The 55,638-nt window shown below is 68.6% G+C and carries 58 protein-coding genes and 1 tRNA gene (1 of these 59 only partly in view); 37 read left to right on the top strand and 22 right to left on the bottom strand.

What is annotated here, in order from left to right:
- A protein-coding gene (locus ABT367_RS14680; RefSeq protein ID WP_352253195.1) for an ABC transporter substrate-binding protein crosses the window boundary here: on the bottom strand, window positions 1-232 show its 5' portion. Its footprint begins 1,100 nt before the window's first position; 232 of the gene's 1,332 nt are visible here — the first part of the coding sequence; it begins with the start codon at window positions 230-232; its stop codon lies off the left edge, out of view.
- Window positions 233-545: 313 nt separating this feature from the next.
- Here ABT367_RS14680 and ABT367_RS14675 point away from each other — a divergent pair, with 313 nt between their 5' ends.
- The 5 genes from ABT367_RS14675 (at window position 546) to ABT367_RS14655 (ending at window position 5,164) form a co-directional block, all read left to right on the top strand.
- Entirely contained in the window at window positions 546-1,622 is a 1,077-nt protein-coding gene (locus tag ABT367_RS14675) for a LacI family DNA-binding transcriptional regulator (protein WP_352253193.1), read from the top strand.
- Window positions 1,623-1,721: 99 nt separating this feature from the next.
- On the top strand, window positions 1,722-2,909 hold the full coding sequence (locus ABT367_RS14670) for an NAD(P)/FAD-dependent oxidoreductase (protein WP_352253191.1): 1,188 nt from the start codon (window positions 1,722-1,724) through the stop codon (window positions 2,907-2,909).
- 80 nt (window positions 2,910-2,989) lie between these two features.
- The gene (locus tag ABT367_RS14665; protein ID WP_352253189.1) at window positions 2,990-3,904 is read left to right on the top strand and encodes an RNA polymerase sigma-70 factor; all 915 of its coding nucleotides are present in this window, start codon (window positions 2,990-2,992) and stop codon (window positions 3,902-3,904) included.
- 84 nt (window positions 3,905-3,988) lie between these two features.
- The gene (locus ABT367_RS14660; protein ID WP_352253187.1) at window positions 3,989-4,642 is read left to right on the top strand and encodes a hypothetical protein; all 654 of its coding nucleotides are present in this window, start codon (window positions 3,989-3,991) and stop codon (window positions 4,640-4,642) included.
- Window positions 4,643-4,780: 138 nt separating this feature from the next.
- The gene (locus ABT367_RS14655) at window positions 4,781-5,164 is read left to right on the top strand and encodes a ubiquitin-like protein (RefSeq protein WP_352253185.1); all 384 of its coding nucleotides are present in this window, start codon (window positions 4,781-4,783) and stop codon (window positions 5,162-5,164) included.
- Window positions 5,165-5,710: 546 nt separating this feature from the next.
- Here the strand turns inward: ABT367_RS14655 and ABT367_RS14650 are convergent.
- A complete protein-coding gene (locus ABT367_RS14650) occupies window positions 5,711-7,612 on the bottom strand; it encodes an FG-GAP-like repeat-containing protein (RefSeq protein ID WP_352253183.1) in 1,902 nt (633 codons plus the stop codon).
- A gap of 325 nt (window positions 7,613-7,937) precedes the next feature.
- Complete coding sequence (locus ABT367_RS14645; RefSeq protein ID WP_352253181.1) at window positions 7,938-8,441, bottom strand: hypothetical protein; 504 nt, start codon at window positions 8,439-8,441, stop codon at window positions 7,938-7,940.
- A 601-nt stretch (window positions 8,442-9,042) separates the two neighbouring features.
- Here ABT367_RS14645 and ABT367_RS14640 point away from each other — a divergent pair.
- The 4 genes from ABT367_RS14640 (at window position 9,043) to ABT367_RS14625 (ending at window position 14,496) form a co-directional block, all read left to right on the top strand.
- On the top strand, window positions 9,043-12,660 hold the full coding sequence (locus ABT367_RS14640) for a DddA-like double-stranded DNA deaminase toxin (protein ID WP_352253179.1): 3,618 nt from the start codon (window positions 9,043-9,045) through the stop codon (window positions 12,658-12,660).
- Window positions 12,657-13,172 (top strand): Imm1 family immunity protein, encoded by a 516-nt coding sequence (locus tag ABT367_RS14635; protein ID WP_352253177.1) that lies wholly within the window; start codon window positions 12,657-12,659, stop codon window positions 13,170-13,172. The genes ABT367_RS14640 and ABT367_RS14635 overlap by 4 nt, the downstream gene beginning before the upstream one ends.
- 294 nt (window positions 13,173-13,466) lie before the next feature.
- The gene (locus ABT367_RS14630) at window positions 13,467-13,928 is read left to right on the top strand and encodes a GntR family transcriptional regulator (protein ID WP_352253175.1); all 462 of its coding nucleotides are present in this window, start codon (window positions 13,467-13,469) and stop codon (window positions 13,926-13,928) included.
- A gap of 1 nt (window position 13,929) precedes the next feature.
- Window positions 13,930-14,496, top strand: a complete 567-nt coding sequence (locus ABT367_RS14625; protein ID WP_352253173.1) for an HD domain-containing protein — start codon at window positions 13,930-13,932, stop codon at window positions 14,494-14,496.
- Here the strand turns inward: ABT367_RS14625 and ABT367_RS14620 are convergent.
- Together ABT367_RS14620 and ABT367_RS14615 are read right to left on the bottom strand one after the other, a co-directional pair.
- Window positions 14,484-14,957 (bottom strand): NUDIX hydrolase, encoded by a 474-nt coding sequence (locus ABT367_RS14620; protein ID WP_352253171.1) that lies wholly within the window; start codon window positions 14,955-14,957, stop codon window positions 14,484-14,486. The two genes, ABT367_RS14625 and ABT367_RS14620, sit on opposite strands and share 13 nt — an antisense overlap.
- A 3-nt stretch (window positions 14,958-14,960) precedes the next feature.
- Window positions 14,961-15,716, bottom strand: coding sequence for a helix-turn-helix transcriptional regulator (locus tag ABT367_RS14615; protein ID WP_352253169.1), 756 nt, complete (start codon window positions 15,714-15,716; stop codon window positions 14,961-14,963).
- A gap of 772 nt (window positions 15,717-16,488) precedes the next feature.
- Here ABT367_RS14615 and ABT367_RS14610 point away from each other — a divergent pair.
- The 8 genes from ABT367_RS14610 (at window position 16,489) to ABT367_RS14575 (ending at window position 20,098) form a co-directional block, all read left to right on the top strand.
- Entirely contained in the window at window positions 16,489-16,728 is a 240-nt protein-coding gene (locus ABT367_RS14610; protein WP_352253167.1) for a hypothetical protein, read from the top strand.
- The gene (locus ABT367_RS14605) at window positions 16,725-17,183 is read left to right on the top strand and encodes a transcriptional regulator (RefSeq protein WP_352253165.1); all 459 of its coding nucleotides are present in this window, start codon (window positions 16,725-16,727) and stop codon (window positions 17,181-17,183) included. Before ABT367_RS14610 ends, ABT367_RS14605 begins: the two co-directional genes overlap by 4 nt.
- A gap of 108 nt (window positions 17,184-17,291) precedes the next feature.
- Window positions 17,292-17,597, top strand: a complete 306-nt coding sequence (locus ABT367_RS14600) for a hypothetical protein (RefSeq protein WP_352253163.1) — start codon at window positions 17,292-17,294, stop codon at window positions 17,595-17,597.
- The gene (locus tag ABT367_RS14595; RefSeq protein ID WP_352253161.1) at window positions 17,597-17,893 is read left to right on the top strand and encodes a hypothetical protein; all 297 of its coding nucleotides are present in this window, start codon (window positions 17,597-17,599) and stop codon (window positions 17,891-17,893) included. The genes ABT367_RS14600 and ABT367_RS14595 overlap by 1 nt, the downstream gene beginning before the upstream one ends.
- A complete protein-coding gene (locus ABT367_RS14590) occupies window positions 17,890-18,864 on the top strand; it encodes a DUF2637 domain-containing protein (RefSeq protein WP_352253159.1) in 975 nt (324 codons plus the stop codon). The genes ABT367_RS14595 and ABT367_RS14590 overlap by 4 nt, the downstream gene beginning before the upstream one ends.
- A complete protein-coding gene (locus ABT367_RS14585; protein ID WP_352253157.1) occupies window positions 18,861-19,193 on the top strand; it encodes a hypothetical protein in 333 nt (110 codons plus the stop codon). Before ABT367_RS14590 ends, ABT367_RS14585 begins: the two co-directional genes overlap by 4 nt.
- On the top strand, window positions 19,190-19,522 hold the full coding sequence (locus ABT367_RS14580) for a hypothetical protein (RefSeq protein WP_352253155.1): 333 nt from the start codon (window positions 19,190-19,192) through the stop codon (window positions 19,520-19,522). The genes ABT367_RS14585 and ABT367_RS14580 overlap by 4 nt, the downstream gene beginning before the upstream one ends.
- 24 nt (window positions 19,523-19,546) lie before the next feature.
- Window positions 19,547-20,098, top strand: a complete 552-nt coding sequence (locus tag ABT367_RS14575; RefSeq protein WP_352253153.1) for a hypothetical protein — start codon at window positions 19,547-19,549, stop codon at window positions 20,096-20,098.
- Window positions 20,099-20,106: 8 nt separating this feature from the next.
- On the opposite strand, the gene ABT367_RS14570 is transcribed toward ABT367_RS14575, so the two are convergent.
- On the bottom strand, window positions 20,107-20,625 hold the full coding sequence (locus ABT367_RS14570) for a proline dehydrogenase (protein ID WP_352253151.1): 519 nt from the start codon (window positions 20,623-20,625) through the stop codon (window positions 20,107-20,109).
- Between the two features lie 231 nt (window positions 20,626-20,856).
- Entirely contained in the window at window positions 20,857-21,105 is a 249-nt protein-coding gene (locus ABT367_RS14565; RefSeq protein WP_352253149.1) for a hypothetical protein, read from the bottom strand.
- Between the two features lie 161 nt (window positions 21,106-21,266).
- Between ABT367_RS14565 and ABT367_RS14560 the strand changes: the two genes are divergently transcribed.
- From ABT367_RS14560 to ABT367_RS14500, 13 genes are all read left to right on the top strand, one after another.
- Window positions 21,267-23,504: a cell division protein FtsK gene (locus tag ABT367_RS14560; RefSeq protein WP_352253147.1), complete on the top strand. Its 2,238-nt coding sequence runs from the start codon at window positions 21,267-21,269 to the stop codon at window positions 23,502-23,504.
- A gap of 248 nt (window positions 23,505-23,752) precedes the next feature.
- On the top strand, window positions 23,753-23,935 hold the full coding sequence (locus tag ABT367_RS14555; protein ID WP_352253146.1) for a hypothetical protein: 183 nt from the start codon (window positions 23,753-23,755) through the stop codon (window positions 23,933-23,935).
- A gap of 40 nt (window positions 23,936-23,975) precedes the next feature.
- Window positions 23,976-24,170: a hypothetical protein gene (locus ABT367_RS14550; RefSeq protein WP_352253145.1), complete on the top strand. Its 195-nt coding sequence runs from the start codon at window positions 23,976-23,978 to the stop codon at window positions 24,168-24,170.
- Window positions 24,171-24,329: 159 nt separating this feature from the next.
- Window positions 24,330-24,932, top strand: coding sequence for a hypothetical protein (locus tag ABT367_RS14545; RefSeq protein WP_352253143.1), 603 nt, complete (start codon window positions 24,330-24,332; stop codon window positions 24,930-24,932).
- 1 nt (window position 24,933) lies between these two features.
- On the top strand, window positions 24,934-25,161 hold the full coding sequence (locus ABT367_RS14540) for a hypothetical protein (RefSeq protein ID WP_352253141.1): 228 nt from the start codon (window positions 24,934-24,936) through the stop codon (window positions 25,159-25,161).
- Window positions 25,158-25,490 (top strand): MazG-like family protein, encoded by a 333-nt coding sequence (locus ABT367_RS14535; RefSeq protein WP_352253139.1) that lies wholly within the window; start codon window positions 25,158-25,160, stop codon window positions 25,488-25,490. Before ABT367_RS14540 ends, ABT367_RS14535 begins: the two co-directional genes overlap by 4 nt.
- Before the next feature lie 3 nt (window positions 25,491-25,493).
- Complete coding sequence (locus tag ABT367_RS14530; protein ID WP_352253137.1) at window positions 25,494-25,667, top strand: hypothetical protein; 174 nt, start codon at window positions 25,494-25,496, stop codon at window positions 25,665-25,667.
- Between the two features lie 93 nt (window positions 25,668-25,760).
- The gene (locus ABT367_RS14525) at window positions 25,761-27,293 is read left to right on the top strand and encodes a DNA cytosine methyltransferase (RefSeq protein WP_352253135.1); all 1,533 of its coding nucleotides are present in this window, start codon (window positions 25,761-25,763) and stop codon (window positions 27,291-27,293) included.
- Window positions 27,294-27,421: 128 nt separating this feature from the next.
- The gene (locus tag ABT367_RS14520) at window positions 27,422-27,904 is read left to right on the top strand and encodes a single-stranded DNA-binding protein (RefSeq protein ID WP_352253133.1); all 483 of its coding nucleotides are present in this window, start codon (window positions 27,422-27,424) and stop codon (window positions 27,902-27,904) included.
- Between the two features lie 92 nt (window positions 27,905-27,996).
- Complete coding sequence (locus ABT367_RS14515) at window positions 27,997-28,911, top strand: bifunctional DNA primase/polymerase (RefSeq protein WP_352253131.1); 915 nt, start codon at window positions 27,997-27,999, stop codon at window positions 28,909-28,911.
- 115 nt (window positions 28,912-29,026) lie between these two features.
- Window positions 29,027-30,529, top strand: a complete 1,503-nt coding sequence (locus ABT367_RS14510; RefSeq protein WP_352253219.1) for a YfjI family protein — start codon at window positions 29,027-29,029, stop codon at window positions 30,527-30,529.
- A 348-nt stretch (window positions 30,530-30,877) separates the two neighbouring features.
- Window positions 30,878-31,225 carry a helix-turn-helix domain-containing protein gene (locus ABT367_RS14505; RefSeq protein WP_352253129.1) on the top strand — a complete coding sequence of 116 codons (348 nt, stop codon included), beginning with the start codon at window positions 30,878-30,880 and terminating at the stop codon, window positions 31,223-31,225.
- A gap of 24 nt (window positions 31,226-31,249) precedes the next feature.
- Complete coding sequence (locus tag ABT367_RS14500; protein WP_352253127.1) at window positions 31,250-32,755, top strand: LacI family DNA-binding transcriptional regulator; 1,506 nt, start codon at window positions 31,250-31,252, stop codon at window positions 32,753-32,755.
- Window positions 32,756-32,863: 108 nt separating this feature from the next.
- On the opposite strand, the gene ABT367_RS14495 is transcribed toward ABT367_RS14500, so the two are convergent.
- The 4 genes from ABT367_RS14495 to ABT367_RS14480 all read right to left on the bottom strand — a co-directional run bounded on the left by ABT367_RS14495 (window position 32,864) and on the right by ABT367_RS14480 (window position 35,540).
- Window positions 32,864-32,936: transfer RNA gene (locus tag ABT367_RS14495), tRNA-His, on the bottom strand.
- Window positions 32,937-33,031: 95 nt separating this feature from the next.
- Window positions 33,032-33,640: an oligoribonuclease gene (orn, locus tag ABT367_RS14490; protein WP_352253125.1), complete on the bottom strand. Its 609-nt coding sequence runs from the start codon at window positions 33,638-33,640 to the stop codon at window positions 33,032-33,034.
- A 5-nt stretch (window positions 33,641-33,645) separates the two neighbouring features.
- Window positions 33,646-34,872: a helix-turn-helix domain-containing protein gene (locus ABT367_RS14485; RefSeq protein ID WP_352253123.1), complete on the bottom strand. Its 1,227-nt coding sequence runs from the start codon at window positions 34,870-34,872 to the stop codon at window positions 33,646-33,648.
- A gap of 413 nt (window positions 34,873-35,285) precedes the next feature.
- Window positions 35,286-35,540, bottom strand: a complete 255-nt coding sequence (locus ABT367_RS14480) for a hypothetical protein (RefSeq protein ID WP_434975467.1) — start codon at window positions 35,538-35,540, stop codon at window positions 35,286-35,288.
- 691 nt (window positions 35,541-36,231) lie between these two features.
- Here ABT367_RS14480 and ABT367_RS14475 point away from each other — a divergent pair.
- Window positions 36,232-36,777, top strand: coding sequence for a universal stress protein (locus ABT367_RS14475; protein WP_165334424.1), 546 nt, complete (start codon window positions 36,232-36,234; stop codon window positions 36,775-36,777).
- Between the two features lie 201 nt (window positions 36,778-36,978).
- Entirely contained in the window at window positions 36,979-37,545 is a 567-nt protein-coding gene (locus ABT367_RS14470; protein ID WP_352253121.1) for a GPR1/FUN34/YaaH family transporter, read from the top strand.
- A 103-nt stretch (window positions 37,546-37,648) separates the two neighbouring features.
- Here ABT367_RS14470 and glmS read toward each other — a convergent pair whose 3' ends face one another.
- The 3 genes from glmS to ABT367_RS14455 form a co-directional block, all read right to left on the bottom strand.
- Window positions 37,649-39,466 carry a glutamine--fructose-6-phosphate transaminase (isomerizing) gene (gene glmS, locus ABT367_RS14465; protein WP_352253119.1) on the bottom strand — a complete coding sequence of 606 codons (1,818 nt, stop codon included), beginning with the start codon at window positions 39,464-39,466 and terminating at the stop codon, window positions 37,649-37,651.
- Window positions 39,467-39,520: 54 nt separating this feature from the next.
- The gene (locus ABT367_RS14460; RefSeq protein ID WP_352253117.1) at window positions 39,521-39,778 is read right to left on the bottom strand and encodes a hypothetical protein; all 258 of its coding nucleotides are present in this window, start codon (window positions 39,776-39,778) and stop codon (window positions 39,521-39,523) included.
- A 108-nt stretch (window positions 39,779-39,886) separates the two neighbouring features.
- Window positions 39,887-40,762 (bottom strand): DUF4429 domain-containing protein, encoded by an 876-nt coding sequence (locus tag ABT367_RS14455; RefSeq protein ID WP_352253115.1) that lies wholly within the window; start codon window positions 40,760-40,762, stop codon window positions 39,887-39,889.
- A 174-nt stretch (window positions 40,763-40,936) separates the two neighbouring features.
- Here ABT367_RS14455 and ABT367_RS14450 point away from each other — a divergent pair, with 174 nt between their 5' ends.
- On the top strand, window positions 40,937-42,547 hold the full coding sequence (locus tag ABT367_RS14450; RefSeq protein ID WP_352253113.1) for a beta-N-acetylhexosaminidase: 1,611 nt from the start codon (window positions 40,937-40,939) through the stop codon (window positions 42,545-42,547).
- 74 nt (window positions 42,548-42,621) lie between these two features.
- On the opposite strand, the gene ABT367_RS14445 is transcribed toward ABT367_RS14450, so the two are convergent.
- The 6 genes from ABT367_RS14445 to ABT367_RS14420 form a co-directional block, all read right to left on the bottom strand.
- A complete protein-coding gene (locus tag ABT367_RS14445; RefSeq protein WP_352253111.1) occupies window positions 42,622-43,461 on the bottom strand; it encodes a siderophore-interacting protein in 840 nt (279 codons plus the stop codon).
- Complete coding sequence (locus ABT367_RS14440) at window positions 43,458-44,501, bottom strand: ABC transporter substrate-binding protein (RefSeq protein ID WP_352253109.1); 1,044 nt, start codon at window positions 44,499-44,501, stop codon at window positions 43,458-43,460. The genes ABT367_RS14445 and ABT367_RS14440 overlap by 4 nt, the downstream gene beginning before the upstream one ends.
- A gap of 107 nt (window positions 44,502-44,608) precedes the next feature.
- Entirely contained in the window at window positions 44,609-45,775 is a 1,167-nt protein-coding gene (locus ABT367_RS14435) for an acyl-CoA dehydrogenase family protein (protein ID WP_352253107.1), read from the bottom strand.
- A gap of 28 nt (window positions 45,776-45,803) precedes the next feature.
- Window positions 45,804-46,739 carry a hydroxymethylglutaryl-CoA lyase gene (locus ABT367_RS14430; RefSeq protein WP_352253105.1) on the bottom strand — a complete coding sequence of 312 codons (936 nt, stop codon included), beginning with the start codon at window positions 46,737-46,739 and terminating at the stop codon, window positions 45,804-45,806.
- Window positions 46,736-48,682, bottom strand: coding sequence for an acetyl/propionyl/methylcrotonyl-CoA carboxylase subunit alpha (locus ABT367_RS14425; RefSeq protein ID WP_352253215.1), 1,947 nt, complete (start codon window positions 48,680-48,682; stop codon window positions 46,736-46,738). The genes ABT367_RS14430 and ABT367_RS14425 overlap by 4 nt, the downstream gene beginning before the upstream one ends.
- A gap of 23 nt (window positions 48,683-48,705) precedes the next feature.
- Window positions 48,706-50,322: a carboxyl transferase domain-containing protein gene (locus ABT367_RS14420; protein ID WP_165334428.1), complete on the bottom strand. Its 1,617-nt coding sequence runs from the start codon at window positions 50,320-50,322 to the stop codon at window positions 48,706-48,708.
- A 103-nt stretch (window positions 50,323-50,425) separates the two neighbouring features.
- Between ABT367_RS14420 and ABT367_RS14415 the strand changes: the two genes are divergently transcribed.
- The 4 genes from ABT367_RS14415 (at window position 50,426) to ABT367_RS14400 (ending at window position 54,240) form a co-directional block, all read left to right on the top strand.
- Entirely contained in the window at window positions 50,426-51,016 is a 591-nt protein-coding gene (locus tag ABT367_RS14415; protein ID WP_352253103.1) for an SACE_7040 family transcriptional regulator, read from the top strand.
- A gap of 143 nt (window positions 51,017-51,159) precedes the next feature.
- Window positions 51,160-52,317, top strand: a complete 1,158-nt coding sequence (locus ABT367_RS14410) for an acyl-CoA dehydrogenase family protein (protein ID WP_352253101.1) — start codon at window positions 51,160-51,162, stop codon at window positions 52,315-52,317.
- 25 nt (window positions 52,318-52,342) lie between these two features.
- Window positions 52,343-53,215: an acyl-CoA thioesterase II gene (gene tesB, locus ABT367_RS14405; RefSeq protein ID WP_352253099.1), complete on the top strand. Its 873-nt coding sequence runs from the start codon at window positions 52,343-52,345 to the stop codon at window positions 53,213-53,215.
- Between the two features lie 71 nt (window positions 53,216-53,286).
- Window positions 53,287-54,240: a cation diffusion facilitator family transporter gene (locus ABT367_RS14400; protein ID WP_352253097.1), complete on the top strand. Its 954-nt coding sequence runs from the start codon at window positions 53,287-53,289 to the stop codon at window positions 54,238-54,240.
- Between the two features lie 56 nt (window positions 54,241-54,296).
- On the opposite strand, the gene ABT367_RS14395 is transcribed toward ABT367_RS14400, so the two are convergent.
- Entirely contained in the window at window positions 54,297-55,076 is a 780-nt protein-coding gene (locus tag ABT367_RS14395) for a phosphatase (RefSeq protein ID WP_352253095.1), read from the bottom strand.
- A 111-nt stretch (window positions 55,077-55,187) separates the two neighbouring features.
- Window positions 55,188-55,638 (bottom strand): helix-turn-helix domain-containing protein (locus ABT367_RS14390; protein ID WP_352253093.1); only part of this gene is annotated, 451 nt, incomplete at its 5' end.

Here is a 55,638-nt window from a genome sequence, read left to right as displayed (position 1 = left end):
TGTCGGGGTTTTCCTTCATGTACTGGTCGTAGAGACCGGCCTCCTTGAGGCCGAAGGCGCCGAAGACACCCACCGTGATGGTGGTCTTGCCCTTCGCGTCCTTCTTGCCCGAGTCGCCGGAACCGCCGGGCTCTTTCGAGTCCTCGGCGCAGCCGGCCAGCAGCCCCACGCCCAACGCTGCTACGGCCGCGAAGGCCACAGCCTGACGGGACGTTCGGTGCCTCATGCGCATTGCGTCCTCCTTGTGCCCTGACGTGCCGACTCCCGGCCAACTCTCTCGTGCTGTGGGGGGATTTCATTGTGCGGCTCGGGCGGGAACGTGCGGGTTGTGTATGAGCCAGGTACGGTGGGAGCGCTCCCATGTGTGATGAGTTGAAGAGTCCCGGCTGGGCCGGAGAGTGTCAAGAGACCGGACGGACGGAGCCGAATCGGTTATCCGGCTGTTAGTTTTCGCCCGGGTGGTCGAAGTTTCGGGCATACGCACGATGGTCCATGCACGGGTCGTCGAGCGCGCCGATGGTTCATACGCCGATGGGGAGGCACGCATGACGATCCGTCAACCTCGGGTGGGGGGACGGGCCAGGAGCGGGGGCAGGCCCACGCTCGAGGAGGTCGCGGCCCGTGCCGGCGTCGGCCGTGGCACGGTCTCCCGGGTCATCAACGGCTCGCCTCGCGTCAGTGAACGGACGCGCGCGGCCGTCGAGGCGGCCGTGGCCGAGCTCGGTTATGTTCCGAACACGGCGGCCCGTGCGCTGGCCGCGAACCGTACGGACGCGATCGCCCTGGTGGTCCCGGAACCCGAGGGCCGTTTCTTCGCCGAGCCCTACTTCTCGGACATCATCCACGGGGTGGGCGTCGCCCTCGCCGAGACCGAGGTCCAGCTGCTTCTGACGTTTGCGAGCAAAGACCGCGAACGTCGGCGCCTGGCACAGTACTTGGCGGCCCAGCGCGTCGACGGTGTGCTCCTCGTCTCCGTCCACGCGGACGATCCGCTGCCCGACCTGATCGAGGATCTCCATATCCCCGCCGTGGTCAGCGGCCGCCGTTCGGCCTCCGAACCCCTGGCCTCCGTCGACTCGGACAACTTCGAAGGCGCGAAGGCGGCCATCGGCCACCTCTTCGGCCGCGGCCGCACCCGGATCGCCACGATCACCGGCCGCCTGGACGTCTACGGCGCCCAGCGCCGCCTTGACGGCTACCGCGCGGCGCTCTCCGAGGCCGGTCTCGAGGAGGACGAGAGCCTCGTCGAGCCGGCCGACTTCACGGAGGAGGGCGGCCGTCGCGCGATGTCCGAACTGCTGCGCCGCCGCCCGGACCTGGACGCCGTCTTCGCCGCGTCCGACGTGATGGCCTCGGGTGCCCGCCAGATCCTGCGCGAGCAGGGACGGCGTATCCCCGAGGACGTGTCCCTGGTCGGCTTCGACGACTCGGCGATCGCCCGCCATATGGACCCGCCGCTGACCAGCGTCCGCCAGCCCATCGAGGAGATGGGCCGCGAGATGACCCGGCTGCTCCTCGCGGAGATCGCCTCGGTGGACGCGCACCAGCCGCGGTCGGCCCGCCAGCTGACCCGTGAGCAGGTCGTCCTGCCCACGGAGTTGGTCGTACGGGCGTCGTCCTGACGAGAGGTGTGGCGGGCGTCACATCCGCCCCGTGTCACGTTCGGGCCGCCCGCTCCCATCTGGTGGTCGTCAGCACGACGGAGCCGGAAGGGGACAGCGATGAACGCACGGGAGAACGGAACGCACCGAGTGGTGATCCTGGGCGCGGGGTACGCGGGAACGGCCGCGGCCGTCCAGCTCGCCGCCCGTGCGCACAAGCGCGGCGGCGTACAGATCACCGTCGTGAACGCCACGGAGCGCTTCACCGAGCGGATGCGGCTGCACATGACGGCCACCGGTCAGCCGACTGCCGAACTCGCCGTCCCCGAGCTGCTCGACGGCACCGGCGCGCGGTTCGTGCGCGGCTGGGTTACCGCGATCGACGCGGCCGCGAAGACCGTACGCATCGACGACGACCGCGAACTCGCCTACGACACCCTCGTGTACGGACTCGGAACCGTGGCCGACACGGCTTCGGTCCCGGGGGCCGAGGACCACGCGTACACCCTGGACGGGGCGCAGGACGCGGAGCTGCTCGCCGACCGCCTCGCCCGGATCGGCGACGGCGGCACGGTGGTCGTCGCGGGCGCGGGTCTGACCGGCATCGAGTCGGCCGCCGAACTCGCCGAACGACACCCGCAGTTGAAGGTGATCCTCGTCGGCCGTACGGAGCCGGGTGCGGACCTGGGCCGCAAGGCCCGCACGTACCTCCGGGCCGCCCTCGACCGCCTCGGCATCGAGGTCCGCGCCGGCGCCGAGCTGGCGAAGGTGCTCCCCGGTGCCGTGGAACTCGCCGGCGGGGAATCGCTCGCGGCGGACGCGGTGCTTTGGGTGGGCGGCACCCGGGCCGCGCCCCTGGCCGCCGCGGCCGGACTCGACGTGGACGAGCGCGGCCGGATCGTCACCGACCGCTCCCTGCGCTCGACTTCGCACCCGGACGTCTACGCGATCGGCGACGCGGCCGCCGTCCGCCAGGGGTACGGCGTGATGCACGGCACCTGCCAGGGCGGCATGCCCACAGGCGTGCACGCGGCGCTCGGCATCGACCGGATGCTCAGGGGCCGGGACCCCAAGCCCTTCCGCTTCGGCTACTACCACACGCCCGTCAGCCTCGGCCGCGGTGACGCGGTGGTGCAGTTCACGCGGCCCGACGGCAGCGCACGGCGGATCTCCCTGACCGGGCGCACGGCCGTGCGCTACAAGGAGACGGTGACCGCCTCGCCGTGGCCGACGTACGCCCGGATGAGGAAGATGCCCGCGTCGGGCGCCTTCTGGCCGCGCGGCGGCCGCTTCACACGCACCAAGTGAGAGTTGACGTACGGCAGTTGAAAGCCGGCGAAGCTCGTGCAATCCGAAGAAGCCCTCGACCGCACAGGAGAAGACCAGCCATGAGCGCGCACCAGGCGCCGACCACCGACACCTTCCAGGAGCACCGCCGGCTGCTCTTCTCCATCGCCTACCGGCTGCTCGGCAGCGCGGCCGACGCCGAGGACGCCGTGCAGGACGCGTGGCTGAAGTGGTCGGCCGCGGACCGCGCGCAGGTCGCGGACCCCAAGGCGTATCTGACGCGCATCGTCTCCAACGTGGCCCTCGAACGGCTGCGCTCCGCACGCCACAAGCGCGAGACGTACGTGGGCCCCTGGCTGCCGGAGCCGATCCTCACGCAGCCCGACGCGTCCGAGGCGGTGACGGACGCCGAATCCGTCTCCATGGCGATGCTGGTCGTCCTGGAGACGCTCTCTCCCCTGGAGCGCGCGGTGTTCGTGCTCAAGGAGGTCTTCGCCTTCAGCCACGCCGAAATAGCCGAGGCGCTCGACCGTTCCGAGCCTTCGGTACGGCAGGCCGCGCATCGCGCCCGCGAACACGTCGCGGCCCGCCGCCCCCGCTTCCGCGCCGACCCGTCCCGGCAGCGCGCCGCCACCGAACGCTTCCTGGCCGCGGCGACGGGCGGCGACATGAACACCCTCATGGAACTGCTCTCCCCGGACGTCACCCTGTGGACCGACGGCGGCGGCAAGGTCCGCCAGGCCCTGAAGCCGGTCGTCGGCGCGGCCACGGTGGCCTCGTGGTTCGCGGCGATCGGCACGGTCAGCTACCAGGGTGTCGCGCCGGCCGACATGACCGCCCGCCTCGCGGAGATCAACGGCGCCCCGGGCATGCTCTTCACGTCCCCGGACCGCGTGATCGCCACGGTCACCTTCGACTTCGACGAGGTGGGCCGCATCTCGGCCATCCACAATGTCGCCAATCCGCAGAAGCTGGGGGCGGTGGGGGAGGGGAGAGCGTACGACGTGGGGGTCTGAGGTGCGCCCCGTGCGGGGTTGTCGAGCGATCGAAGTCGGCAATCCCGCACGGGCGTTGTCAGTCGCCGATGGCAGGCTGCGGACATGCGCATCAAGGGATACGAGGGCGGGCCGCTGACAGCTGGTGAACCGCTCCTGAAGCGGCCGGGCTTCTGGTCGACCCACCTGCTCGGGCTGTGCCCCCGCGCGCCCGGCGCGGAGCGGCCTGTTCCCGAGTGGTTCGGTGACGACGGCGCCGACGTCGATGAGCTCCAGGAGACCCTGTGCGACCCCGAGCGCTGGCCGGTGTTCCGGGTGCGGGCGGCGGACGGGTCCGGCGTGGTGGTCGTGTACCGGAACCTCGAGGGGGACGAGGGCATCGACTTCTTGGCCACGTATCCGGGCCGGCCGCACGCCCAGCAGTTCGCTCAGTGGGAAGGGGAGCGAGTGGGACCCGGACTGCCGTGGACGGAAATCGTCAGGATCGCGGACGCCCCCGCGCTCGACGCCGCCGGAGCCCGGGACCCGCACGCCCGGCTCCTGTTGCTGCTGCCCCTCCTCGACGAACCGCACGTACCCGCCGAGGCACCGCCCCGCCTCACGGCCGCCCTGACCGCGACGGGCACACCACCCGCCACGGCCCCGCACACCGCGCGCCGTCTCCTCGCCGGCTTGACGAGCGGTCCCTGGCACGACCCGGCCTGGGGTCCGTCGTGGGGCGGCGGGCAGCACCTCGCAGGCGAGGCTCCGAGCCCGTAGCGCGTGGCCGGCGGGGACACCGGGGCCCGGCGTGCGGCGTGCGGCGGGTGGGGGACCAGGGGACACGATTGGCCGGGCTCCGGATGTGGCGGCTGCGATCTCGTCGCACGCTGGAGGCCCGTCCACGAAAGGGACTTCATGATCCTGCGTATCGCCGTGACCGCCGCGAGCCTCGCCGCCATGGGCCTTGCGGTGGCGTCTCCCGCGTCCGCGGTCTCAGCAGAGCCGAACGCCTGCGAGCCGCGCGCCGCGGTGAGCATCGGCATCAGCATCGGCGGCGACGCCGAGCAGGAGCTGGTGCCCATCCATATCAAGACCCTCACGGGCAAGACGATCACCGTGTGCACCGAGCTCGGCTCCACGGTCGAGCAGGTCAAGGCGCTGATCCAGGACAGCGAAGGCATTCCGCCGGACCAGCAGCGCCTGATCTTCGCGGGCAAGCAGCTGGAGGACGGACGCACCCTGGCCGACTACGGCATCGTGGCGGAGAGCACACTCCACCTCGTACTGCGGCTGCGCTGATCACCCCGGACAGCCGCACGCACGAAAAAGATCGGGGCCCGGTCCGCTTGCGCGAACCGGGCCCCGATCCATCAGGGTGAGTGACGGGACTTGAACCCGCGGCCACCTGGACCACAATTCGGTAGGACGAGATCCGCGACGTGCACGCTTCTCTATTTGTGCAGGTCAAGGCATTGGCGTGCGTTGGTCAATGTCGGTGCTGCCTGGTGCAGTTTCCTTGATCCACTCCCAGCTCACTCCCTGCAGTAAGCGCACGCTGAAATCGCAGGTCCACCGGTGAGGCAATGCAGCCTGGTCGGTACGGCCAGTCAGGCAAAGAGGCCTCCGTCTCCAGTTGCTCGCGACCGACAGAAACTTCACGGTTCTGCCCCACGCCCCAAGAGGGTCGCAGGACAGAACCGTTGTCACCAATGCGAACCGAGTGCTGCTTTGTGCTGCTCGGTGCTGCGGGTGAGGGCGACGGTTTTAGGTGTTCCGGGGGTAGCCGACCCCCTGTGAGCGCAGGCTCTACACCCTGACTGTCATCCTCCATGCTGTGTTCGGGCGCTAGTTGACGCTGTCCTGCCACTGCTTGACCGGTGCGTTGATCGCGGGGCCGGTGCTGGTGAATGTGAACAGGGAATCGACCTTGCGGCCGTCAGCCGTTGTGCCGTTGTCGTACAGGATGCCGACGTCGGCCTTCTTGTCGCCGGTGTAGTCGCCCGAGGTCAGCTTGCTGGCGTCCCAGCTGAAGCTGCCGGTGCTGGCCCACTGCTTGGCCGGTGCGTTGAAGCCGGTTCCGGTGCTGGTGAACGTGAACAGCGAGGAGAGCTTCTTGCCGTCCGTGGCGGTGCCGTTGTCGTACAGGATGCCGACGTCGGCCTTCTTGTCGCCGGTGTAGTCGCCCGAGGTCAGCTTGCTGGCGTCCCAGCTGAAGCTGCCGCTACTGGTCCACTCCTTTACTGCGGCGTTGAAGCCGGTGCCGGAGCTGCTGAGGGTGAACAGCGAGGTGGTGCTCTTCCCGTCAACGGTCCCACCGTTGTACAGGATGCCGACGTCGGCCTTGCCGTCGCCGGTGTAGTCGCCCGAGGTGACCTTGCTGGCATCCCAGCTGAAGTTGCCCGGGCTGGTCCACGCCTTTACCGCGGCGTTGAAGCCGGTGCCGGAGCTGCTGAGGGTGAACAGCGAGGTGGTGCTCTTCCCGTCAACGGTCCCACCGTTGTACAGGATGCCGACGTCGGCCTTGCCGTCGCCGGTGTAGTCGCCCGAGGTGACCTTGCTGGCGTCCCAGCTGAAGTTGCCCGGGCTGGTCCACGCCTTCACCGGCGCCTTGAACCCGGAACCAGTGCTCGTGAACGTGTAGAGCGAGGTGGTGCTCTTCCCGTCAACGGTCCCACCGTCGTACAGGATGCCGACGTCGGCCTTGCCGTCGCCGGTGTAGTCGCCCGAGGTCAGCTTGCTGGCGTCCCAGCTGAAGCTGCCCGTACTGGTCCACGCCTTCACCGGCGCCTTGAACCCGGAACCGGTGCTCGTGAATATGTAGAGGGAGGAGAGCTTCTTCCCGTCCGCAGCTGTTCCGTTGTTGTAGAACGCGGCGATGTCTTCCTTGCCGTCGCCGTTGAAGTCCCCCGAGGTGGTCTGGGACTCCTGCGGGAGGGCTCGAATCTGCCGGATCCAGCTGCCGATGTCATCGACGCGGGTTTCCAAGGCGCCGGTGCGGGTCTCCTCGGATCCGAAGCACCCGCCCTGCCAGGAACGGGTGTTGAGAGCGACGAGCTCGACCTTGCCGTCCTTCTCGCGCAGAGCGGGACCGCCGGTGTCACCCGCACAGATCGCGTCGGTGGCGCTCTTGCCCGAGATGGCAAGCGTGGTCGCGTCGGCAGAGTCCACACCGAAGGCGGCAGTATGAAGCCCCGACGGTGCCCACTCCGTCTTGGTGCGCCCGAATCCGGCGACCCGTAGTTGCTCACCAGCGGTCGGGGCTGTGCTGCCGACGACGACTGGAGGGATGTCGCCTACAGGGGTGGCAAGTTTGGCCATCACCACATCCCGGTCGGTGCGAGGCACGAGCTCAGTCACCGGAATGGCAGTACCCGCAGCAGTGCCCACGGTGACCGTGGTGGCCTTGGCCGGGACGCCTGCCGGTATGTCGAAGCCGGCCTGCGGGTCAGCAGCGAAGCAGCTCGCTGCGGTCAGAACCCACTGCGGATCCACCAGCGCGCCTGAACAGGCGCGCTCGCCATCGCCAATGGAAAGGCGAGCGGTAAAAGCGAAATCGGCACCCGTGGCAGGGACGCCCACGACGGCCTGGGCAGAGTAGCCGGCGAGGACGCCGGAGCCGACGGCGGCCGCGAGCGCGGCAGCCATCAACACTATGCGCGGACGAGACTTAGACACGTTCAAGTTCCTTGATCTGATTCCCGACCGGTAACCCGCACTTGGGTCGCCGGTGGCTCGATAGTGGCCCATCGCCGCAACTCACCTGTTGAGACCGCGCTCGAATTCAGGAGGGCGGCCTGCGGCTGCGGTGGAAGAGGACGGACGTCTCCGCGACTTCGTCGGCATGTAGCCGTCGGTGCCGGTCGCACGGACGTAGAACCAGCGAAGCCTGAGGCCCTTGATTACCCTCGATGTAACCGCGGTAACAGATGCAGGAGCGACGGATGCATGCTGAGTGACGGCGTACCTGCTGCCTGCCATACAGAAGGAGCGTGCCCCCTCTGACGGCGGGCCTGCCTACTACATCCCGAGGTTGGTGACGCAGGGCCCGGCGAAGACAGCAGCCCGCCAAGGATCAGCTGTTGACGCGTAGTTCGATGAGAGTGCTGACCTCACCGGTGCTGCCAGACTCGCCGAAACCTGTGGTCTTGTTGGGAACTGCATCAAAGACGGTTTCCGTACCGCTGTCGCGGCCCTTGATGGTGGTCTCCACCGTGTCGGTCTCGGGACGGATGGAGTACGCCTCGGGGATCTCAAGGGTGAGGAAGGCCGGCTTGGCCGTGACGTCGAAGCAGAACTCGTTCTGCCCCACGAGGGGGCGGGCACGGATAAGGATGTCCTCGGTTCCGTCGCAGGCCGTCATGATGAGGTGACCGTCGCCTCGCTTCAGGATGGCGCCAGTCTCCTCCTGGATCTTGGCCGCGCCTGGGTAGTTGAAGTCCTCTACCGCGACAGGCATTTCGGCCACTTCAGCCGCCGACGCACCGTTGCTGGTGCCAGCCTGCGCCACACCGAAGGACGTAGCTGCGACGACCAGGGCTGAGGACACGCCAAGAAATAGAAGTTTGCGCGAGAGCACCGCTTTGCACCTTTCGCATGGGGCGGGGGTGTTGGTCCCGCCAATTTTTGAAGCGAAGTCAATCACGCCTTCAAGTGCGAGCAACTCGGGGGATGTGACTCATGCCACACGGGAATTCAGGGGTGTAGTACAACCATTTACCACCCGTCATCCGAGGGGTTGATCTTTACTTGTCGAGAGCGGCTTCAAAGCCTGACAGATAGGGCCGAAGACGGGCTTGCAGACAATGGCGACACTCGACCCCAAGTGGGGCAAGTAGTCGCAGGTAACGATTCGGGATCACCTGGAACTGCCCCCGCTTGAACTAGAGTTAGTGCACGTGGCAGGCGTCGGCCAGCAGAATGTGCGGTGTACGCTCGGGCGGCTCCAGCCAAGCGCGGATACAGCAATGGGACGTCCGATTCCTTGCTTGTCGAACGAATTCACAGGGTTCTTTCTGTCCATTTCGTTGCCGCTGCGCTATGACCGGCTGGGCCTTTCCGAATATTGAAGGAGGGGTCGCCGAGTGAAACGGCGAATACATGGTCGGGCCTCTGGCTCGAGACCGTTGCACAGATTTTCCGCAAGAAGAATGGGACTTCGGGCTCTACTCTCTGCGGTCATGCTGTCGGGATTGCTCGGTGCGCCGGCGGCTGTGGCCGCCGAGGCGCCTGCGGCGTCCTCCGCAGACCTTCGCGCCCAGATCGTCGCGTACTGGGAAACCGGTGGCCCTGGCCTTCAAGCGGCCGCGGAGCAGGCCCTGTTGGGCGATGACACGGCGATTCAGAAGTTCTTTGAGGATGCTCCGGCCATCCAGCATTCGGACAACCTTGTCGAGACCGTTCGGCTGGTAATGACGGGTGGTCGCGGTCTTCGGGAGGAAGCCGAGACTGCCCTTACAAAATCGCCTGCCGAGCTGGAGCAGTTTCTCTTCGACGGCTTCGAGGCCCCGTTGGACGAGGACCGCAAGGTCGACATCGTCCGCATGATCAATAGCGGCGGCCGGGGTGTGCGGGAGGCAGGCGAAGCCGCTCTCAAGGGCACCTACGACGATCGCGAGCTGTTCCTTTCGACGGGTTACTCCGAGGCGGAAGAGCAGGACAACCTCGTCGAGGTGACCCGGCTGGCCACATCGGGGGGTCCAAATGTGCAGGCGGCCGCGGAAGTTGCGTTGGAGGGCACGCCTGAGGACATCTTCGAGTTCCTGAACATCGGGCAGTTCATTGCCCGCGACAGGGACACGGAGCATGCTTCGATCGCAGACTTGATCAAGCAGGCCGAACAGGCAGGCAAGCAGGCCGAAGACGCTACGAAGGAGGCACAGGAAGCTTCCGCGAAGGCCGTCAAGGCGTCCGACTTGGCCAGGGAGGCAGCGGTCAAGGCCGCTGACGAGGCCGAGGCGGCCAAGGACGACTCGAAGACGGCCGCCATCAAGTCCAAGCAGGCCGCCGATGCGGCGCGCGGTGCGGCGGAAGCGGCCCAGGAAGCCATCGGTGCTGCGGATGCTGCAAGCCGTGCGGCCTGGCGTGCTGCGATCGCTGCCGCGCAGACTGCATCGGCCGCTGGTCTTGCATCGGATGCCGCGAATAAGGCACATAATGCGGCGATCGCCGCTGCCAAGGACGAGGGCAACGCGGACGAGGCCAACGCGGCAGCGGTTGAGGCCCGTGCCGCAGCCGATGCAGCCCGCAAGTCCGCTGTCGCAGCGGAGAACGCCGGCATAGCGTCCGCCGCCGCTGCCGTTGCCTCGGATGCGGCCAAGGGCGCCTCTGACAACGCACGCGCGGCGGCAGATGCCGCCGAGGAGGCAAACACACACGCGGACGCCGCAGGCGCGCACTCCGAGGAGGCGCGCCTGGCGGCTGCCGAGGCGCGTCGTCACGCCGATGCTGCCGACCGCGCGGCTGACCGCTCGGCCGCTCTGGCGCGCCGCGCGGCCACCGCTGCCTATGGGGCTCGTGACGCCGCCAACTCGGCCGCAGGGCACGCGGACAAGGCCGCTGATTACGCCGAAGACGCCGCCAAGTACGCCGGTGACGCCACCAGATACGCCGCAACAGCGCAGAAGAACGCCGATGCGGCAAAGGTTGCGGCTGACGCTTCAACGGCTGCCGTGAACAAGGCCAAGGACGTCTTCGCTCTGGCGCGGGAGACCGAGGCCGCCAACCTGGAGACGCGCAGGGACGCGGCGGTTGAACGAGCGCGATCGCAGAAGACCAAGTCGGAAGCGGAGATCTCCACATCCGCAGCTGAGCAGGTCAAGGCCTTGTCGCTGGATGGGAAAGCCGCAGAGCTCGCTGTGGAGGCCGCCCGCCCCGACGTCGACATCGCAGCGACCGCGGACAAGGGCCGCGAACTGGCGATGCAAGCCCTGAAGTTGCTCGGTCCCTGGCATCGAGAGGCGGCCGCCCGCGCGTTGTCGGGAACTGACCAGGATGTTCTCGACTACCTGCGCACCCGGTGGAAAGAGGCCAACCACAGCGACGTGCGCGAGCGCGTTGTCGCCCTGAGCACCCAAAGCCCGTATGAACCCGTGCGCACGGCAGCAGCTGAAGCGCTCAAGGGCACACAGGAGCAGATCGAGGCCTTCTACACCACCGGACAGTACGACGCCGGCCGAATCGACATGAGTGTCGAGGTCACCCGACTGACCAACACCGGCGGCCCAGGCGTTCAGAAGGCAGCTGAAGCCGCGCTTGCCGACGGCACCGGCAAGGCGCTCGCGTCATTCCTGCACATCGGTCAGTACGATCAGCGACTCAACGATGAGAAGGTCGTCACCGCCGAACGGGCCACTCACGGCGGCCCCGAGGTCAAGGCGGCCGCCGAGATCGCACTCGCCGGCCCGCCCGAGCTGATCCACGAATTCGTCACCACCGGCCAGTACACCGCCCAACGCAAAGACGACCTCGCCACCACCCACATCCATCAGGTCGCAGGTCTTCTGCACCAGGGCGACCTGATCCAGGCCAAAGCCCATGAGAACGCCTGGAAAGCCGCCCAAGCCGCAGCGCTTGCCCGCAACGCCGCTGACGAGGCAAACGACGCCAAGGCCAGGGCAGACAAGTCCGCCGCCGATGCCAAGGGCTATGCGGACCAAGCCGATGCCTCCGCGGATGACGCAGAACAAAGTGCAGCCGACGCAGCCGCCTCGGCAGCCACTGCACGCAATGCTGCCAACCGCGCCGATGCAGATGCCGACGCAGCGGCGGACTCGGCTGCAGATGCCGAATTCTCTGCCTCCTACGCCCGCGACTCGGCACGCAGAGCCCAGGACTCCGCCGACGCGGCCCTCGAGTCTGCTCTCGCCGCAGGTATGACTGCGGAGCAGGCCGCCAGGGAGGCCGCGGCCGCCTGGACGAAAACCCGCGAACTGGCCGAGCAGGAAATGGAGGCCCAACGCAAGGCCGCAGAAGAAGATCGGAAATCCCAAGAAAAACCCAAGGAGCGCTGCTACCAGCACCCTTGGGTCCCTCTTCCCCCAATGTGCGCGACGCTGTGGGGGCGGACCGTGCAATGGTTCACGAAGCCCAGCAACATCAAGGGTCTCGTCTGGGACATGTCGAGCATGGCCGACATTCAGGCCTGCATCGATAAACCAACGGCCGCTGGCTGCATCATGGCCGTCGTCGGCGCTACTCCAGTAGGCAAAGCCAAACTCGTCGGCAAGGCAATCGACGACGCCGTCGACTGGCTCAAGAATTGGCGCGCCACCCGTAAGGCTGTCGCCTGCGCTACAGGCGCAGTGCAGCGAGCAGCGGCAAGCAGTGATGATCTTTGCAGCAAAATGCGGAAGATCCTCGACCGCCTCCCCGGGTGGAATGCTGGCGACAGGACCGTCGGGGAACTGTTCGACGCCGATGGAAATCCAATCCCTGATCTGCCGCCAGGTATTGAGCAACTGAAAAGCGGTGAGAAGTGGTATGATGGCGAAGGTAATTCCTACGACGATCCGCTTTTTGTTGAGGCGCAAAGGATGCTGCGCGGAAAGCCAGGGTTCCCACCAGGTAAGGCCAAGTACCCCCCAGCCTCCCACGTGGAAACCAAGTATGCGGTCTGGATGCAGCAGAATGGAATACAGCATGCAGTAGTCGCAATCAATAACAATCGCGGCGTATGCAGTAAGGCGATGAACTGCGAGATGGCGGTAGCGCAGATCCTCCCGCTCGGCTCGACACTGACTGTGTACTACCCCGGAGGGAAGGTTGTTTTGCGAGGAATTAGGGTGACGTCTCCATGACACTGAAGGTACTCGGGCGAGACCCCCTGTACTTGGGCACCGAAAGGGAGATGTGCCAGTACCTTGACAAGGTTTTCTCCCCACACCCCAACTCCGCCCCCTTCGTAGATGTCGCCCTTCAAGTCGTCGATGGAGTTCGGGTCCCGTATAACGCGATGTCGGTGCCAGATAATGTGCTTTCGATTAGCGTTGACCATTCCGTAGGGTACGGCGGTGTCCTATGGTACTGCGATGGCCAACTCGCCCAGCGGATAAGTGAATCGGCTGGCGTTGATGTCGCTAGCCATCCGTGGGTCTCACTGAACCCGAGCCCGCCAGAGTCGGACCCTCGAGTCCTGGCTGATCCGGATTGCCCTACCTATTTTAACCGGATCAGCGCATTGCCCCTTCCGGTCATTCGGGCAACAGTGGAAGAATACTTTCACGCAGGAACCGGCTTCAGGCCGACGCGAATCCAATGGGTGAAGGGGCATTTCACCGGAGAACTCTACGAAGAAGAGCCCGGAGTGTAGCGGCGTTCCGCGGAACCTGGAAGCATGCTCACCGGGCAATAGCCGTGAGGCTCTAACCGGTCAATGGTGCCCCTGCGAAAATTATTGCGGGGGCACCATCTGCTTCGCAGGCTGCTTCCCACCCTGAAGCGTCACCGCTGAATAAGCTCAACGATCGTCGATCGAGCACCCTCGAGACTAGCCGCCTTGTGTCGTCAGAGAAGGGAAGCAGTGGAGGCGACCAACCAGCAAGAGTCTGGGCGTGCCACCCTTGACTCTCATGACTTGTCTGGATCCGGCAGGAGGGGTGAGCGAGTGACGCAGCAGGTGAGCCCACGGGGGACTTTCCTGGAGATCGCGGCGGAAGTGCAGGCTCTGGTCGCACGGAATCCGGAGATGGAGAAGCTGCCGGCGGTCGCCGACCTCATGAAGCGCCACGGGGTCTCGCGCGGGGTTGTCCTCCGGGCGTTTGAAGTACTCCGGCAGGAGGGCGTTGCCGAGCCCGTACCAGGTGGACGGTGGCGTGTTGTACGGGCAGGCGAGCACGTGGACCGCCGCCCTCTCCATGAACGCATCGTCGACGTCGTCGCGGAGGACGGGCTCAAAGAGGGGGACGCCTTCCACAGCGCGTCCGCTCTGGCCGATCGATTCGGGGTCTCGCGTCCCACCGTGACCAAGGCGCTCGACAAACTGGAAGCCGCTGGCGTTCTGGCGAGCACCGGGCAGGGCAGGGTGCGGACCGTCCGGACCGTGCCGAATCGAAAGGGGCGGTCTTAGCTTGTCGAACCTCACGGAATGGGCCTACGACCTCGCCAAGTCGCTGCTCGCCGAGCCGTTGCCCCGACGGTGGGAGCACTCCCGCGGGGTAGCCCAGCGAGCGCGGTCCATCGCGCTCATCCTCGGACGAGACGCCGAGCTGTTGGAGGCTGCCGCCGTGCTCCATGACATCGGTTACTCGCCGGACTTGGTCAAGACGGGCCTGCACCCGCTGGACGGGGCCCGATATCTCCGGGACGTAGCGCACGCCGACCCGCGAATCATCAATCTCGTCGCCCACCACTCCTGTGCGTGGATGGAAGCCGAAGCTCGCGGACTGCGTGCGGAGTTGGAAGCCGAGTTCCCTCGTGAAAGCGAGCAGCTGAACGACGCGCTCTGCTACTGCGACATGAACACCACGCCGGGCGGCACATCGACCAACCCGATCGACCGGATCAACGAGATCGCCGGGCGGTACGGCCCAGACAGCCTGATCGGCACATTCATCCGCCGGGCCGAGCCGGAGATCCTCGCATGCACCTCGCGCGTGCTCGAGCAACTCACCGCGGCTAAGCGTCAGCCGATGTAGGGCGCCTGCCGCGTCCGGTCCATCCCGTGCTCGATGCGCAACCGCATGGTGGGGTGGACGTCGAGCTTCGACAGGTCCGCTGGGTCTACCCAGCGGACCTCCGTCGTCTCGTTGCTCGTACGCAGCTCGCCGCCGATCGGTCGCGCGCGGAAGCAGATGCTGAACTGCTGACGGATCTCGCCATCGTCGTACTGCATCACGTGGCCCGGGTCGGTGTAGATGCCGGACATCTCGATGACTTCGGTCTTGATGCCCGTCTCTTCCCACACCTCACGTACGACGGTGTCGCTGATGGACTCCCCCACATCGTGTCCGCCACCCGGCAGCGCCCAACGGCCGTTATCGGACCGCCGGATCATCAGCACCTGGCCCGCCTCGTTCTGCACGAAGGCCACCACAGAGGGGACGACCGAGTTGGCCGGCGGGGCATCCGGATCGTGCAGGTAATCGATACGTCCCATGGCTCACGCTCCTGTGATGTCTGCGTCGGTCACTGGCCTTGCGCCTTCCCAGGTCTGATGGAGGCTATTGGCGAAGGTGTCGAACAGCCCGCCCCCAGGGAGTCGCCGTAAGTGGAGGACCGGAGCCATGTAGGCGCCGATGCCGTACACATGCGTGTTGACCAGCATCTCGTCATCCACACGGTAGATCGAGTTGTACAGCACGGTGTCATGCAGTCGGAATGTGATCTCCGGATGACTGGTGAACAGCGGGCGGTAGTTGAACAGTGCGTTGCGGATCTTGCCGTCCATGATGCGGTGGCCCTCGTCGATGCCGCGTCGGATCACGGCCTCGCAGGTTGGGTCGCCCATGAGGACGCGTATGGGCACGTCCTTCGACTTGGCCTTGAGAACCGTCAGGAAGCGTGGGTCCTCCGCCAGCCCGATGCCTGCGTACACGAGGATGTCGATGCGCTCTCGGGCCCGCTCGCACATCTCTCGCCACAGGTCGGTCGGTACGACGTGGCGGTGTGGATAGACCGTGACGATCTCCGCTTTGGACAGGTCGGTGACGCTGTCGAGTGAGCGCGTGTCATCCCACAGCGTCATCACATCGACGCGCAGCACGGACGCCGTGGCGTACTGATGACGCCGGTAAGGGACCTTCCCCTGCGTAATCCAGCGCTCGACCGTCTTCGGGTTGACCTGGATCTCTTCCGCGAGCTGCTGAACCGTCATGTTCTGCGCCAGGAGGGCTGAACGCAGTCGCTCGTTGGACATCTCCACCCCCGAGGGGACGTCTAGGGAGCTCTTGACGGTAGCCAGATGAACCTGAGCTGTCCATGCATTGGGTGACCAAGTCCCCTGACCTGCACCGATGCTGATGGTGCATCAAGAAGTCCTCGGTGCGAAGCCAAGAAGTTCCGGCGGCGCACTTGACGCACCCCGATGCAGTACCTGTAAAACAGGTACTGCATCAACGCCCGGAGAGCTCCCTGAGAAGGGCTCGAAGGAAGCGATGGATGTTTGAGAACTGAACAGTGAGTTGTCTTGACGGGGTTCGAATCCCGTCTCCGCATGGCCCGGGTGATGGCCGTTGGCGGCCACTTCGTGGCAGGCAACTTGTCCTGTCCCGCGTGTCAGCTCTGGAGAACGTTCTTGGGGATCACGCCTTCATTGCGTGGAGGACAGCCCCTTGGGCGCCACCTGATGCGCGCCGCCCTGCTGGCGTCAGAGCAGTGACGATGACGCACCCGATCTTCCCGGCTCGGGGCCGGTACGCCGCGGCAGTGGCGTGCCGGTGAAAGCCGCGTCCCTTCACCTGTGAGGGGGTCGGTCGTGAGCCGATGGCATCTTCGGGCGCTGCCGTGGTGGACCGGCTCGGCAGCGGCGCAACTCCCGTCCCCGGTCCGCTTCCTCCGGCCTCGCGGTTGCCTACGCCGCGCCGGCTGCCTCCTCCGTCCGTCCGCCAGCCTTTCGGGGCTGGGCTTACGGCCGGGGTGGCAGGGAGCCGGGACCGCCCCGCAACTCCACATCCACCAGGGGGAACCCCATGAACCAGGAACAGCTTGACGCCATCGCTCAGCGCATCGCCTCTGCTGCTGCACAGTTCGCCCCCGCCTGTCGCCCCACCTCGGCACAGATCGCAGATGGTGCGGCGGTGCTGCACCAGATGCTCGAAGGAGCCGCCAAGTACGGCGTGACCTTCGCCGACCTCGACAGCGTGGCGGACTTCCCGCGCATGGCCCTTCAGCTCGTGCAGTCCCGCGACGAGCGCGGTCAGTGGTCGTGACCGCGCAGAGCGCCTCGGTCTTCGCCGCGGTGTTCGCGGCCCTGTTCGTCGCGCACAGCGTGGGTGATCACTGGGTGCAGACCTCGCATCAGTCCGCGCACAAGGGCCTGCCCGGCTGGGCCGGCCGCCTCGCGGACGCCAAGCACGTCGCCACCCTGACCGCAACGAAGCTCGTACTGCTGCTCCCGGTGGTGGCGCTGCTCGAGCTGAACGTGTCGGTGCTCGGCATGCTGCTCGGACTCGCTATCGACGCCGTCACGCACTGGTGGGCCGACCGCCGCACCACCCTCGCGCGACTCGCTTCGGCCCTCGGGCTGGGTGGCTTCTACCGGCTTGGCGCCCAACGTAACGGCATGGGCGACAACCCCAGCCTCGGCACTGGCGCCTACGCCCTTGACCAGTCCTTTCACCACCTCTGGCTGTTCGTGGCCGCGCTGGTCATCTCCACCGTCTGACCCATCTCGCTTCCCCCGGGGCGGCGGTCCTCCCGTGCAAGGACACTGCCGCCGCCCCGGGCTCTCCCCGCACCCCCACCTCTACTTCGAGATTTGGAGAACACCGCCATGAAGAACTTCATCAACGGCCACCAGGTCGTCACCCTCGGCGACGCCCTCGAACTGGCCCTGGGCACACCGCTGGAGCTGTGGCTCGGCGTGGACGGCGAGAGCGACGCCGAGCGTGCCGCCCGCCAGGACGCGGCGCGCGACATCCTCGCCGACGACCCCGCCTTGTACGACCGCGTCACCAAGGTCGCCGCCGAGACCACCGCCGAGCACGCTGACAGGCTGCTGCACCTGGCGCCGCTCATCGGCGGCACCCTGCGCATGGGTAAGGCCCGTCTCCACAGCGTGCTGAAGGCGGTGGCGTGATGCGTGCCGCGCTGCGTGACTGGCTCGCGCACCTCGCCTTCTACGTCCTGGTGCGCCTGCCGGGCCCGCTCCGTGCTCCCATCGCGGTGTGGGCGGACCGGGTGGCGGACTGGGCCGGTTGGCGCTGGACGCTCACCGAGCCTGTGCAGGTCCACATCGTCGATGAGGCGAGCTACTACTTCGCCCTCGCTTCGTCCGGCGAGGGGCCCGTGCCCAGCGACTCCATCGCGGCAACCGTCGCTGAGCTGCACCTGCTGCGGGATGCGATGGACCGTCGGGCGGGGGGTGCCGCATGAGCAGCGAGCACATCGAAACGCACGCGGCGGTTCCGCCGCTGACGCGTCCGGAGATGGGCCTGGCCGGAGTCGGGGCCGCCGCGGCGGCCGGGGTCGGCGCACTGGGTCTGATCATGTCCTACGACTCGGTTTCAACGGCCGCCGCAGGCTGGGGCTTTGGCGCTCCGTGGATGCTGCCGGTCGGTATCGACTTGGCCATCCCGGCGTTCACCCTGGCCAACCTGCTGCTGATCCGGATGGACATGGCGCTCGCCTGGGTGCGGTTCGTGCCCTGGGCCCTGACCCTGGTCACCTGCGGCCTCAACATCGCGGCCGGGCACGGGCCGATGGCCAAGCTCGCGCACGGCACGATGCCGCTGCTGTGGGTGGTGTTCTCCGAGATTGGCGCCCACATCTACGCCGTCCGGATCGGTGTCGCCACCGGCCGCCGTATGGAGAAAGTCCGATTCTCGCGCTGGCTGCTCGCTCCCATCTCCACGTTCGGCCTGTGGCGCCGCATGACCTTGTGGGAGATCACCTCCTATCCGGAGGCGTTGCGCCGGGAGCGCGAGCGGCAGATGGCCCGCGCCGAGCTGCGCGAGCGGCGCGGGTTCTGGTGGCGCTTGAAGACTCCGCGCCCCGAACGCGTGCTGCTCAAGCTCGGCGAGCTCGCCCCTGCAAGCGAACCACTCCCGCGCCCGCCGGCCGATCCCGAGCCGCCCATCGAGCAGGCCCCGAAGGAGTCGCGCAAGCGCGGCCCACGGCCCCCTAAAGGGCCGAAGGCGCCGCGGTCGCAGACGGAGTTGCTGGCCGAGGCCCGCAAGCTCACCGCCGAGTGGACCGATGCGGACCTGAACGCCGAGGCCCTGCGCAAGGAGCTCCGGATCGGCTCCAAGCCCGCCCGGGAGCTGCGCGACACCTTGCAGGCCGAGCGTGCCGAGGCAGCCCGGTTCCGCCTCAACCCCCCGATGGCCGAAGGAGATGCGGCATGAGCGCGAAGACCCTGAACGACCAGATGAGTGCCATCAACGCGCTGGTCGCCCTCGCGGAGTGGTTCGGGCACCTTCCGGTGGCCCGCTTGGAGATCACCACCGTTGTCGGGCCGCTGGGCGCCTTCGACGGCATCGAGGTCAGCCTGCACCGCAGGCTTGGCGACTTCGAGCAGTGGCGCCAGGCGCTCGGCATCAGCCCGAGCGAGATCAAGCTCAAGGACCTCACCACCTGCATGGCACTCAAGGGCTACGCCGTCTTCGAGGGCGTGGTGGTGGAGCTGACCGGCTACGGCCTGCCGCTTCCCACGCTTCAGGCGGTGGCGGCATGAGCGAACCCATCGTCGGCGCGGCCCTGTTCAACGCTGTCATGCAGGCGGCGGATTCGCGATGCGAGTGCACCGGGCAGTGCGGCCAGCCGCACGCCAAGAGCGAGGGCCGTTGCCCGCACAAGCACGACGGCTACATCGCCAAACGCCACGGCCCGGTGCGCCTGATGGCCGCGCCCGCCGACCCGCTCATGTCGCCGGTCGCGGCGGCGGCCCTGCCGCCCGCCGAGCTCATGGCGTGGTGCCCCGGTTGCTTCAACCAGACCCGCAACGCCGCCCGCCGCTCACAGCGCACTGAGCTCGCCCCGGCGGATGCCCTGTTCGACCTCTAACCCGTCCCCGCAAAGGAGATCGTCGTGAAGGTCACCGCACACCGCCTGTTCGGGCACCGGCACATACTGCGCGAGATCCAGCATGTGGCGCCGTCCGCCGCCGAGTTGGTACGGCGCAGCGTGCGCGGCCGGCTGCCGCGTACGAACATCGTGCTCACCACCCCGCAGGGCTTGACCGAGCTCTCCGTCCAGACCGAGATCGCGCTCCTCGGCGGCACGGTCACACCGAAGGCCCGCACACAGGCCGAGCGCGAAATGCGCTGGGCCGACCGGAGCGTCTTCGGCAAGGCCGTCCTCGCTCCCAAGGGCGCCGTCCTGGTGCTGCTGAACGCCCGCAAGGTCAACCACGGCAACCAGGTCGCCCCGACCCTTGTGCACGAGCTCGTGCACGCCATGCAGTTCACCCGCCCCGGCATCACCGACCTGATCCTCGCCGGTCTGCGCGACAGCTACGGCCTCGAGCCCATGCTCCGCCGCGACGAGCGCCGCTACGAGCGGCAGCTCAAGGCCCACGAAGACGAGGCGTACCGCATGGAAGACCGCCTCACCCCGCAGCTCAACGCGTACCCAGCCTGAAGGCGCGATCAGGACCGGGCGCTTAGGACGTCTCTGGCAGCCGTGCGAAAGCCCTTCACCGCCTCGTAGAGGACACGCTCTCGCTCGGTCGCCAAGGCATTGTCTGCGTCTTTGGTCGAGACATCCCCTGCGTGGGCGTTCTTTACCAGCCGCTGCATCACTTCGGAGAAGCCGGCAGATGCGCGCGCCACGTCGTCGGCCGCCTTCGTCAAGGAAGCCGGCCCCTCGATATGGACCACCTCAGTGGCGCGATGTACCTCGCGCGCCAGGTTGATGAAGTGCTGGACCTTCTCGTCAACGCACTGCAGATCAGGACCGTCGGACCGGAGGGCATCAAGAATCGCGTCCATGGCTATGTCGCGATCGTGCAGGGCGCTCAGGTAGTTCCCGTAGGCGTCCCTGCGCTGCTGTCTGCGCCACTGGTCGAACTGCGAGCGTGCTGTTGCATGCCCGTTCACGATCGCCGCGCCAAGCGTGGCGAGGGAGCCAACAACGGCACCAAGCACTGCGGCCAGTCCAGCGTCCATGCCCGCATTCTGCCGACATGCGGCTACAGGCTGTCGAGGAACCGGACGATCACGGAAACCAAGCCCTTCTTGCCACGGCAAGCTCGGCTGCAATACCGGCGACGAAGCCAACGGCCCCGCTGCTCAACCGGCTTGTCACACCACCGGCATGGACGCGTGCGCACGCGTCGGCCGAACCCCCACCACCCCATGCCGCGACTGTAGCGGCGCCTCCCAGCGGCCCGGTCTCCTTCAGGGAGTCGGGGGTTGTTGCGCGGGGCAATCCCAGTCGGCCGCGTCGATGGCATTGCCGTCCTGGTCGCTCAGGTGGAAGCAGTTCCCATTGGCCCACACGGTGACCGAATCGGGGTGGTGGTCAACCCCGAACGCCTCGCCCTCGCACTTCGAACCGGGCCACACACCCCCGCGGGTGGGCGCGTGGGTCACGACCGAGACGGTCTCGCCCGGCGGAATGCGATGGACCTCCGCCCACGGCTCCACGGTCAACTCCAGTGGCTCCGCCCCGGTGTTCCGGACCGCCAGCCGAGCCACCCCAACAGCTCTCATCCCCGCCCCACTTGCTCATCCTCACGGTGCCCGGCCGCCCACCTCTCACAGCGACGGCCGGGCCCCTTCATCCCTCACAGAGAAGGACACCCCCAGTGAAACACCCTGATGACGACCCTGAACTGTTCAACCGACTCGAAGCGGAGATGGCGGCCGAGAAGTCGACCGACTCCGACGGCAAGGTAGTCGACTTGGAGTCGGCCCGATCCGCGCGTAAGGAGTCGGCCGACTCCAAGGGCGCTGAGTCGGGCGACCGGTCGGCGGCCGGGTCGGCCGACCCGGATGATGACGAGTCGCTCCGACCGGTCGACGGCCCGCAGCCTAAAGTGCCCGGATTGCTGGGTCAGTCACGGGAGGCGAAGCGCCGCCAGGTGCTGCCCTCTTGGCTGCGCTCGCGCAGCGAGCTGAGGGGCGCCGCGCTGTGGCTGGTCGGCTACCTGTGGCACATCTTCGCCTTCCACACCGTGCGCACCCCGGTCTATGCGGGCCGACTTCTCGCGCGCACGCCGCGCGGGATGGGGCGTTCGCTTAGGGGCTGGCAGCGGTGGGTGGCGGACATAGAGTCGGCGCCGCTTCGGCATGCGGAGGCGTTCAAGGAGAACACCGCCGAATACCTGAAGCTCTCCCGCCAGCGCGACCGTCGGGTCAGGTGGCGGGGCACCGTCTCCGCAGTCGTCTTTCCCCTCGCCCTGGTCGCCGTCCTGCTGCTGACGTTCGCTGCTCCGCTGTGGCTGCAACTGCTCGCCGTGGCCGTGGCTGTCACGGTGTTCGGTGTGGTCGGGACGCCGGCCGATGCGCCGCTGAAGCAGCACGCAGTGGTCAAGGCCGAAGCGCCGAAGCTGACCGCCACGATGGTGGTGGCCGCGCTCGGAGCCCTGGGCAACGACAAGCTGAACGCCGCGGTCAAGACCGGCACCGGGATCCGGTTCACCTCGGAGATCCACCGCGACGGCCCCGGCTGGCGCGCGGACATCGAGCTGCCGCTCGGTGTGACCCCGGACGACATCATGAACAAGCGCGAGGCCCTCGCCTCGGGCCTGCGCCGCAAGCTCGGGTGTGTGTGGCCGATGCCCAACCCGGACGACCACGAGGGCACCCTGATCCTGTGGGTCGGGGACAAACCGATGAACGAGGCCAAGCGCCCCGCCTGGCCGCTCGCCAAGTCTGGTGCGGTCGACCTGTTCAAGCCCGTTGAGTTCGGCAACAACCAGCAAATGCGCTGGGTGTCGGTCACGCTCATGTTCGTCTCGATCGTGGTCGGCTCCATCCCGCGCATGGGCAAGACATACCTGATGCGACTGTTCATGCTGATCGCCGCACTCGATCCACGCGCCTGGCTGTACATCTTCGACTTCAAGGGCGGATCCGACTACAAGCCCCTGGAGCGCGTCTCGCACCGGTGGCGCTCCGGTGAGGACGACGAGGACGTCAAGTACTGCCTGGACTCCCTCATCGAGATCCAGGAAGAGCTCACCCGGCGCGCGAAAGTCATCAAGTCGCTGCCGCTGAAGCGCTGCCCGGAGTCGAAGGTGACCCCGGAGCTGGCCAGCGACAAGACGCTGGGGCTGCATCCGATCGTGGTGTGCCTGGATGAATGCCAGAAGGGCTTCGAGCACAAGAAGTACGGCGCGAAGATCACCGAGATCGGGGAAGACCTGGTCAGGCGCGGTCCGGCCTACGGCATCATCGCGATGTTCGGCACCCAGCGGCCGGACAAGTCCTCCATCCCCACCGGGATCAGCGCCAACGCCGTGTTGCGGTTCGCGCTGAAGGTGACCGGCCAGATGGAGAACGACATGATCCTCGGTACCTCGATGTACAAGGCCGGATACAAGGCCACCATGTTCTCCTTCAAGCGCGACAAGGGCGTTGCCTGGATGGCCGGAGAGCTGGACGAGCCCGCGATCGTGTGCGGCACCGAGGTCGACATGGTCGGCGCGGAGAACATCGCGCTGCGGGCCCGCAAGCTGCGCGAGGACTACGGCAACATCACCGGCTACGCCAGCGGCCAGGACATGGCCGAAGACCCGACCGCCGGCCTCGATCTGCTCGCGGACATCGCCGCGGTGACCCCGGCTGACGAGGCCAAGGCCTGGAACGAGAACACGGTGGACCGGCTGGCCGACTACCGGCCCGAAGCGTATGGGCCGTGGGGTGAGTTGAAGCCGGAGGAGAAGACCGCCCACCTGACCGCGATGCTCAAGCCGTACGGCATCAAGACCGATCAGGTCGGCCGCCGCGTGGACGGAAAGATCGTGAACAAGAAGGGCTTCGTCCGCGCCCACATCACCACCGCGATTGCGGAGCGTGACCACAAGAGGGACGCGTCCTGACCCTCCGGGGCCGCTAACGATAGCGGGCACCCCCGCTAACCGTTAGCGGCCCCGATAGCGACCCAAACCCTTCTTGATCAGGCCGTTAGCCGATAGCGGCCCCATCTGCGAAAACCCCTGAAACCCGCCTGGGAGGGCCCGTGATACCCCCTGCCCTGCTCGCTATCGCATTGCTCGCGTTCATCACAAGCTGTTACTGCCTGATGTGTGCGGTCTCGCCGTTCGGGACCTGCCGCAAGTGCCGCGGCATGGGCGGACTCGTCAAGACAACGATCTTCGGACGGATCAAGGCCAGCAAGAACTGCCCGCGCTGCAAAGGCCACGGCAAGCGCATCCGCGTCGGCCGCTGGATCTACAACCGCGCCGCCCGCATCTACCGCGACTCCCACCCGGAGGCCACCTCGAAGGCCCGTGTCCGAGCGCCACGGTGACCCCGGGCGGCCGACCCCAAGTGCTGAAAGGAGCACCGCCATGACCGTCACGGTCTCAGTCGTTCTGGTGTTCGGCATCGCCGTCACCGTGCTGATCAAGTACAAGGCCGTCGGCCTCGTTGCCGCCGTGATCCTCATCCTCTTCGGCTTCTACCTCGCCGACACGAGCGCCCGCACCACGATCAACCAGAGCGTCAGCGCGTTCCTCGCCACCATCCGCGACATCGACAGCTAGGACGCGATGTCAGCGCGACCGGCGGCCGCCCGCCATAAGGCGAATCCCGCGCCTAGCTGGCGCTAGATCGGCGCGGCCGCCGGTCTCCCTTTGAACTTGCCAGCGCCCAAAGGTGAGCGGAGTTTAGTCCGCCGCCTCGGGACCGAGCTAGGAGTTTCCATGCCCCAGCAATCCATCGTCGCCAAGCACTGGCTCGCCCTCGCCGTCCCCAAGGCAGCGCCCGCGCTCGCCACGTCGACAGTGCTGATCCTCGCCCGGATCTGGAACGCCAACGGCGCCGAACACAGCGCCGGTGGCGCCATGTTGATGGGCACGCTCGCCGCCACGAGCGCGGCGGCCGGCATCTACTGCGGGGACCGCCTTGGAGACACCACCGTCACGGTCACCGCATTCACCGGCTCCGCTGCACTCACCCTCGCCGCGGTCGCCGCCTACAGCGACGGGCTGTCCTTGCCGCTGCTCCTGTGGGCCATAGCCACCCTCATCGGCTACGGCCTCGCCGCACGCCTGTGGCGCAAGGAACGGCGCGAGCAAGCGCACTTCGAGCGCCAGCGCTCGGAACGGCAAGAAGAGCACGCTCATGTGGAGCGCGTGACGGCCATCGAGGCGGGATCGCGCATCGAGGTGGCCCGCGCCGCGTACGCGGAACAGCTCGCCACCGCGCTCATCCACCGCGCCGGACAGCCCGCCTTCGACCCGGCCGCGCTCGCCGAGGCCGGCCTGCCCCAACTCCCCGCCCTCGACACCTTCAAGGAGAACTGACGTGACCGGACCTGAGCACTTCCGCGAGGCTGAGGAGCTCCTCGACTTCGCAAGCGGCTTCGAGACTGGATCCCTCATCGCCACGGACGCGGTCGCCGGGGCGCAAGTCCATGCCGCGCTCGCCCACACGGCCGCGACCGCACTCGCGGGTGCCGGTGAGGGCATGCCCATGGGGGACAAGGCGTGGCGCGCGGTGGTGGGCGTTCAGTCCAACGGGGGTGCGGCATGAGCGCCGCCCTGTGGCCGATCACGGCCCGGATCGCCGCCCTGCTGAACCAGGCCAATGGCAGCGACCAGCACGAGACGGCGATGCGGTTGCTGAAGGTCGTGGAGGAGGCCGGTGAAGCCTCCGCCGGGTACATCGGCATGACCGGCCAGAACCCCCGCAAGGGCACCACCCACGCCCCGGAAGACGTTGCCGACGAACTATGCGACGTCATCATCGCCGCCGCCGTCGCTCTTCACTCCTTCACCCCGCACGCGCCGCACCGGCTGGAGTCCAAGCTCCGCGCCGCCGCGCGACGCCTCCAGTCCGCCCACGCGGTGAAGGAGCGCTGAGCTGTGTTCGAGATCCGGATCATCTGCGACCCCGAACACACCGACGACGCCACCGACGCCCTGCGCGAGGGCTTCGTCACCGGCCCCGTACGCCGCTACGAGGCCCGCAACGGCCGCGCCCGGCTCTACGTCACTGCGGCGCTGCGTACGAACGTCACGGAGCTGCCCGAGCGGTAGCTGTGCCCGGGGCGGCGGTCCTCCCGTGCAAAGGACACCGCCGCCGCCCCGGCTCTCCCCACCCACCGCCAAAACACCTCAGGAGTAGGGCTGATGAGCCTGACCTTCACCGATCTGTTCTGTGGCGCAGGAGGGTCCTCCACGGGCCTGGTCGCCGCCGGCCTGGAGCTCACCCTCGCCGCGAACCACTGGCAGCGCGCCATCGAGACGCACGCCGCCAACCACCGCGACGCCGACCACCTGTGCGCCAACATCGACAACTACGACATGCGGCGCCTGCCGCGCACCGACGTGCTGTGGGCCTCGCCGATCTGCACCGAGCTCTCCCCGGCCGGCGGACGCCCCCGCAAGCGGCCCAAGAAGGGCGCCGGTCCGGGGCAGGGCATGTTCGAGCTGGAAGCCGAGGGCGCCGTCGCGTCGGCCGCGTACGAGCGCACCCGGGCCACGTTCTGGGACGTGATCCGGGCGACCGAGATCCACCGCTATCAGGCGGTGATAGTGGAGAACGTCGCCGAGGCCGCGGACTGGGAGCTGTTCGACATCTGGCTCGCCGGGATGCGCACCCTCGGCTACCGCCACCAGTTCGTCTCCGTGTCCTCCGCCCACGTCGGCGGCACGGACAACACCCCGGCCCCGCAGTGGCGCGACCGGATCTACGTGCTGCTGACCCGCGAAGGCGTGCCCCTGCCCGATGTGGCGCCGCGTCCCATCGCGTGGTGCCCGGTCTGTGAGCAGGACGTGGCCGCGTTCCAGTCCTGGAAGAAGCCCGGGGCACGGCAGTTGGGCAAGTACGGGCAGCAGTACGTCTACCGCTGCCCCAACGGCCCGGTCTGCCGCCACCAGGTCGTGGAGCCGTATGTCCGCCCGGCCGCCGACATCATCGACTGGACCAACCTCGGCGTCAGGATCGCGGACCGCCCGCAGCACAAGCTGCCGCCGCTCGCCGCCTCCACCCTCCGCCGCATCACCGCCGGGCTCGCCGCACTCGGCGAGCGCCGCATGCTCCTCACCGTCAGCCACGGCGGGCACAACGGCCGCCCCGTCCCGGTGGATTCGGCGCCGCTCGCAGCCCGCACCGCGAAGATCGGTGACGCGCTGCTCGTGCCCGACGGCGCGTTCTACGTCAAGAACTACGGCGGCAACGCCCGCCCGTCGGACCTGGTGCGCAGCATCTCCGAACCGTTCGGGACCGTCACCGCCCGGGACAGCCACGCACTCGCCGTACCGCCCCAGGCCGAGGACGCGTTCGTGGTGACCCTGCGCCGCAACGCCACCGCCGAACCCGTCTCCGCCCCGGTCGACACCGTCACCACCGGACGGCATCACTGGCTGGTCATCCCGTACCGCAACGCCGCGCCCAAGACGACCGGTGAACCGCTGCACACGCTCGGCACCATCGACTCGGCCGCCATCGCCAGCCCGGCCCCGGTGCTGGAGGAGTGCCACTACCGGATGATCCAGCCGCGCGAACAGCTGCTCGCGCAACGCTTCCCAACCGACTACATCGTCCACGGCACCAAGGGTGAGCAGACGATGCAGGCCGGAAACGCGGTCTCCTGCAACGTCGCCCAATGGCTCGGCGAACGCCTCCACGCAGCCCTCGCCCGCACTGCCACGGCTGGCTGACACCCGCCGAATCCCTGCCCTGCGGGAGGCCCGGGCCCTTCCTCGCCCTCGCGCTCGGAGCGGCGTCGGGCTGCCCCGTATGACGCCCAACCCAACCGTCTCGTATCGACCCGATCAGGAGATCCGTCATGTCCGTGGGAGACACCACGATCACCATCGTCGGCAACCTCGCCAGCGACCCCGAACTCCGCTTCACCCCGGCTGGCGCCGCGCTGGTGAAGTTCTCTGTCGCCTCCACTCCGCGCAGCTACGACAAGAACAGCGGGCAGTGGAAGGACGGCACCGCGATGTTCATGCGCTGCACCGCCTGGCGCGACATCGCCCAGCACATCGCCGACACCCTCACCAAGGGCATGCGCGTGGTGGTCACCGGCCGTCTGCGTCAGCACGACTGGCAGACGCCGGAAGGCGAGAAGCGCTCGATGCTCGCGCTCGAAGTCGACGACATCGGCCCGTCGCTGCGCTTCGCCACGGCCAAGGTCGAACGCATCGCCCGCACCACGAACTCAGTTGGACAGGCGCCGAGTTCGGACCCGCGGAACACCGCCACACCGACCGAACCCGCCGCACCCGCTGGGTCTGCGGTGAGTGGCGACGAACCGCCGTTCTAGACGCGCCGTGGGGCGGCGGCCTCCCGTGCAAGGACCCCGCCGCCCCCGGCTCTCCCCAACCCCGCCAGAAGACGAGACAGGAGACATCCAGGATGACACCTCCCCGCACCACCACGCTGCCCCCCGGCGTCGACTGTGCGTCCCCGCACCTGGCCACCGCGCTGCGCCTCGCGTCGGCCGGCGTGCCCGTGATGCCGCTGCGCGTGAACAAGGCGCCCTTCGGGAACTGCCCCGCCTGCACCCGCAACGCGTGCGGCGGACGCCCGAACATGAAGACCCCGGGCCCCTGCCAGTGCCCGCTCCCGTGCCACGCATGGGCCGCCGCCACCACCAACCCCCAGGTGCTCACCTCCGCGCCGTGGCTGGCGCTGTGGCGGCAGGCGACCGCCGTCGCCTACCACCCCGGCGGGGCCCGGGTCACTGTGGTGGACCTCGATAGCGAGGCAGCCATCATCTGGGCCCAAGAGCACCTGCCCGCGACCCGGACCGTAGCGACCACGCGCGGTCAGCACTGGATCTACCAGGGCACGATGCGTTCAGCGAACACGGTCCGACGCGGCGTGGACGTCAAGTCCCGTATGTCCTACGCCCGCTGGCTGGGCCCCGGCACGGGGCGGATGGTGGCGCTGCCCGAGGCCGTGCGCGCCCTGGTCGTACGAGAAGAGGCCACCCCGGGCCGGGGGAGGGTGGCCTCTTCTGCCACAGCCCGAGCGCCCTGGGACCGTACGGTCGCCGCTGGCTGTCGTCACACCGAGCGCTACGTCCGCACCGGACTGGAGCGAGGCCTTGCCCTGGTGCGCGAGCACACCGAATCCGGCGCCGGATCCCAGGCCTTTCAGGTCGCCGGTTTCCTCGCCAAGCAGCATCTCGAATGCCCCGGGCCGTGCGGGCTCGAGGTGCTCGCCGAGGACATCGTGACCGCCGCCGTCACCGTCGGTGTGCCCGAACCGTACGCACGCCGAGCCGTCGCCAACGGCCTGACGCTCATCGCCGCCGACGCGGCATGAACCACCCCGTACGCACCCCTACGGAAGGGAGGGGCCTTGCATGAACACCACAGCGCAGCCGCTCGCGCCCTCCACGTCCACGACCCAGTTCACCGACGACGAACTCGCGCACACCATGGCGCCTGATGAAGTCACCGAGCAGCCGGTGTGGGAGGAGCCGATCCCGCTCAGTGGGCCGCGGCACCTGCCGCCCTTCCCTGTGCATGTCTTCCCGGCCTGGCTCGGCGAGTTCGTCACGGCGGTCGCCGAGGAGACCCAGACCCCGCTGGATCTTCCGGGCTCCATCGCCCTGTCCGTTCTCGCGGCGGCGGCCGGCGGACGGGCCGTGGTCCACGTGCGTGGCAACTGGCGCGAGCCCACCAATCTCTACGTGGTGTGCGCGCTGCCCCCGGCCAACCGCAAGTCCGCCGTCTTCGCTCTGCTTACCGACCCGTTGTATGAGGCCGAGCGGCAGCTCAAGGCGCAGATGGCCCCGGCCATCGTAGAGGCCGCGCTCACCGCACGGCTGGCCAGGGAAGCCGCCGACAAGGCCGCGGCTAAGGCGGCGGGCGCGGACGCGGACAAGCGCGAACAACTCGTCTCCGATGCCGTGGGGTTGGCGCAGACCGCCGAATCCCTCACGGTGCCGGTCGAACCGCTGCTCCTTGCGGACGACTCCACCTCCGAGACGGTCACCTCGCTCATCTCGGAGCAGGGCGGGCGCCTGGCGGTCATGTCGGCGGAGGGCGGCATCTTCGACATCATCGCGGGCCGCTACTCCGGGGCACCGAACATGGAGGTCTTCCTCAAGGGCCATGCCGGTGACCGGCTTCGGGTCAACCGGCAGACCCGCCGCGAGTACATCGACCACCCCGCGCTCACCATCGGCCTGGCCGTCCAGCCGGACGTGCTGCGCGACATCGCCAAGGTTCGGGGCTTCGACGGGCGGGGGCTGCTGGCCCGGTTCCTGTACTCGATGCCCGTCTCCCTGGTTGGCGAGCGAGAGATCGTCACCGACCCGATCCCTGAATCGGTCCGGATCCGATACGAGAGGAACGTCGTCACGCTCACCCTCGCCCTGGCCGAATGGACTGACCCTGCCGTCATCCAGCTCAGTCCCGAGGCGGACAAGGCCCTCATCGCCTACCAGCAGCGAGTGGAGCCGCAACTCAAGGTCCGTGGCGGAGCGTTGGGGCACATCGCCAACTGGGCAGGCAAACTCGCCGGTGCCGTCGTCCGCACGGCCGCCCTGCTGCACCTTGCCGAACATCTCGACACCGGCCACACCAAGCCGGTCACCGTGGACACCATGCAAGCGGCAATCAGCATCGGCGAGTACTTCACCGCCCACGCCCTCGCGGTCTTCGACGTCATGGGAGCTGATCCCACCGTCGCCCGCGCTCGCGCCGTCCTCGAAGTCCTGCGCACCGAGGGCTGGCAGGACGTCAGCCGGCGGGACCTGTTCACCAAGCTGTCCCGCAGCGAGTTCCCGAACGTCACCGACCTCGAACCCGCCACCACGCTGCTCGAGGAGCACGGCTACCTGCGCGCCTATCAACCTGAGCGCACCGGCGCCCGCGGGCGACCGCCCGCACCCCGCTACCGAGTCCACCCGGCCCTGATGGAGGTGACCGCGTGACCGTCACGGGCCCAACCCCCGCCGCACAAACCGCAAAAACGCAAAAACCTCAGGGCCCGGGCGGTGACCTGCGGGAACACCCCACCAGGGCCCCGCAGGGGGTGCCGCCGCACAAACACCCTGTAATTCCGCACAAATCCAGCACCCCTTACAGCCCAGCCGGGGCGCAGCGGCGAGCCCCTGAATATTGCGGAATTTCGCGGATTTTTGCGGGGCACCCCGCCGCACAAAACCCGCACCCCAACACCGCAGTTCAGCACCCCTCCGCAGCGGGCCGCGAAGATTTTGCGGTTTGTGCGGCGCCCATCCACCCCGAGCACGACCACCGGACCGGCAAGGAGGCCTCGCATGACCAGCCGTGGCGCACAGAGCGGCGTATCCGCTTTCGCCCTGGTTCGCCTGTATCGCCCGGCTGAAGTCGCCGAGGCCCTCGGCTGCTCCGAGTGGTGGGTGAAGGAACAGGCGCGCAAGGGCCGCATCCCGTTCACCCGGGCCGGCGGCTGCTACCGCTTCACCGCCGAGCACTACGAGGAGATCATCCGCGTCTTCGAAGAGCGTCCGCTTCGGAGGGCGGAGCCCAGCACAGCCGAACGTGGGCGCGTTGCCCAGCCCGTTCCTGTCTCAGAGCGACCGGCTGCTCGCCTGCGTGCACGTCGTCCACAGCGTGCACAGCGACCTGGTGCCCCCGCGGCATGACCTACCGGAAAGGAGAGGAACCGTATGGCCTTCGCTGAGAAGCGCGGTGACTACTACAGGGCCCGCTACTGGATTGCTCCAGGCAAGCTGCGCACCGTTGTGGACACCCATGGGCGAACGGTGAAGTTCCCCACCAAACGCCAGGCAGAAAAGGCCGCGAAGGAAGCGGAGGTCAAGGCGCGCGAAGCTGCCTGGCGGGATCCTTCGGCCGGGAAGGTCACGTTCGGGGAGTACGCCAACCGCTGGTACGCGGCGCAGGATCTCGCTCTGTCCACCATGGAGATTTACCGGGGGACCATCGAGCAGCATCTACTGCCGGACTTCGAAGATGTGGCCCTGGCCGACATCAGCCCCGCCGATGTGGGCGCCTGGGAGAAAGCAGAACAGGCGGTCTACGCCCAGTCCAGCGTCCGTAACCGCCGTGCCGTCCTGCACTTGATCCTCGCCGACGCCGTGGACGAGGGGCTCATCGCCGCCAATCCGGCAGCCAAGCGGCGTGGGCGTGGCCGCAAGGCCGGCCGCGCTCGCGCCCGCGGCCCCGAGAAGGTGGTGACCACACCGCTCGGCATCCTCCTGCTCGCCGAGCGAGCAGCACTTCTCTCCGGCCGCGACGACGAGTTCGTGGCCTGCGTGCAGCTGGGCTACACCGGCATGCGCTGGGGCGAATTGGTCGGGCTGGAGCGGGAGTTCGTTCGCCCCGACGCCTTCCGAGTCGAGTGGCAGCTATACGAGTTGGACAACGCGACCTTCGTCCGCTGCCCACCGAAGGACGACAGCTACCGCACCATCGACGCACCGGAATGGCTGGCGCAGCTCGTGGGGGAGCACTCGCGACGTAACCCGGCTGAGCCCTGTTCCTGCCACAGCCGCGAGTACGTCTACCGGGGCAACAGCGGCGCAGGCCTCGCACCGCTGGGGGCGAAGCTTGTGGACGTGGCGCGCCATGCAGGGGTGTCCATCGGCACCGCGTCGACTGTCCTCAACCACCCGGAACGAGTCCCGGAGCCGAAACGCGTCCGCGTCACTGACGCCATCGCCGCTCTCGGTTACGTCCGCAGCTTCCGGCCGCCCCGGCCGGCCGCGCACTGGCGCCGGTCGGGCTTCGCCACCTGGCTGTTCGCTCCCGCTGCGTCTGGCTGGTACCCGAAGAAGGGACAGCAGGACGGGACACGACCGGTGCCGCTGCTCGCCGACCCGTGGCCCGGCATCCCGGTGCGGGGCCGCAACGCGGCGGGCCGTGCGCAAGCGTGCTGGCTGCCGGTAGCTCGAGGGCTCACACCACACGGGCTGAGGCACACGCACCGGACGATGATGGAGGAGCTGGGTACGGAGAAGGTGCTCATCGACGAGCGCATGGGACACCTCGACGGTTCCATCTCGGCCAGGTACACCCACGTCACTCAGGCCATGAGGCGGCGACTGTGCCAGGGGCTGACGGAGCTGTGGGAGGGGGCACTCGCCGAGCGTCGGGCGATGGCTCCGAGTTCACCGGTAGCCGTCCTTGACCGGTTGCTGAAGGCGTCCGGGTAGGAGCGGATTCCTAGATCCACTCCCAGGACACTCCCAAACGGTCCGGAACAGCAGTCAGGCCCGGTACTTCTGTAAAGAAGTACCGGGCCTGACCTGCGTTTTCATCAGGGTGAGTGACGGGACTTGAACCCGCGGCCACCTGGACCACAACCAGGTGCTCTACCAACTGAGCTACACCCACCATGTCCGGTCGCTTTTCCGACCGGCCGAGAAAAAGTGTACAGGGTCCGAGCGGGTGCTCGCGCCCACCTTTTTCCCGGGGGGTTCAGGCGGTCGTCAGGACGGATCCGCAGGCAGGACGTACTTCGCCGCGATCGTGCGGGCCGTCTCCGAGTCCGGTCCCGGCTGCGGGACGAAGATCGCCTCGCGGTAGTAGCGCAGCTCGGCGATGGACTCACGGATGTCGGCGAGCGCCCGGTGGTTGCCGTTCTTCTCCGGGCTGTTGAAGTACGCCCGCGGGTACCAGCGCCGCGACAGCTCCTTGATCGAGGAGACGTCGACGATGCGGTAGTGCATGTAGTCCTCGAGGGTCGGCATGTCACGGAGCAGGAAGCCCCGGTCCGTGCCGACGGAGTTTCCGCACAGCGGGGCCTTGCCCGCGTCCTTGACGTGCTCACGTACGTATGCGAGCACCTGCTCCTCGGCGTCCGCCAGCGTCGTACCGCCCGCGAGCTCGTCGAGGAGGCCCGAGGCGGTGTGCATCTGGCGCACCACATCGGGCATCGTCTCCAGCGCGGCGTCGGGCGGACGGATCACGATGTCCACGCCTTCGCCGAGCACGTTCAGTTCCGAGTCGGTGACCAGTGCGGCCACCTCGATGAGTGCGTCGTCCGTCAACGAGAGCCCGGTCATCTCGCAGTCGATCCACACCATGCGATCGTTCATGCCCATCACCCTACGGGGCGCTCCCGCTGCCCGGGCAGCGTCGGACGTCCCGGAGCACCGGAAGTGCCCGGCGCATAGGCGTCGGAGCCCGGCTTGCCCGCCTCGGAGCCGCGGTCGGCCGGTGCCGATGCCGACGGCTGCCCCTGTGCGGCGGCCGCGGCCGTACGCCGGGACTGCGCCGGGATCGGACCGTCCGCCACCTCGACCGAGCGCTCGCTCTGCGGCCTCCGTGCCCGGTAGGCAGCCCGGTAGGCGGCGGGCGAGGAGCCCAGCTGGCGCCGGAAGTGCCCGCGCAGCGCGACCGGCGAACGGAAGCCGCAGCGGCCCGCGACCTCGTCGACCGAGTAGTCGGAGGTCTCGAGCAGCCGCTGTGCCTGCAGCACACGCTGCGTGATCAGCCATTGCAGCGGTGCCGAGCCCGTCAGGGAGCGGAAACGGCGGTCGAACGTACGGCGTGACATGTACGCGCGGGCCGCCAGCGTTTCGACGTCGAACTGCTCGTGGAGGTGCTCCAGTGCCCAGGAGACGACCTCGGCGAGCGGGTCCGCGCCGATCTCTTCTGGTAAAGACCTGTCGAGGTAGCGCTCCTGACCGCCGGAGCGGCGCGGCGGCACGACCAGACGGCGGGCCAGGGCCCCGGCCGCCTCGGTTCCGTGATCGCTGCGCACGATGTGCAGACAGAGGTCGATTCCGGCCGCGGTGCCGGCCGAGGTCAGTACGTCGCCGTCGTCGACGAAGAGCTCACGCGGGTCGACGTGGACGGACGGGTAGCGCTTGGCGAGCGTCGGCGCGTACATCCAGTGCGTGGTCGCGGGCCGGCCGTCGAGCAGTCCGGCCGCGGCGAGCACGAAGGCACCGGTGCACAGGCCGACGATCCGCGCGCCTTCCTCGTGCGCGCGACGCAGCGCGTCAAGGGCGTTCTGCGGCGGCGGTGCCGTGATCGAGCGCCAGGCCGGTACGACGACGGTGCCGGCCCGGGCGATCGCCTCCAGGCCGTGCGGAGCGGTCAGTTCGAGTCCGCCGGTGGTGCGCAGCGGTCCGTCCTCGCCCGCGCACACGAGCAGGCGGTAGCGCGGGACGCCGGCGTCCTGGCGGTCGACGCCGAACACGGACAGGGGAATGGAACTCTCGAAGATGGGACCGCCGCTGAACAGCAGCACGGCGACGATTTCCCTGCGCCGTCGCCCGGAGAGCTTGCGGCTCGTCTCCGGTGCGGCGGAGTCGTGGCTCATGGCGCTAAGCCCCCCTCGGTGGTTGCGGCACCCCTTGCATGTCGGCGTCCTGCTTTGCCGCAGCGTCGCTCCTGCACGTTTCCCCTCGCAACGAGTCCCCCGCCTGGACGGTCAAGATCGAATCTACTGTGTCCGATGGTGCCGGCGTGACCAGTTCGGCACCTACTGCATTGTCGACAAGGCAACTTGGCGTGAAGCATTCGATCACGAAGCGTTGCACTCCAGGGCGTTACTGGGAAGTGCGCCTTGCGCCCGTGGCCGGTCCACATAGGGTGCGCGGGGCCTCGGAAGGCCTTTTTCCGCTGGTGGTACGGGGGTTGGGGAGCCCGCACCGCAACCTGGCGGGCCATCCTGGACTTTGGCCGAAAAGCGACGGGGGCGTACGACGGTTTCCAGTCGGCGCCCGGCGTGAATCAGCCCCCGTGCCGCCCGCCCCTGTGAGCCCCCGCACCCGCACGCCCGTGCCGCGCCCGGTCACCGGTGTGCCTCTCCGTGCAAAGCCGCGCGGTCCCGCGCTCCGACCGGCGCAGCAGCACCCGGCAGGCGCCGGTCACGGCGGCCAGGCCGAGCGCGGCACCGCCCGCACCCGCGAGCGACGTTCCGTAGACGATGAGGACCACCGGCACCAGGACGCAACTGAACGCCGCCCAGCCCACCACATCTTTCACCGAGTGCGCGGATGTGGTCCGTGGGGGAGGTGTCAGCCAGGGGGTCGATGGTGCGCAAGGGGCCGCAGGTGCGGGTGGGGTGCGACGCCGACGGCCGCGTGTGGCGTTCGGCGGCGGGGCGACTGCGGGCACGGCGGGCTCCCTCGGGCTGCGATCTCGCAGGTTCAACGCGTGGTGGGGCGGCCGGTCACTGAGACCGGCGCTCCGGCCCGCCCTGACCGGTCCGGCAGGTCAACCTCGTATGACGCGGCCGGGTGTGGAGGTGTGTACGAGTCCGGGCGAAAAGCTGTAGGAGACAGGGACCATTGCCATACGGGGACCTGCTCATGCATGCTCCTGGAACGCCGCGGGACCCCCTGCGGACCAAGGCCCTGTCGTCAGACTCCCGTCTGCCGTGGGGCGTCTGGCACGCACGCTCGCGGCGTTGCCGAAAGGCCTGAGTGGCTCCGCTGCCAAGACCTTCCGGCGCCTTGTGATCGCACGCACCAGACGCCCCACGGCCGCCCTTCGGGCGACGACGGGAGTCTGACGACAGGACCTGGCAGGAGAGGAGTGTCGCCGTACCCTTGGGGTATACGGGTTGGGAAGATGATTCCCGGACACTGCTCCGTGACCGCCTTCCGCCGACCCTTGATCTTCGCTCCTCCGCAAGCCGTCCCTCTCCTTCGAGGATTCATTTTCAGAGACGACGATGGCCGGTCACGAATTTCCCGAACCCGCGCCCCGCAAGCGCCAGATCGAGCGCCAGGTCGCCGATCCCGCGGACCTCGCTGGCGAGCCCCTCGCCGCTGAAGAGCTCCGCAAGTCCTGTGATCCCGCGTTCCGGCACGGTGTCGTCGTCGGCTTCGACGGCTCGACCTCCAGTGAACGCGCCCTCGCGTACGCCATCGGCATGGCGCGGCGCTCGTCCTCGGCGCTGATCATCGTGCATGTGGCCAACCGGCTGCCCACCACCGTGTGGGCGGGCTGTGAACCGCCGGTCTTCGTGGACGTCCCCGACCACCGCACCGAGGTGCTCGGTCTCGAACTCGCCTGCGCCGACTATCTGGCGGAGGTCTCCTGGATCCTCGTCGAGCGCGGCGGTGACATCTGCCACGAACTCGAAGAGGTCGGCCGGGAGTACGAGGCGGACGCGATCGTCGTCGGCTCGACCCACGGCATCGTCGGCCGGATCTTCGGCTCGGTCGCGGGTCGCCTCGCCAAGCGTGCGCAGCGGCCCGTTGTGGTGATCCCGTAGCGCTTCGCCGTTGCCATTCCGTAACTCCCCGTTGTCCCAGGTGAGATGGGGCGTTCGAAGCGTCAACCTCCCTTTGACGGTGGATAAATCTACCGCTCGGTAGAGGTGGTTTGTGCCCTTGTGAAGGGTACATAAAGGTCGCTGGCTCAACTGCACGGCCCAGCACCACGCAGCACAACTGCACTTCGAAGGGAGCCCGCCGTGGACAACGAAGTCTCCGCGGGAAGCAGCACCACTTCCACCCTCGGCCACCTCGCGCTCGGCGTGACCCTGCTGGCCTTCGGCCTCGGGCACGCGGACGTGATCGACGGCGTGACGGCGGCGGACGCCATGTCCATCGCCACCTACGTCGGTGGTATCGCGCTGTTCATCGCAGGTCTGCTCGCATTCCGCGACCGTGACGCGTTCACGGGCACCGCGTTCGCCGGTCTCGGCGCCTTCTGGTTCACCTGGGGCACCGCGGACGCCGAAGTATCGACCAACGCCGCAGGGCTCTTCCTGCTGCTCTTCGCTCTTCTCGCACTCAGCCTGACCCTCGGAGCAGCCGGCGGCGGCCTGCTCGGCCAGGGCATGTACGGGCTGACCTTCCTGTCCCTCCTCCTCCTGGGCATCGCCTCCTTCGGCGAGACCGAAGCGCTCGCGAAGGTCGGCGGCTGGGCAGGCGTCGCCGCGGGTGCGGTCGCCTGGTACGGCGCCACGGCGGCCCTCGCCAAGTGGCCCGCATTCACCGGACGCGCTGCCGGCCGGGGGGTGACGGCCACCGGCTGAGCAGCCAACGGGCCGGAGTAATGGGCGACTTCGGCTCACACGAGAACGCCCCCCTGTGCGCTGGTGGCACACACAGGGGGGCGTTCGCGTACGTACGGGGTGACTACTCGACCGTGACCGACTTCGCGAGGTTACGCGGCTTGTCGATGTCCCGGCCCAGGGCAAGTGCCGTGTGGTACGCGAAGATCTGGAGCGGGATGCCCATCAGGATCGAGTCCAGCTCGGTCTCGTTCTTCGGCACCACGATGGTGTGGTCGGCCTTCTCCTGCTCCTGGTGCGCGACCGCGAGGATCTGGCCGCTGCGGGCCTTGATCTCCTCCAGGGCCGCGCGGTTCTTCTCGAGCAGATCGTCGTCCGGGATGATCGCGACGGTCGGCAGCGAAGGCTCGATGAGCGCCAGCGGTCCGTGCTTCAACTCCGAGGCCGGGTACGCCTCGGCGTGGATGTACGAGATCTCCTTCAGCTTCAGCGAAGCCTCGAGGGCGACCGGGTAGCCGCGGACTCGGCCGATGAACATCATCGACTTCGCGTCGGCGTACCGCTTCGCGAGCTTCTTGATCTCGTCCTCCTGCTTGAGGATCTCCTGGATCTGGCCGGGAAGCCGGCGCAGACCCTCGATGATCCGCTTGCCGTCGGCGACCGAGAGATCGCGGATGCGGCCGAGGTGCAGGGCGAGGAGAGCGAACGCGGTGACCGTGTTCGTGAAGCACTTCGTGGAGACCACGCAGACCTCGGGCCCGGCGTGCACGTACACGCCGCCGTCGGTCTCGCGGGCGATCGCGGAACCGACCACGTTCACGACACCGAGGACCCGGGCGCCCTTGCGCTTGAGCTCCTGCACGGCCGCGAGCACGTCGTAGGTCTCACCGGACTGCGAGACCGCGATGTACAGGGTGTCGGGGTCGACGACCGGGTTGCGGTAGCGGAACTCGGAGGCCGGCTCGGCGTCGGCGGGGATCCGGGCGAGCTCCTCGATCAGGCCCGCGCCGATGAGACCCGCGTGGTACGAGGTGCCGCAGCCGAGGATCTTGATCCGGCGGATCGTGCGGGCTTCGCGGGCGTCCAGGTTGAGGCCGCCCAGGTGCACGGTGGAGAAGCGGTCGTCGATCCGGCCGCGAAGGACGCGGTCGACCGCGTCGGGCTGCTCGCTGATCTCCTTGTGCATATACGTGTCGTGGCCGCCCATGTCGTACGACTCGGCCTCCCACTCGACGGTGGTGGGGGAGGCGGTCGTACGGGTGCCGGACGTCGTGTACGTACGGAAGTCGTCGGCCTTGATCGTGGCCATCTCGCCGTCGTCAAGGGTGACGACCTGGCGGGTGTGCGAGACGAGCGCGGCGACGTCGGAGGCGACGAACATCTCCTTCTCGCCGATGCCGAGGACCACTGGGGAGCCGTTGCGGGCGACCACGATGCGGTCGGCGAAGTCGGCGTGCAGTACGGCGATGCCGTACGTGCCCTCGATGAGGCGAAGGGCCTCGCGGACCTTCTCCTCCAGGGTGTCGGCCTGGGAGCGGGCGACGAGGTGGACGAGCACCTCGGTGTCGGTCTCGGAGGCGAACTCGACGCCGTCCGCGGTCAGCTTGGCGCGCAGGTCGTCCGCGTTGTCGATGATGCCGTTGTGGACGACGGCGACCTTGTTGTCCCCGGACATGTGCGGGTGCGCGTTCTCGTCGGAGGGCGCGCCGTGGGTGGCCCAGCGGGTGTGGGCGATACCGGTCGTGCCCTTGAAGCGGGCCGGCACCTTGGCCTCCAGGTCGCGTACGCGGCCCTTGGCCTTGACCATCTTCAGGCCCGTGGCCTTGGGGCCGGTGATGACGACGCCGGCCGAGTCGTAGCCGCGGTACTCCAGGCGCTGCAGGCCTTCGAGGAGGAGGGGGGCCACATCTCGCTTGCCGATATAACCGACGATTCCACACATATGAGGGTCCTCTGGCTTTCGGGTTCTGGCTTTCGGTGTCTGCCGGCTCTCGGTCTAGCCGTAGACGATGCGGCGCAACTGGCGGAGCGAGAGCTCCGGGGGTGCGACCGCGCGGTAGGTCAGGTCCGCCGAGATCTGTTCGAAGATCGCCGCGTTCACCAGGCCCTGACTCTGGAGTTCGCGGTGGCGGCGACGGACGAAGTCCTCGGTCGTCTCGTCGAAGTACGCGAGCACGTCCTGGATCACCCGCAGAGCCTCGCCCCGCTGGAGCGGGGTGCTGCGCGTGAGGTGATCAACGAGGTCGTCGTGCATTCGCAAGATCCTGGGGGAACGAGGCCGTGTCCGCAAGAAATCTGCCCGGTTTCGGGCAGGGAATGGATTTTTCCCCGCCCTGGGCCTTCCTGAAACCGGGGGCGATACCTACATACGACGCAAAACCGCCTGCTTGGCCATCGTGAACTCCTCGTCCGTGAGGATTCCGGCCTGGTGAAGTTCACCCAGTTCGCGCAGGCGGCGCAGGAGTGCGTCATGATCGTCGGCGGTCGGGGCGGGTGCCGCGGTCAGTGACTTCTGCGGCTCCGCGGGCGAGGTCTCCGCCGTCGGATGGGGCAGGCGGGCCTGTACGGCGGCGGCGATCAGGGACATCAAGGGGTCCTTCTTGAAGCCCCAGAGCTCGATCGCGTTCGGGTCGTACTTCGGCGGGGCCTTCGTCGAGGCGTTCCTGACCTTGAAGCGGAGGTAGCCGTTCTCCAGGCCGGCCGAGGGCTGCCACTCGACGGACTCGATGTCGTCCAGGGCGAGGGTGCGGGTGCCCGAGGCGGCCTTGGCCTCCTCGGTGTTCCACTTCCATTCGAGGCGGACGCGCTCACCGTCGAAACTCGCGGTGCCGTCCCCGGCGCTCACGGAGAGCGGGACGGGCGGCCCTGAGAGCAGATAGGCGGTGCAGGGGTCCGTCGGGACCTGCTCGATGAGATGGGCGTTGCGCACCTCGTCCACGAAGTACTCGGCGACGCCGTAGCGGTCCGCGTCCACGGTCAGCTGATACGGATCGGCCGCGTCCGCCAGCTTGCCGCCCGTGACGTGGGTCAGCGGATCGGAGCCCTCGCGCAGACGGAGCCTGAGCCGGCCCTGCTTCTTGCCGTGCTCGAAGGAGATCCCCGCCAACGCCTGTACGGGGACTTCCAGTTCACCCAGCGTCTTGCGGAGCAGCCCGACGTTCTTGTCGTGTCCGGGCACGAGCCGGAGCGTGTCGCCGTCGAAGGTCCAGGTCCCGTCGCGCTGGATGATTTCCGCCATGCCATTGATTCTGCATCAGGGGTCGGCCCGGCTCCGGGGCGCGGGCCGAGTTGCCCATCGCCACGGCTGTCCAAGTGGTCTACACCTTGACCGTCAGAGTGGGGCGCGGTACGCATGGTGACCGTTCGACTGCGCACAGGACTGGACCACACCCCGCCGAAGGGAAACAGACTTGTGAGACAGCAATGGACAACCCCCAGGCTGCTCGGCTCGCTGCTGCTCGTGGCGGTGGTCGGGATCTCCTGTGTCGGGGCGGCCCCGGCCGGCGAGGCGAAGGCGGCGCCGGCCGTCGTGCCGCTCGGCCAGGTGATCCCCGCTCCGGCCGAGGTCGACGCCGGTGGATCGCCGTACGAGATCACCGCCCGCACCCGGATCCGCGTCGCGGACGATTCGCGCGAGGCGCGGCGGATCGGCGAGCAGCTGGCCCAGGTGCTGAGGCCCTCGACGGGCTACCGGCTGCCGGTCACCGACGAGGGCGGGCGCGACGGAATCAGGCTCGAACTCTCCCGTAAGGCAAGGGAATTGGGGCCGGAGGGCTACCGGTTCGAGTCAGGCAGGGGCGGCGTCACCATCACCGCCAAGGAGCCCGCCGGACTGTTCCACGGCGTGCAGACGCTGCGCCAGCAGCTGCCGCCGCGGATCGAGTCGGACAGCGTGCAGAAGGGTCCGTGGAAGGTCGCGGGCGGACGGATCGAGGACACGCCGCGGTTCGCGTACCGCGGGGCCATGCTCGATGTGTCACGGCACTTCTTCACCGTCGACCAAGTCAAGCGCTACATCGACCAGATGGCGATGTACAAGGTCAACAAGCTGCATCTGCACATCAGCGACGACCAGGGCTGGCGGATCGCCATCGACTCCTGGCCGCGCCTGGCCGAGTACGGCGGGTCCACGCAGGTCGGCGGCGGCAAGGGCGGTTACTACACCAAGGCCCAGTACAAGGACATCGTGCGCTACGCCTCCGAGCGCTATCTCGAGGTCATCCCCGAGATCGACATGCCCGGCCACACCAACGCGGCGCTCGCCTCGTACGCCGAGCTGAACTGCGACGGGGTCGCACCGCCGCTCTACACGGGCACGAACGTCGGCTTCAGCTCGCTCTGCGTGCCCAAGGAGGTCACGTACGACTTCGTGGACGACGTGATCCGTGAGATCGCGGCCATCACCCCCGGCAAGTACTTCCACATCGGCGGGGACGAGGCGCACTCCACGCCGCACGAGGACTACGTGAAGTTCATGGACCGCGTGCAGCCGATCGTCGCCAAGTACGGCAAGACGGTGATGGGCTGGCACCAGCTGACCGGCGGGAACCCGGCGGAAGGCGCCATCGCCCAGTACTGGGGCTACGACCAGACCGGGCAGGCCGAGCGCGATCAGGTGGTGGCGGCGGCGAAGAAGGGCACCAAGCTGGTGCTCTCGCCGGCGGACCGCTCGTATCTCGACATGAAGTACACCAAGGACACCCCGCTGGGCCTGGCCTGGGCGGGTCTTGTCGAGGTGGACCGGTCCTACGACTGGGACCCGGGGACGTATCTGACCGGGGCGCCGGAGTCGTCGGTCTTCGGCGTCGAGGCGCCGCTGTGGTCGGAGACCATCTCGACCAGTGCGCATATCGAGTTCATGGCGTTCCCGCGACTGCCGGGGATCGCGGAGCTCGGCTGGTCGCCGGCGTCCACGCATGACTGGGAGGCGTACAAGGAGCGGCTCGCGGCGCACGGGCCGCGCTGGGACGCGCTCGGTATGGAGTACTACAAGTCGCCGAAGGTGCCCTGGCCGGCGAGTTGAGCACTCTGACAGCACAGTGAACATGCCGGCGCCCCGGGAGGACCGTCTCCCGGGGCGCCGGACGTCTTTGTGGGTCAGTCCTCTTCGGTGACCCCGGCGGCCGCCTCGTCGCGCAGCCGGTCCTCGCTGGCACCCTGGCGCCAGTAGCCCGTGAAGCTCACCGAACGGCGGTCGTAGCCGCGGTCGTTGATGAGGTGGCGGCGGATCAGCTTCATCGCGCCCGCCTCGCCCGCGAGCCAGATGTACGGGGCTCCGTCGGGCAGATCGGCGGCCTCCCGGATCGCGTCGAGAGCGTTCGCGCCGCTCTCCCGCGCGAGCCAGGCCGCCTTGAGGTCCGCGGCCGTCTCGAGCGCCAACTCATCCGCGGCGTACGGGACTTCGAAGAACGCGCGGACCGGAAGTTCGGCCGGCAGCGACTCCAGGACCGCGGACGCGGCCGGGAGCGCCGTCTCGTCGGCCCACAGCAGCACCCAGGGAGCCGAGTCGGGGAGCTTGAACCGTACGCCCGTGTTGTCGGCGTCCGCAGGACCGAGCACCTTCACCCGGTCACCGGGCGCTGCCTTCTCGGCCCAGACGCAGGCGGGCCCGCCGTCGGTGTGCAGCGCGAAGTCGATGTCGACCTCGCCCGCCTCGGGGCGCTGGGCCCGCACCGTGTACGAGCGCATCACGGCGCGCTCGTCGTCGGGCATCGAGCGGTACGCCATGTACCAGGCACCCGGCTCCTGCTCGGGCGGGAGCACCGGCTCGCTCTGGCCCGGCAGGGGCAGGAACAGCGAGCAGGACTGGTCGCGGCCGCCGGAGCGGAAGCCGGTCAGACCCGCGTCCTCGCCGTATCCGACGAACGTGACACGCGCCATGGACGGGGAGAGCCGCTCGGTCCGTATGACTTCGAGTCCGAAGAGACGGAAGGTCACTTGGTGACCTTCTTCGCGTTCTCGATCGCCGTCGCCAGGTCGTCGAGGACCGGCGCGCACTTCGCGTACGAGTAGATCGGCTCGGTCACGCGCGGGATGACCTGACCCGCCTTGACCGCGGGGAGCTGCTTCCAGGTCGGCTTGGACTTGTCCAGGTCGGCCGGCTGCAGGGTGCCCGTGCGGTTGTCCATCATGATCACGTCGGCCTTGTACTTGTCGACGTTCTCCCAGCTGAGCTCCTCGAAGAAGCCCTGCGTGTTCACCTTCGGCTTCACGAACTTCACGCCGAGGCTCTCGAAGTACGCGGTGTCCGCGGCGGTTTCGGCGAGCGTGACGTAGAACAGATCGGCGGAGCCCGAGCCGATCATGACCGTGATGTCCGGGTTGGCCTTGGCGGCCGAGCGCAGCCGGGCCGCGGCCTTCTCGAAGGCGGCCTTGGCGTCGGTGACCTTCTTGTCCTCGGCGTCGGCGCCGAGCGAGACGGCGAGGCCGAGGCGGCGGGCCAGGGCCTTGTCCATGGTGGTCTCGGCGGCCCACAGGGCGGCGGTCGGCACCTCGAGCTGGAGGATCTTCTTCTCGGCCGCGGTGCCGCTGATGTACCAGAGCTGGTCCTTGATCCACATGTCCGTGATCAGGAGGTCCGGGTTCAGGGACGCGTACTTCTCGACGCTGAACTTGTCGTACGCGTTGCCGATGATCTCGACCTTGCTGATGTCCATGTCGCCGGCCTGGACGTCGGGCTTGCCGTCGCTCGTCTCGGTCGGGCCGAAGACGCCCTTGACCTGGATCCCGTAGTCGTGGAGCGCGGCGGCGGTGCCGGTGAAGGCCACGATGTTCGACGGCTTCTTGTCCGCCTTCAGCTCGGTGCCGCGGTCGTCCTTGAACGACCAGGGGCCGGAGCCGGCCGCCTGCTCCGAACCGCCGTCCTTCTTCGAGCCCTTGTCGTCACCGCAGGCGACGAGCAGCGCGCCGAGGCCGGCGGCGCCGCCGGCGGCGAGGAGGCCACGCCGGGAGAGCCGGGACATCTTGGGGTGGGACATGCTTTTCTGCCTTCTCGGGACGGGCGGGGAGCGGACCGCGGATCCACTGTGAATCTTGGACCTTAGGCTAACCTAACCTAAGGTCCGCTCCCGACTCGCCCCCGGGCTCAGCCGACCAGCCCCAGCTCCCGCGCGATCAGCATCCGCTGCACCTCGCTCGTGCCCTCGCCGATCTCCAGGATCTTGGAGTCGCGCCACATCCGGGCTACCGGGAACTCGTTCATGAACCCGTATCCGCCGTGGATCTGCGTGGCCTCACGGGCGTTGTCCACGGCGATCGTCGACGAGTAGAGCTTGGCGAGCGCCGCCTCCTTCTTGAAGGACTCCCCGTGCACGAGACGGGAGGCCGCGTCGCGCCAGGCGAGGCGGGCCGTGTGGGCCTTCATCTCCATGTCGGCGAGCTTGAACTGGATGGCCTGGTTCGCGCCGATCGGCTTGCCGAACGCGTGCCGCTCCTTCGCGTACTTCACCGACTCGTCCACACAGCCCTGCGCGAGCCCGGTCGCGAGCGCCGAGATGGCGATCCGGCCCTCGTCGAGGATCCGCAGGAACTGGGCGTATCCGCGGCCGAGTTCACCGAGCAGGTTGGCGCGCGGGACGCGCACGTCGGCGAAGGAGAGCTCGCGGGTGTCCGAGGCGTTCCAGCCGACCTTGGAGTACGGGGCGGCGACGGTGAAGCCGGGGGTGCCGGACGGCACGATGATCGAGGAGATCAGCGGCTTGCCCGCGTCCGTACGACCCGTCACCGCGGTGACCGTGACCAGACCCGTGATGTCGGTGCCGGAGTTGGTGATGAAGCACTTGCTGCCGTTGATCACCCATTCGCCGGTCGCCTCGTCGAGCACGGCCGTCGTGCGCGTACCGCCCGCGTCCGAGCCGGCGCCCGGCTCGGTCAGGCCGAACGCGCCGAGCATCTCGCCGCTGCACAGCTTCGGCAGCCACTGCCGCTTCTGCTCCTCGGTCCCGTACAGGTGGAGCGGCATCGCGCCGAGCGAGACACCGGCCTCCAGGGTGATCGCCACCGAGGAGTCGACGCGGGCCAGCTCCTCCAGGGCGATCCCGAGCGCCAGGTAGTCGCCGCCCATCCCGCCGTACTCCTCGGGGAAGGGCAGTCCGAACAGGCCCATACGGCCCATCTCGCGGACGATCTCGTACGGGAATTCATGCCGCTCGTAGAAGTCGCCGATCTTCGGGGCGACGACGTCGTGCGCGAACTCCTCGACGGTACGGCGGAGTTCCTCGTGTTCGGCGGACAGCCGGTGGTCCAGGGTCATCCCTGATCACTCCAGGTGAGAGACGGGCTCAGTCCTTGTGGGAGAGCGCGCGGACGGTGCGGGAGGGGCTGGGACGGCCCAGCTGTTCGGCCAGCCACACGCTTGTGGCGGTGAGCGCGGCCAGGTCGACCCCGGTCTCGATGCCGAGGCCGTCGAGCATCCACACGAGATCCTCGGTGGCCAGATTGCCGGTGGCGCTCTTCGCGTACGGGCAGCCGCCGAGGCCGCCCGCGGACGCGTCCACCGTGGTGACGCCGTGCTTGAGCGCGGCGAGGGTGTTGGAGAGCGCCTGTCCGTACGTGTCGTGGAAGTGCACGCCGATGGCGCCGGTGGGCACGCCCGCCTCGTTGAGCGCGGCGAGCAGCGCCTGTACGTGGCCGGGGGTCGCGACGCCGATGGTGTCGCCGAGGCTCAGCTCGTCGCAGCCGAGGTCGAGCAACGCCTTGGCCGTACCGACGACTTGGTGGACCGGGACGGCGCCCTCCCACGGGTCGCCGAAGCACATCGACAGATAGCCGCGGACGTGCACCTTGTCGGCTTTCGCGCGGGCGATCACCGGCTCGAACATCGTGAGCGACTCGGCGACCGACCGGTTGAGGTTCTTCTGCGAGAAGGTCTCGGTCGCCGAACCGAAGACGGCGATACGGCGGGCGCCGAGCTCAAGGGCGCGGTCGAGGCCCCGCTCGTTGGGCACGAGCACCGGGAGGTCGACTCCCTCGATCCCGCTGATCTGCGGGAACAGGGCCTCCGCGTCGGCCAGTTGGGGCACCCACTTGGGGTGCACGAAGCTGGTCGCCTCGATGGTGGTGAGGCCGGCGGCGGCCAGGCGGCGGATGAACTCCGCCTTGATCTCGGTCGGTACGGTCGCCTTCTCGTTCTGCAGCCCGTCGCGCGCCCCGACCTCGTGGATGCGGACGCGGGGCGGGAGCTCCTGGGCCGGGACGACCATGGGCAGGTCCGTCATGACTGCTCCTCCACGTGCGGGGTGACCACCGCGAGGATCTGGTCCATCGCGACGGTCGTACCGGGCGTGACGTCGAGTTCGGTGACGGTGCCGGCGTGCGGGGCGGCGATGACGTGCTCCATCTTCATCGCCTCGACGACCAGCAGGCTCTGCCCGGCCGCCACCTCGTCCCCGACCGCCGCCTTCACCACGGTCACGGTGCCGGGCATGGGGGCGGCGAGCGTGTCGGCGCCTGCGTGGGCGGCCCCCGTGAGGGAGGCCTCCACGGGGTCGTACGACTGGACGTGCCAGGCGTCGCCGTCGCGTCCGAGCCAGTCGCCGGCGTAGGTGAACGTGTGGGTGAGGCCGTCGAGTTCGAGGGTGAGGCGCTCCTCGGTGCGGTCGATGAGACGGCCGCGTACGGGCCGGGACACCGGGTCCTGGCCGGACACCCTCAGGTGGTGGGTGACCTCGGCCGGTGTGCCGCCCATGCGCCAGCCGCTGGGCACGTCGAACGGGTCGGTCCAGCCGGTCGTGGCGGGCTCGAGCGAGGCCTGGCGCAGCAGCGCCGCCGCCTCGTACACCTCGTCCGGTACGGACGCGTCGACCAGACCGTCGACCTCGCGCTCGACCAGACCCGTGTCCATCTCGCCGGACACCACGTCCGGGTGGGCGAGGAGCCTGCGCAGGAACCCGGCGTTGGTCTGCACGCCGAGCGTGACCGTGTCGGCCAGCGCGCCCCTCAGCTTGCGCAGGGCGCTCGCGCGGTCCGGCCCGTACGCGATGACCTTGGACAGCATCGGGTCGTAGAGGCTGCCGACCTCGGTGCCCCGGGACAGACCGGAGTCCGTGCGGACACCGTTCCCCTGTGGCTCGTGCAGGGAGAGGACAGTGCCACCCGACGGCAGGAAGCCGCGCGCCGGGTCCTCGGCACAGATGCGCGCCTCGACCGCGTGCCCGGTGAGCGTGATGTCGTCCTGCACGAACGGGAGTTGCTCGCCCGACGCGACCCTGACCTGCCACTCCACCAGGTCGATCCCGGTGATCAGCTCGGTGACGGGGTGCTCGACCTGGAGACGCGTATTCATCTCCATGAAGTAGTACGAGGACGGATCGCCGCCCGGCACGATGAACTCGACCGTGCCCGCGCCCGAGTAGCCGCAGGAGCGCGCGGCCTGTACGGCCGCCTCGCCCATCGCGGCCCGGATCTCCTCGTCGAGCAGGACGCTGGGTGCCTCCTCGATGACCTTCTGGTGGCGGCGCTGCAGCGAGCACTCGCGCTCGCCGAGGTGCACCACATTGCCGTGGCCGTCGGCGAGCACCTGGATCTCGATATGCCGGGGCCGGTCCACCCACCGCTCGACGAGGAGGGTGTCGTCGCCGAAGGAGGCGCGTGCCTCGCGCCGGGCCGCGGCGATCTCCTCGTCGAGCACGCCGAGGTCGCGTACGAGCCGCATGCCCTTGCCGCCACCGCCCGCGGACGGCTTGAGGAGGACCGGGACTCCGATCTCCCGTGCGGCGTCCGCGAGTTGGGTATCGCTCAGCCCGCTGCCCGAGGAGCCGGGCACGACCGGGACTCCGGCCGCCTTCACCGTCTCCTTGGCGCGGATCTTGTCGCCCATGAGGTCGATCGCGGAGGCCGGCGGCCCGATGAAGACCAGACCGGCGTCCGCGCACGCCTGCGCGAAGCCCGCGTTCTCGGCGAGGAAGCCGTAGCCGGGGTGCACGGCCTGCGCGCCGGTGCGCCGGGCCGCCTCGATCAGGGCGTCCACCCGCAGATACGACTCGGACGCGGCGGGCGGACCGATCCGTACCGCCGTATCGGCCTCCCGTACGTGGCGGGCCTCCGCGTCGGCGTCGCTGTACACCGCGACCGAGCGGATCCCGAGGGCGCGCAGGGTGCGGATCACACGGACCGCGATCTCGCCGCGGTTCGCGACGAGCACTGTGTCGAACATCGTCATCTCAGCCATCTCGTGTTCGCCCCTCACATCCGGAAGACGCCGAACTCGGGGTCACCGAGCGGCGCGTGGGCGCAGGCGGTCAGGGCCAGACCCAGGACCTGGCGGGTCTCGAGCGGGTCGATCACACCGTCGTCCCAGAGGCGGGCCGTGGCGTAGTAAGCATTCCCCTGGGACTCGTACTGCTCGCGGATCGGCGCCTTGAACGTGTCCTCGTCCTCGGCCGACCACTCCTGACCGCGGCCCTCCAACTGGTCGCGCTTGACGGTCGCGAGCACCGAGGCGGCCTGCTCGCCGCCCATGACGGAGATCTTCGCGTTGGGCCACATCCACATGAAGCGCGGCGAGTAGGCCCGGCCGCACATCGAGTAGTTGCCCGCGCCGTACGAGCCGCCGACGACGACGGTCAGCTTCGGCACCCGCGTACAGGCGACGGCTGTGACCATCTTGGCGCCGTGCTTGGCGATACCGCCCGCCTCGTAGTCGCGGCCGACCATGAAGCCGGAGATGTTCTGGAGGAAGAGCAGCGGGATGCCGCGCTGGTCGCACAGCTCGATGAAGTGGGCGCCCTTCTGGGCGGATTCGGAGAACAGGATCCCGTTGTTCGCGACGATCCCGACCGGGTGGCCGTGGATGCGCGCGAAGCCGGTCACGAGCGTGGTGCCGAACTCGGACTTGAACTCCTGGAAACGCGAGCCGTCGACGATCCGCGCGATGACCTCGCGTACGTCATAAGGAGTGCGGGAATCGACCGGGACCGCGCCATAGAGCCCGTAGGGATCGACCTTCGGCTCCTCGGCGGGCTCCAACGACCAGGGGAACGGGCCGGGTTCGGGCAGCGTGGCGACGATGTTGCGGACGATGCGCAGCGCGTGCGGGTCGTCCTCGGCGAGGTGGTCGGTGACACCGGACGTACGGGAGTGCACCTCGCCGCCGCCCAGCTCCTCGGCCGTGACGACCTCACCGGTCGCGGCCTTCACCAGCGGGGGACCGCCCAGGAAGATCGTGCCCTGGTCGCGCACGATCACGGCCTCGTCGCTCATCGCGGGGACGTACGCGCCGCCCGCCGTGCACGAGCCCATGACCGCGGCGATCTGCGGGATGCCCGCGCCGGACATGCGGGCCTGGTTGTAGAAGATCCGCCCGAAGTGCTCGCGGTCGGGGAAGACCTCGTCCTGCATGGGCAGGAAGGCGCCGCCCGAGTCGACCAGGTAGACGCAGGGCAGGCGGTTCTCCAGGGCCACGGCCTGTGCGCGCAGATGCTTCTTGACCGTCATCGGGTAGTACGTGCCGCCCTTGACGGTCGCGTCATTGGCGACGACCACACAGGTGCGGCCGCTGACCCGGCCGATCCCGGCGATGACCCCGGCGGCCGGGGCGTCCCCGCCGTACAGGCCGTCGGCGGCGAGCGGGGCCAGCTCGAGGAACGGTGAACCCGGGTCGAGCAGACCGTCGACGCGGTCGCGCGGCAGCAGCTTGCCGCGGGCGACATGGCGGGCGCGGGCCTTCTCGCCGCCGCCCAGGCGGGCCGCGGCCAGCTTGGACCGCAGCTCATCGACGAGGGCGCGGTGCGCCGCCTCGTTCGACCGCCAGGCCTCGGACGCCGGATCGGCGCCGCTTCCCAGTACGGGTGCCTGCTGCATCGTGGTGAGCCCCCTTGCTCTGTCCATGAGCCGCTCGGTTAATGAGCGTTAACCCATTTCCGCCAGGTTAACGAGCGCTAACCGCGCTGTCTACAATGACTTCATGAGTACGACGACCGCGGGTGCGACCCGCCGCGAGCAGATCCTCAAGGAGGCTGCGCGGCTCTTCGCCGAGCGCGGGTTCCACGGGGTCGGTGTCGATGAGATAGGGGCCGCGGTCGGCATCAGCGGACCCGGCCTGTACCGGCACTTCGCGGGCAAGGACGCGATGCTCGCCGAGCTGCTCGTCGGGATCAGCGAGCAGCTCCTCACCGGCGGCAAGCGGCGCGTGGCCGAGGTGGAGGGCACGCCCGCCGAGCTGCTCGACTCGCTCATCGAGGGCCATATCGACTTCGCCCTCGACGACCGCCCGCTGATCACCCTGCACGACCGCGAGCTCGACCGGCTGCGCGACAGCGACCGCAAGCTGGTGCGCCAGTTGCAGCGCCAGTACGTGGAGCTCTGGGTCGAGGTCGTACGGAAGGTCTATCCGTCCTTGTCGGAGGCGGACGCGCGGGCGTCCGTGCACTCGGTCTTCGGCCTCCTGAACTCGACGCCGCACCTGAGCCGCCCTGGCGCGCTGCCGGGGCGTACGGCGATGGCGGGGCTGCTGCACCGGATGGCGCTGGGGGCCTTTGCTTCAGCGGCCTCTTAGCGGCTGCCTGAATGCGCACCGCGTGTGCGTGACACACATCTCTGGACGCGCGGGCCAACTGGCCGGTAACCTGAGCAAGCGCTTAGCCAGGGTGCGGCCCTTTGTCGAATGTGGGCGCCCCACCGACGTAAAAGGAGACCTCTGTGCGCCGCACCGTATTCACCGAGGACCACGAAGCGTTCCGCGAGACCATCCGCGCGTTCATCGAGAACGAGGTCGTCCCGGTCTACGACGAGTGGTACACGGCCGGTCAGGCCCCCCGCGACTTCTACTACAAGCTCGGTGAGCTGGGCGTCTTCGGTATCCGCGTCCCCGAGGAGTACGGCGGCGCCGGTATCGAGTCGCACAAGTACGAGGCCGTGATGTACGAGGAGACCGCCCGCGCCGGCGTCTCCTTCGGCGGCTCCGGGGTCCACGTGCTCCTCGGCCTTCCGTACATCGAGATGCTCGCCACCGACGAGCAGAAGAAGAAGTACCTGCCGAAGTTCGTCTCCGGCGAGGAGATGTGGGCCCTCGCGATGACCGAGCCGGGCACCGGCTCCGACGTCGCCGGCATGAAGACCACCGCGAAGCTCAACGAGGCCGGTACGCACTACGTCCTCAACGGTGCCAAGACCTTCATCACCGGCGGCGTGCACGCCGACCGCGTGATCGTCTGCGCCCGTACCTCCGCCCCGCGCGAGGACGACCGCCGCTTCGGCATCTCGCTGTTCGCCGTGGACACCAAGTCCGCGGGCTACTCGATCGGCCGCAAGCTCGACAAGCTGGGCCTGAAGACCTCCGACACCGCCGAGCTGGCGTTCGTCGACGTCGAGGTCCCCGTCGAGGATCTCCTGGGCGAGGAGAACAAGGGCTTCTACTACCTCGGCAAGAACCTCGCGAGCGAGCGCTGGGGCATCGCCTTCGGTGCGTACGCGCAGGCCAAGGCCGCTGTGCGGTTCGCCAAGGAGTACGTGCAGGAGCGCACCGTCTTCGGCAAGACCGTGGCGTCCTTCCAGAACACCAAGTTCGAACTGGCCGCCTGCCAGGCCGAGGTGGACGCCGCCGAGGCCGTCGTCGACCGCGCGCTCGAGGCGCTTGACCAGGGCGAGCTGACCGCCGCCGAGGCCGCGTCCGCGAAGCTGTTCGCCACCGAGGTCGCGCACCGCGTGATCGACCGCTGCCTCCAGCTGCACGGCGGCTACGGCTTCATGAACGAGTACCCGATCGCCCGCCTGTACGCGGACAACCGCGTCAACCGCATCTACGGCGGCACCAGCGAGGTCATGAAGACGATCATCGCGAAGGACATGGGTCTCTAGGACACCAGGGCTTCGGGATACCGTCTTGAACGACGAACTGCAGGGCCTGCTCGATCTGCTCGACCTGGAGCGGATCGAGCAGGACTATTTCCGCGGCCAGTCACGCTCCGCACTGGTGCCCAGGGTCTTCGGCGGGCAGGTCGCCGCCCAGGCCCTGGTCGCCGCGGGCCGCACCGTGCCCGAAGGGCGTGACGCACACTCGCTGCACGCGTACTTCCTGCGCACGGGCGATCCGGGCGCGCCGATCGTGTACGAGGTCGACCGCATCCGCGACGGCCGCTCCTTCACCACGCGCCGGGTCGTCGCGGTCCAGCACGGAAAGCCGATCTTCCACCTCTCGGCCTCCTTCCAGGCGTACGAGGAAGGTCTGGAGCACCAGGCCGGGATGCCGGCCTCGCCCGACCCCGAGACACTGCCGACCGCGGCCGAGATGCTGCCGCGGTACGCGCACAACTTCCGGGACCCGCGCATCGTGGACCGCATGATCAAGGAGCGCGGGGCGGTCGATCTGCGCTACGTGCAGGCCCCTCCGTACGGGACCGTGGGCGAACCGCGCGAGCCGCGCTCGCAGGTCTGGTTCCGCGCGAACGGCAAGCTGGGCGACGACCCGCTGCTCCACGTCTGCCTCGCCACTTACGTATCGGACATGACCCTGCTCGACTCGGTGCTGCTCGCGCACGGCCGCGGCGGCTGGACCGTCGGCGATGTGGTCGGGGCCTCCCTCGACCACGCGATGTGGTTCCACCGTCCGTTCCGCGCGGACGAATGGCTCCTCTACGACCAGGAGTCCCCGTCGGCCTCCGGCGGACGGGGCTTGGGGCAGGCGCGGATCTATACGCAGGACGGGCGGCTTGCGATCTCGGTGATCCAGGAAGGTGTGGTCCGGGTACCGCGCTGACCTCCGCACACGGCGGGCTCGCTCGCGGCGGACACCGTGCGGTGCTCCCGTATCGGACATAACGTCACTCCATGAGCGAGCTGGAGCCCACCGGAGAGTCATCCGAGTCCGTCGGGACAGTGATCGTCGCCGTTCTCACCAACCTCGGGATCGCCGTGGCCAAGGCGGTCGGCGGGATCATCAGCGGTTCCAGCGCGATGCTCTCCGAGGCCGCGCACTCGCTGGCCGACACGGTCACCGAGGTGATGCTGCTCGTCTCCCTCAAGAGCAGCGAGAAACCGGCCGACGAGGAGCATCCGCTCGGCTACGGCGGCCGGCGCTATGTCTGGGCACTGCTCGCGGCCGTCGCGACCTTCGTCGGCGGCGGGGTCTTCGCCGTGTACGACGGGATCCACACGCTCACGCACGGCGAGGAGCCGGGCAATCCGACGATCTCGTACCTCATCCTGGCCGTCGCCTTCCTCCTGGAGGGCTACTCGCTGCTTGTCGCCTGGCGCCAGGTGAAGGGCGAGGCGGCCCGCTTCCACACCCGGATCGGCCGCTATGTGCGCGAGACGCCGGACACGGCGGTCAAGGCGGTGCTCCTGGAGAACATCGCCGCCCTGATCGGCCTCGCGCTCGCGGCCGGCGGCCTGCTCGGCGGCCAGCTCACCGGCTCCGGGGTCTACGACGGCGTGGCGTCGATCCTGATCGGCGTACTCCTGGTGTGGGTGGCCTGGGAGCTGGGCCGCAGCAACGCCGAGCACCTGATCGGGCGTTCGCTGCCGCCGGAGATGCGGGCCGAGGTGCGGGCCGAACTCCTCGCCGTACCGCATGTGATGGAGGTCGTCGACCTGGTGACGCTCGTGCAGGGTCCCCATGAGGTCCTGATCGCGGCGAAGGCCGACTTCCGCGATGTGTCCACGGCCGCGGATGTGGAGTGGGCCTGCGAGGAGGCGGAACGGCGGCTGCGGACCCGGTTCCCGGCGGTGCGGCGGGTGTTCATCGATCCGACACCGCCCGCTGAGGCCACGGACTCCGCGTGAGGCTCTGTTCCACGGCCCCCGCGTGAGGCTCTGTTCCTCGGTCCCCGCGTGCGGCGCTACTCGAGACCGGCCGCGTCAAGGAGGAACGCCGTCATCGGCTCGTAGAACCGCGGGTCGAGCACGTGGTCGTCGAGCGGGACCGTGACCTGGACGATGCCCTCGGCCTCGCCGAGGAACAGGGCCGGGTCGTTGCAGTCCGCGTAACCCACCGAGTCGATCCCGCGCTGCCCGGCCCGCCCGGCCCAGCCGTGGTCGGCGACCACGAGGTCGGGCAGCGGACTGCCCTCGTGCTCCAGGGCGTCGAGGATCGCGTTCATCGGCTCGGGGGAGTGGGTGTGCCAGATGCTGGCGCCCCGCTCGAAGACCGCGATGTCGGCGAACTGGAAGACATATCCCTCATCGGCCACGAGCCCGCCGGGGATGCGTACGATCTCGCAGCCCGCGCGGCGCATCGCCTCGGCGGTCGCCCGGTGCACATCGAGCAGCGAGCCGGGGTGACCGGTCGCGAAGAGGACACGCTCCTCGGCATCGGCGGCCTTCCGCAGCCGCGCCGCCATCCGCTCGAGACCCGCCACGGTCAGCTCGGGGTCGATGGTGTCCTGACCATGACGGTGCGCGGGATCGTCGATCACTCCGCAGCGCTCGGCCATCACGGCGAGCACGTCCTGCTCGTCGGTCCACCGGTCGCCGAGGTCGATTCCCAGCCAGTAGTGGCGGTCGCCGTTGGAGAGCTTGCGGTAATGGCTCAGGTTGTTCTCGCGGGGTGTGGCGACATCACCGGCGATACGCGTACGGACGAGATGGTCGACGAGGGCTTCGCGGCTGGGTATCGGCATGGGTTCATTGTGCCTTCAGGGCGGAGGGAGCGGCTCGGCGTCCCGGTCGGTGGACGGCGCATGTGCCCCTCGAGGCCCCACCCGCACCACTCGCTGCCCCACCCGCGCCTCTCACTGCCCCACCCGCAACGCGAACCACAGCTCCATACGGACATCCGGATCGTCCAAGTCCGTGTCCAGGAGCGCGGCGCAGCGGGCCACGCGCTGGCGGACCGTGTTGCGGTGGACGCCCTGGGCGGTGGCCGTACGGTCCCAACTGCCGTGCAGGGAGAGCCAGGTGCGCAGGGTCTCGGTCAGCGCCTCGCCGTTCGGTGCCTGACGCAGCGGGGCGAGCAAGGTGCGGGCGTGGGCCTCGGCCTCGGCCGGCGGGACGAGCTCCTTGAGCCCTGCCCGTACGCCATGCCGTACGAAGGGGGAGCGGATGGCTTCCGCGCGGCCCAGCGCGCGCAGGGCCTGGACGTCCGCGGTGGCCAGGTCGTCGGGGACGCCGAGCCCGCCGCTCAACCCGGCTGGACCCTCGGGGCCGGCGCCCCCGTCGCCCCCGACGACCTGGCCACCGCGG

Source organism: Streptomyces mesophilus, assembly GCF_040300965.1.
GTDB classification, from domain to species: Bacteria; Actinomycetota; Actinomycetes; order Streptomycetales; family Streptomycetaceae; genus Streptomyces; species Streptomyces mesophilus_A.
This window is presented reverse-complemented; position numbering and strand designations above follow the sequence as displayed.

Excerpts from the sequence above, each read along its gene's own strand:
- ABT367_RS14675 (WP_352253193.1), top strand. The coding sequence starts at position 546 with ATGACGATCCGTCAACCTCGGGTGGGGGGACGGGCCAGGAGCGGGGGC.
- ABT367_RS14670 (WP_352253191.1), top strand. The coding sequence starts at position 1,722 with ATGAACGCACGGGAGAACGGAACGCACCGAGTGGTGATCCTGGGCGCG.
- ABT367_RS14665 (WP_352253189.1), top strand. The coding sequence starts at position 2,990 with ATGAGCGCGCACCAGGCGCCGACCACCGACACCTTCCAGGAGCACCGC.
- ABT367_RS14660 (WP_352253187.1), top strand. The coding sequence starts at position 3,989 with ATGCGCATCAAGGGATACGAGGGCGGGCCGCTGACAGCTGGTGAACCG.
- ABT367_RS14655 (WP_352253185.1), top strand. The coding sequence starts at position 4,781 with ATGATCCTGCGTATCGCCGTGACCGCCGCGAGCCTCGCCGCCATGGGC.
- ABT367_RS14650 (WP_352253183.1), bottom strand. The coding sequence starts at position 7,612 with ATGGGCCACTATCGAGCCACCGGCGACCCAAGTGCGGGTTACCGGTCG.
- ABT367_RS14640 (WP_352253179.1), top strand. The coding sequence starts at position 9,043 with ATGCTGTCGGGATTGCTCGGTGCGCCGGCGGCTGTGGCCGCCGAGGCG.
- ABT367_RS14635 (WP_352253177.1), top strand. The coding sequence starts at position 12,657 with ATGACACTGAAGGTACTCGGGCGAGACCCCCTGTACTTGGGCACCGAA.
- ABT367_RS14620 (WP_352253171.1), bottom strand. The coding sequence starts at position 14,957 with ATGGGACGTATCGATTACCTGCACGATCCGGATGCCCCGCCGGCCAAC.
- ABT367_RS14615 (WP_352253169.1), bottom strand. The coding sequence starts at position 15,716 with ATGTCCAACGAGCGACTGCGTTCAGCCCTCCTGGCGCAGAACATGACG.
- ABT367_RS14610 (WP_352253167.1), top strand. The coding sequence starts at position 16,489 with ATGAACCAGGAACAGCTTGACGCCATCGCTCAGCGCATCGCCTCTGCT.
- ABT367_RS14600 (WP_352253163.1), top strand. The coding sequence starts at position 17,292 with ATGAAGAACTTCATCAACGGCCACCAGGTCGTCACCCTCGGCGACGCC.
- ABT367_RS14595 (WP_352253161.1), top strand. The coding sequence starts at position 17,597 with ATGCGTGCCGCGCTGCGTGACTGGCTCGCGCACCTCGCCTTCTACGTC.
- ABT367_RS14590 (WP_352253159.1), top strand. The coding sequence starts at position 17,890 with ATGAGCAGCGAGCACATCGAAACGCACGCGGCGGTTCCGCCGCTGACG.
- ABT367_RS14585 (WP_352253157.1), top strand. The coding sequence starts at position 18,861 with ATGAGCGCGAAGACCCTGAACGACCAGATGAGTGCCATCAACGCGCTG.
- ABT367_RS14580 (WP_352253155.1), top strand. The coding sequence starts at position 19,190 with ATGAGCGAACCCATCGTCGGCGCGGCCCTGTTCAACGCTGTCATGCAG.
- ABT367_RS14570 (WP_352253151.1), bottom strand. The coding sequence starts at position 20,625 with ATGGACGCTGGACTGGCCGCAGTGCTTGGTGCCGTTGTTGGCTCCCTC.
- ABT367_RS14555 (WP_352253146.1), top strand. The coding sequence starts at position 23,753 with ATGGGCGGACTCGTCAAGACAACGATCTTCGGACGGATCAAGGCCAGC.
- ABT367_RS14550 (WP_352253145.1), top strand. The coding sequence starts at position 23,976 with ATGACCGTCACGGTCTCAGTCGTTCTGGTGTTCGGCATCGCCGTCACC.
- ABT367_RS14545 (WP_352253143.1), top strand. The coding sequence starts at position 24,330 with ATGCCCCAGCAATCCATCGTCGCCAAGCACTGGCTCGCCCTCGCCGTC.
- ABT367_RS14535 (WP_352253139.1), top strand. The coding sequence starts at position 25,158 with ATGAGCGCCGCCCTGTGGCCGATCACGGCCCGGATCGCCGCCCTGCTG.
- ABT367_RS14525 (WP_352253135.1), top strand. The coding sequence starts at position 25,761 with ATGAGCCTGACCTTCACCGATCTGTTCTGTGGCGCAGGAGGGTCCTCC.
- ABT367_RS14520 (WP_352253133.1), top strand. The coding sequence starts at position 27,422 with ATGTCCGTGGGAGACACCACGATCACCATCGTCGGCAACCTCGCCAGC.
- ABT367_RS14515 (WP_352253131.1), top strand. The coding sequence starts at position 27,997 with ATGACACCTCCCCGCACCACCACGCTGCCCCCCGGCGTCGACTGTGCG.
- ABT367_RS14510 (WP_352253219.1), top strand. The coding sequence starts at position 29,027 with ATGGCGCCTGATGAAGTCACCGAGCAGCCGGTGTGGGAGGAGCCGATC.
- ABT367_RS14505 (WP_352253129.1), top strand. The coding sequence starts at position 30,878 with ATGACCAGCCGTGGCGCACAGAGCGGCGTATCCGCTTTCGCCCTGGTT.
- ABT367_RS14500 (WP_352253127.1), top strand. The coding sequence starts at position 31,250 with ATGGCCTTCGCTGAGAAGCGCGGTGACTACTACAGGGCCCGCTACTGG.
- orn (WP_352253125.1), bottom strand. The coding sequence starts at position 33,640 with ATGAACGATCGCATGGTGTGGATCGACTGCGAGATGACCGGGCTCTCG.
- ABT367_RS14485 (WP_352253123.1), bottom strand. The coding sequence starts at position 34,872 with ATGAGCCACGACTCCGCCGCACCGGAGACGAGCCGCAAGCTCTCCGGG.
- ABT367_RS14475 (WP_165334424.1), top strand. The coding sequence starts at position 36,232 with ATGGCCGGTCACGAATTTCCCGAACCCGCGCCCCGCAAGCGCCAGATC.
- glmS (WP_352253119.1), bottom strand. The coding sequence starts at position 39,466 with ATGTGTGGAATCGTCGGTTATATCGGCAAGCGAGATGTGGCCCCCCTC.
- ABT367_RS14460 (WP_352253117.1), bottom strand. The coding sequence starts at position 39,778 with ATGCACGACGACCTCGTTGATCACCTCACGCGCAGCACCCCGCTCCAG.
- ABT367_RS14455 (WP_352253115.1), bottom strand. The coding sequence starts at position 40,762 with ATGGCGGAAATCATCCAGCGCGACGGGACCTGGACCTTCGACGGCGAC.
- ABT367_RS14440 (WP_352253109.1), bottom strand. The coding sequence starts at position 44,501 with ATGTCCCACCCCAAGATGTCCCGGCTCTCCCGGCGTGGCCTCCTCGCC.
- ABT367_RS14435 (WP_352253107.1), bottom strand. The coding sequence starts at position 45,775 with ATGACCCTGGACCACCGGCTGTCCGCCGAACACGAGGAACTCCGCCGT.
- ABT367_RS14430 (WP_352253105.1), bottom strand. The coding sequence starts at position 46,739 with ATGACGGACCTGCCCATGGTCGTCCCGGCCCAGGAGCTCCCGCCCCGC.
- ABT367_RS14425 (WP_352253215.1), bottom strand. The coding sequence starts at position 48,682 with ATGACGATGTTCGACACAGTGCTCGTCGCGAACCGCGGCGAGATCGCG.
- ABT367_RS14420 (WP_165334428.1), bottom strand. The coding sequence starts at position 50,322 with ATGCAGCAGGCACCCGTACTGGGAAGCGGCGCCGATCCGGCGTCCGAG.
- ABT367_RS14415 (WP_352253103.1), top strand. The coding sequence starts at position 50,426 with ATGAGTACGACGACCGCGGGTGCGACCCGCCGCGAGCAGATCCTCAAG.
- ABT367_RS14400 (WP_352253097.1), top strand. The coding sequence starts at position 53,287 with ATGAGCGAGCTGGAGCCCACCGGAGAGTCATCCGAGTCCGTCGGGACA.
- ABT367_RS14395 (WP_352253095.1), bottom strand. The coding sequence starts at position 55,076 with ATGCCGATACCCAGCCGCGAAGCCCTCGTCGACCATCTCGTCCGTACG.